Raw genomic sequence first — 52,629 nt, 5'->3', positions numbered from 1 at the left:
AGACAGATTTAACTTTATAATATTTCATCTGTCAACTTGACAGGGACTAGTGCACTAAAAGGGTGACTCAAAATGGTTGAAATTAAATTAGATCACATTTATAAGAAATATAAAGGGAATGAGGATTACTCGGTCACGGACTTTAACATGTCGATTCCAAACGAGGAGTTCGTGGTGTTCGTGGGCCCGTCCGGTTGCGGGAAGTCGACGACTTTGCGGATGGTGGCAGGACTAGAAACCATCACTAAAGGCAACCTCTACATGAATGGGCAAGTGGTGAATAAGGTTCAGCCTAAGGACCGCGATATTGCGATGGTTTTTCAAAACTACGCCCTGTACCCGAACATGACGGTTGCTGATAACATGGGCTTCGGGCTGAAGATTCGTAAGACGCCGCGTGACGAGATCAAGAAACGGGTGTCCGACGCCGCGGAGATCTTAGGCCTCAGCGACTACTTGGGACGTAAACCGGGGGCGTTATCCGGTGGGCAACGGCAACGGGTGGCGTTAGGCCGGGCCATTGTCCGTGATGCGAGCCTGTTTCTATTGGACGAACCGTTGTCCAACTTGGACGCCAAGTTGCGGGTCGACATGCGGACGCAGATTGCGCAGTTACATCAGCGCCTGAAAACGAACATGATTTACGTGACCCATGACCAAGTTGAAGCGATGACGATGGCGGATCGAATCGTCATCATGGACGACGGTAAGGTTCAACAAATTGGGACGCCGGACGAGCTTTATAATAAACCGGTCAATCAGTTCGTGGCCGGGTTCATTGGCTCGCCCGCAATGAATTTCTTTGACGTCCATCTGCATGGTAACCGCGTCGCCAACGATAAGGGGTTCGATGTCGAGGTTCCGGAAGGGCGACTAAAGATTTTGCGGGAGCAAGGTTATCAGGATAAGGACGTGACTTTAGGGATGCGGCCGGAAGATATTCATACGGAACAAGTGGCGTTGACCACGTTCCCCAATGCCGTTGTGAATGCCAAAGTTGTCGTTTCCGAATTCTTAGGAACGGATTCAAACCTCTATTCGAAGACGGGCGATACCGAATTTGTTGCGCAGGTCAACGCTCGTGATTTCCACAAGCCGGGTGAAAGCGTGCAAATGGCATTTGAAATGAGTAAGGCCCACTTCTTTGATAAAAAGAGCAGGGCAACGATTGAATAATACTAGTGGTCTAAAAGCGACTCAGTCTATGACTGGGTCGTTTTTTAATTTTAGAAAGAAAGCTATAGATTTGACGGTATGGTGATTGACCGCTAGTACCCATATTTGTCATTCATTATCTGAAAATCAGGGCAACTATTTTCTGAAAATTAATTAATGTAAATACAAAAATTATTTTATTATAAGCTGACGTTTTACTGACTCTTTACGAAGATTTTACTAACCCATGATTATTGGTGCCTAGTAGGAATGGAATAATGCTTGTGTGACTTAATTAAATTTTTAGGGAGTTGGCTATTATGAAAATGAACAAGCGCATTAGTATCGGGTTACGTTGGTTAGCATTAAGTTCGTTAGTTGTTCTGTTTGCAGGTTGCTCGCAACAAAGTAAGGGAAGCAGTAAATCCAACCAGTCACATAAGATCGTGCTCTATTCAAATTCGTTATCGGGAGGACGGGGTGCGTGGCTTAAAAAGGAAGCTGCTAAAGCTGGTTTTACCATTACCCCGGTTAGCCTTGGCGGTGGCGATGTGATTAACCGCTTGGTCTCAGAAAAGAATAAACCGGTTGCGGATGTGGTCTACGGCTCATCACAATTCGGTTTCACAAAATTACAACAACAGGGGATTTTGAAAAAATTCAGTGTGGATTGGCAAAAAGACTTGGCATCCAGCGACAATCAAGGTAACGGTTACTTTTACCCGTTAACGCGCCAGCTGATCATTCAGATTGCTGACAGTAAGACGGCCAAACAAGATTTGCCAACTGCTTGGTCTGATTTAACGACTAGCACGGCCAAATATAAGTATATGGTGCCTAATAAAACCGGGATCAACGGGCAAACAAATCAAATGGTGATTGCTAACATCCTTACAAAATATAAAGATGACAGCGCAAAAGATGGTGTTTCACCAAAAGCTTGGCCGGCAATCAAGAACTTCTTTAAAAATGGGAAACAGTTCGGTAACCCGCAACTCTTCTCAAATCCGATTGCTAAGAAAGAATCAACAATCAGTTACACGTTCTCCAGTGACCTTTTAGGCATTAAAAAAGTTTCTAATTTTGATCCACAGATTATTAACTCTACGGATGGCAGTCCCCAAGTGATTGAACAGGTGGGGGTCGTGAAAAAATCTGGTGACACCAAGAATGCGGAACGCTTTGCCCAGTGGCTGGGAAGTGCTAGCACGCAAAAGAAGATTGCTAAGCAGTTCCACACTTGGCCATTAAATAAAAAAGCGGCTTCAGCGATTGATCCAAAGGAAAAGGAAATGTTGAAAGATATCAAAGTAACCAATCTTGATATGAAATGGTACAACAAAAACATTAACAAGTGGATTCAAAAGATTTCACTAAATTACTTTAATTAGTCCTAGTCTTGGGGGAGTTTAATTTGTTGGAAGTAAAGAACCTTGCTGTGAAATACAATGATTTTACGGCGGTTGAAAAGGTCAGTTTTAATGTGCAGGAACATGAGTTTTTTACGTTATTGGGACCATCTGGCTGTGGTAAGTCGACGACGTTGCGTGCGATTGCAGGCTTGAACCCGGTTAGTGAAGGCCAAGTGATTTTAAATGGGGAAGATATCACTAAGGCACCAGCGAGTAACCGGCATATCGGGATGGTGTTTCAAAACTATGCGTTATTTCCAAATATGACTGTTTTTGACAATATTGGCTACGGGTTAAAGCTTGCCAAGCAATCCAAACCTGAAATTCAACAAAAAGTCCATCAAGTTGCTGACTTAGTCCACTTGACGAGTGCTGAGTTGAAGAAGGGTGTGGCGGAATTATCCGGAGGGCAGCAGCAACGCGTAGCAATCGCCCGTGCGCTGGCACCCCAACCACCATTGTTATTGCTGGATGAGCCCTTATCCAACTTAGATGCTAAGTTGCGGGAACAATTACGAAACGAATTGAAGCAACTGCAACGTGACGCTGGGATTACCATGATTTACGTGACCCATGATCAGAGTGAAGCGTTGATGATGTCTGATCACGTTGCCGTATTCAACATCGGGCATTTGGAACAGTTGGGCGAACCAGAAGCGATTTATAAACGGCCTCAAACTGAGTTTGTCAGCCAGTTCGTTGGGGAGGCCAACCAAATTGATGCGGTGATGTCAAGCGAACCGGCTAACGGGACGCATCACTATATTCGGCCGGAAAAAATTACCATTACGGCAGAACCAGTATCAGCTAGTGCTGAGCAGTTGATGGTAAGTGGTCGCATTGCGGCGGCAAACTTTTTAGGCTTTTATTTTAGCTACACGGTGACAACTGATTACGGTCCACTAACAGTGATTAATAAGCACTCGCGATCAGAGTTCAAGGTTGGAGACCAGGTGAACTTGGTTTTACCGACGAAATCCATCCTAAGTTACCGTGAGGGGGCCTTAGTATGAGCGTCAAGCGCGGTAGTCTTGAGAAGTTCTGGTACGGATTGATAATCGTATTTTTGGCCTGGCTGATTATTGCGTTTGTCTTATTCCCCAATCTGCAAATCTTTTTATCAGCTTTTTGGCATGCGGGAACGGTATCGATGGCCTCGTTTAGTCAAATCTTTACGGCCCACGCTGCGTTGGCCAGCTTAGGAAACAGCCTGTTATTGGGATTGCTGCTGAGTATCACGAGTAACGTGGTGGGTGTTTTCATGGTCTTAACCGTTAGCTATTTTAAAATTCGGGGAGCAAAGTGGCTCAATCTCATTTACATGTCGACCATCGTGTATTCCGGAATCGTGGTGGCAAGTGGTTACCTGTTTATTTATGGGGAAAGTGGCTTTGTGACGCAATTATTACGCCACGTCTTTCCGACGTTAGTGGCTAACTGGTTTCAAGGGTTGCCAGCGGTTCTGTTTATTATGACGTTCACCTGTACGGCAAATCACATGATGTTTTTGAAGGGCGCCCTAGCTAACTTGGATTATCAAATGTTAGAGGCCGCTAAGTTGATGGGCGCAAGTCAGTTTCAAGTTTTGCGTCAAGTCGTCTTACCGATGTTGACCCCAACTTTGACCACTTTGACGATTTTCTTGTTTCAAACCGGTATTGGCGCGTTTTCTGCGCCACTGATCTTTGGCGGCACGAAATTTCAGACCATTGCGCCGACCATTCTAACCTTTGCCATGGATACTTATTCACGGCATTTAGCAGTGGCGTTGTCGATTATCCTAGGTTTGATGCAACTAGTCATCTTCGGGGTCGGGATGATTATCGACCGGCGGCGCAACGTGGCGTTTCGGACCAAAGTAGCAACGCCAATGAAAAGGCAACAAATCATTAATCCAGTAATCAACGTTATCGTTCATTTTATCGCCTATTTGATTGGATTTATCTTAATCTTTCCGTTCGTATTAGTCGTTATCTTTTCGTTTACGGATGATCATTCGATTTCTATGGGGCGAATTTACAGTTTCACGCTGGAAAATTATATGAATGTTTTGACCACGCCAGACACGATCATGCCAATTGTGACGAGTTTGAGTTATGCGTTACTGAGTGCGGGAATTGCCCTGATTATGGGGATGTTTTTGGGACGAATCGCCGTTTTAAAACGGCGTCCGAGTCTGCTAGAACGTAGCGAAATTGCGGTAATGTACTTACCGTGGTTGTTACCGGCACCGCTAATTGCGCTGGCGTTAGTGACCACGTATGGTCAGCCCCAGTGGCTCGTTGGAAATCAGATTTTGACCGGGGGATTAGTACTATTGCTGGTTGCCTACGTGGTTTCAAGGTTGCCGTACTCCATTCGATTTATGGAAGCCGCCTTTCGTGGCCAGAACCGGGCCTTAGAAGAAGCGGCAGTCATGTTGGGGGCTTCTTCAACGCGCGCGTTCTTTGACGTTGGCTTACCGGCTATTCGCGATAGTTCGCTGGCAGTGTTTAGTATGAACACGCTGGCACACTTGGCGGAATACGATATGACGGTCTTTCTATATAGTCCTTCGTTTATACCACTGGGTGTCGTTATTCGGGATAACACTGATCCAAATAGTGGTACGTCTAGTTTTGGTGTTAACGGACTGGCTGCCAATCTAATTTATTCAGTTTTACTAGTGGGAATTGGAAGTTTGTTACTTTATGCAGTACGTAAGCATGCCAAAGATACCACGATCATGATGTAGGGGGACAACTTAATGTATGGAAAACCAGAATATCAAGCCATCAATCAATTGTTTAACCAACGTCTACAGGCACTGCCGTTTCTAATTGCGTGTCACCGTGGGTTTGCTCACGCTAACATTATCGAGAATACGGTTGATGCGATGCGGCTAGCTCGGTTATTGGGTGCCGACATTATGGAAACGGACACCACGCCAACTTTTGATAACGAGTTGGTGATGATCCATCCTAATCGTGAACGCCAGTTATTTAACCGTGAAATCAACGTCTCAGAAATGGACTTGAAGCAGTTGCAGGCGCTATATTTGTATAACGGTGTCGGGGCGGAGACGACTCAGCACGTCGATACGCTTGATAACTTTATGCGAAATATTCCACAGGACATGTTGATTCATTTTGACCGTAATGAAAAGCACTTGCCGTTGCTACTGGCCAAATTGGACCACTATCCAGACCAACTATCACAGATTATGATCAAAGTGGCACCCACGACGGAAAACTATGAATTATTAGCGAGTCATCCACGCAAATATATGATTATTCCAATCGTCAGAAACGCCGATGATTTAGCCCGTACTTTTACGCAGCTAGACGCACCCATCAACTTTGTTGGGTTAGAAACGGTTATTGAAAAGCGGCACCAAACGATTATGACCGCGGCCTTTTTCCAGCGGATTTTTGATGAACACTTGGCACCATTAGGGAATGGGTTAAACCTAGGCGCATCCGGTGGCAAAGAAATTGAATTGTTTGGGGCGTTTGATGATCAGCAATCATTATTTGGTGATCCAATGACGAATGGCTGGGGGCGAATCGCCCAATTAGGTGTCAAAATGATCAATACTGATTGGCCGTGTGAATTGAAGCAAATGCGTGCGAAATTCTTTGAATGAAAAAAGTTCTAAGTAGTTATTACAGTAGTGATTTCCGCGTTATTAAACCGGTAATAGCGCATTCTGGATAGAGATGTCGTATAATGAAAGTATTCTTAAAAAACGAGGAGAAAAACATGGCAGAGACAACGCATTTTTACGAAACTTTCAAACCAGAACATTACGACATTTATATTGACATTAACCGTGAAAAGAAACAGTTTTCCGGTAAATCCACCATTACTGGTGAGGCCCAAGCGAAAGAAGTTTTAATTCATCAAAACTTCTTATCAATTGCATCCGTACAGGCTGATGGCAAGGATGTGCCGTTTGCCGTTGATAACGATATTCAAGGAATTCGGATTGACCTGGCGAAGACCGGTAAAGTGACGCTGGCAATTGCTTATAGTGCCAAGCTAACTGATAGCATGATGGGGATCTACCCGTCTTACTACGAAGTTAACGGTGAACCTAAACAAATCATCGGGACCCAGTTCGAAACCACAGCTGCCCGTCAGGCCTTCCCATGTGTCGACGAACCGGAAGCTAAGGCGACCTTTGATTTAGCTATTAAGTATGACGAACATGCCGGCGAAATGATTTTAAGCAACATGCCTGAAAAACGTGAAGCAGACGGCGTGCACTACTTTGATACGACGGTTCGGATGTCAACGTACTTGATTGCCTTTGCCTTTGGGGAATTACAAGGTAAGGAAACGAAGACGAAGAGCGGCGTGACGGTCGGCGTATTTGGAACTAAGGCGCACCAAGCAAATGAGCTTGATTTTGCGTTAGACATTGCAAAGCGCTCAATTGAATTTTACGAAGACTTTTACCAGACGCCATATCCATTACCACATTCATGGCAGTTGGCATTACCAGACTTTTCAGCCGGCGCGATGGAAAACTGGGGGCTCGTCACTTACCGGGAAGCCTACTTACTGTTAGATCCTGATAATACGGCGCTTGAAATTAAACAGCGGGTTGCCACGGTAATTGCCCACGAACTTGCGCACCAATGGTTTGGTGACTTAGTAACGATGAAGTGGTGGGATAACCTATGGCTTAACGAAAGTTTCGCTAACATGATGGAATACGTGGCCATTGATGCGCTTGAACCAGACTGGCACATTTGGGAAACCTTCCAGACTTCCGAAGCTTCTATGGCGCTACAACGGGATGCGACGGACGGTGTTCAATCCGTGCACGTTCAAGTGGAAGACCCCGCCGAAATCGATTCGATTTTCGATAGTGCAATCGTCTACGCCAAGGGTGCCCGGATGTTAGTTATGGTCCGCGGTATGATTGGCGACGACGCTTTACGTAAGGGCTTGAAACAGTACTTTATTAATCATAAATACGGTAATGCGACTGGGGATGACCTGTGGCAAGCGCTTGGGGATGCGTCAGGCATTCAAGTTGGCGACATCATGAATACTTGGCTGGAACAACCTGGGTATCCAGTCTTGACGGCTGCGGTAAAAGATGGCCAATTGACGATTACGCAGCAACAGTTCTTTATTGGTGAAGGTCACGAAGCAGGTCGGCAATGGAAGTTACCACTTAACAGTAACTACAAGGCAGCTCCTGCCATTCTTAGTGATCATACGGCAGTGCTCGGTGACTACCAAGCATTGCGGCAGACGAATGGCCAACCATTCCGTTTAAACGTTGGGAATAATTCACACTTTATCGTGAAATACGACCAAACTTTGATGGACGACATCTTGGCACACGTTGACGACTTAACACCGATTGATCAACTACAGTTGTTGCAAGACTACCGTTTGTTAGCTGAAGGTCGGCAAATGTCTTACGCGAGCGTCGTTCCTTTGTTGGACCGGTTCGCGGACAGTCATTCAACGGTTGTTAACGCGGCGTTGTACCAATTAGCCGGTAACTTGCGCAAGTTTGTGACGCCGGATTCCGATGAAGAACAACATTTACAAGCACTTTACGATCAATTAAGCGCGGGTCAAGTTCAACGGTTAGGCTGGATGCCTAAAGCAGGCGAATCCAACGATGATCAGTTGACCCGGCCATACGTTTTAAGTGCGGCGCTGTTTGCTAAAAACAAAGCGGCGATTCTAGCTGCACACGAATTGTTTGAAGGTAACCAAGCACAATTACCTAGTTTACCAGCTGATATCCGGGTCTTCGTGTTACGGAACGAAGTGAAGAACTTTGGTAACGCGGCCCTCTTTAACCAGTTACTAAACACGTACCGAAAGACCTCCGACGCCAGCTATAAAGCGGATATCTGCGATGCATTGACCGCAACGCCGGATACGAAGTTATTAGGTCAATTGATTGATGCGTTCGAAGACGCTGCTACGATCAAGCCACAAGATTTGCGGGCTTGGTTCCGCGGCGTTCTGGCCAACCACGCTGGCGAACAGTTAGCTTGGGATTGGATTCGGAACGACTGGAACTGGTTGGAAGCAACGGTCGGTGGTGACATGGAATTCACCACGTACATTACGGTCATTTCACGGCTCTTCCATACCAAGGAACGGTTGGCTGAATTTAAGGCCTTCTTTGAACCAAAGATCAACACCCCTGGTTTAACCCGTGAAATTAAGATGGACACCAAGGTCATCTCAAGCCGGGTTGACTTGGTCGAAGCCGAAAAAGCGGCTGTCAACGACGCGATTAAGGCAGTAATTAAATAATTACTAATTAGTGAGAGTATAAGGTATAGAGACAAGATTAACTGTAATGGTTAGCCTTGTCTTTTTATTATAGGGCCTTTCGAGATTATCTTTTTTGGTTATAATAGTTTTAAGTGAACGCATGACTAGAAAAAGTGTTTTTGAAATTTGTTTAAAGGAGGGTTTTACTAATGAAAAAACAGATTATCGTTGTAGGAGCAGTTCTACTCGAAAATGGCAAGATATTAGCAACAAAACGAAATGACGATCGGATATTAGGAACATTATGGGAATTTCCAGGTGGAAAGGTTGAGAAAGGTGAAACCCCGCAAGAAGCTCTTACACGGGAATTAGTGGAAGAGTTTGATGATGAAATTATGGTCGGAACTAAAGTAGGTACTAGTGTTCATGAATATGATTTTGGTACAATTCATCTAACAGCATACTATGCAAAATTTATCACTCATAATTTTGATTTAGTAGCCCATAGCAAAGTTGAATGGATTACACAACAACAGTTAGGAACTTTATCGTGGGCGGCGGCTGATGAGAAGATCGCAGAGACACTGAAGTCCGTTGATCTAGCAAAGGTAAAATTCAATGAAATTAACTAGTACACAGACAAAGTTGGTTAGTGCACTGTCAAATGGATTCGTAGATCAGCGCTTTGATGGTGCTGAAGAGTTAGTGCCGCGATTTATCTATAATAATAAAGGCGATTCCATGTTGATGCATATTGAACGAGAGTTAGATTGTTGTTCGTCTTTTACATTTGTTATTGCTTTTGTTACAGAAAGTGCCTTAGCAGCATTAAAAGTTAAATTGGCTGACTTAGCAGCTAAAGGGATACAGGGAAGGATTTTGACATCAAATTATTTGGCATTTAATAAACCAAAAGCTTTTCAGGAATTATTGAAGCTGTCCAAAGTTGAAGTGAAAATTTCTAATAACAAAGCATTTCATGCAAAAGGATATGTTTTTGATCATGAGATGGGAAATTATCAATCCGTCATTATTGGCAGTTCTAATATGACATCAGGTGCCCTACTGAAAAATTATGAGTGGAATATTAAGTTTACTTCGCATGATAATGGTGCTTTAACCGAAAAATTAATTAGTGAAGTAGAAGAAGAATGGACAAAGGCTGAGCCATTAACTAGACATTGGATTGAACAGTATAGGAAACTTTATGATTCAGTACCAAGACAACGTATGGATGAAGAATTAGAAGACGTTTCACCAAAGTATGCAATAAATAAGCATGTGATCGAACCTAATAAAATGCAAAATGAGGCACTTAGTAGTTTGGCTGATATTCGCAAAGCGGGTGCGCATCGATCCTTGATTATTTCTGCGACAGGAACAGGAAAGACGTACTTGGGTGCGCTTGATGTTAGCCAGTATCAACCACAGCGTTTTCTTTATATCGTTCATAGAGAGCAAATCTTAAATAAGACGATGGAAAGTTTCAAGAATGTCTTACGTAGTGATTTTTATAATCAGTTTCAAGATAAATATGGTGATCAAACAGAAACTAAATTTGATGAACAATTTGGCGTTATATCTGGAGATAGTAAAAATTTTAAGGCTAAATACCTATTTGCAACAATTCAAACGTTGGCGAAAGATGAGCGGTTATCCCTTCTTGAACCAACTCAATTTGATTACATACTAATTGATGAGGTTCATCGAGCTGGAGCCAGTTCCTATCAGAAGGTAATAAAATATTTCCAACCTGATTTTTTGTTAGGGATGACGGCAACACCGGACCGAATGGATGGCTTTAATTTATATGAAATGTTCGATTACAATATTGCTTATGAGATTCGATTGCAAAAAGCACTTGATGAGAAAATGCTTTGTCCATTTCGTTATATTGGGATTACTGATTATCAATACGATGGACAAATCACTGACGACACGAGTAAGTTGAAATGGTTGGTTTCTGAGGAGAGAGTCGATTATGTAATTAAGCAAACAAAATATTATGGCTACTCAGGTGATGTATTACATGGATTAATTTTCTGTAGTTTATCAGCAGAGGCTGAAGAGTTGGCGGATGCATTGACTCGGCGGGGATATACTAGTAAAAAAATTACAGGAAATACGCCGCAGAGTGAGCGTCGTGAAATTGTTAAAGAGTTAGAGAATGGAGATATCAACTACATTGTTACTGTGGATGTCTTCAACGAAGGGGTAGATATTCCGTGTGTCAACCAGATTGTGATGTTAAGAAGTACACAATCTAGTATTGTATTTATACAACAATTAGGCCGTGGTCTGCGAAAGTTTGCAGGAAAAGACTATGTAACAGTGATTGACTTTATAGGTAACTACAAGAATAACTATCTTATTCCAATTGCATTAACGGGTGATAGATCACGTAATAAAAACTCTGCACGGGATGATTTAGAGTCACGGCAAATTTCGGGACTTTCTACTGTCAGTTTTTCAGAAATTGCCAAAGAGAAAATATATCAATCTATTAACAACACCTCGTTAGATAGCTTAAAAGTTTTACGAGATGATTATCAAAACTTAAAGAATCGGTTGGGACGGGTGCCGCTGCTAGTTGATTTTCAAAAGTTTGGAACGGTAGATTGCACTGTGTTTGCTAATCGGTATAAAAACTATTATCAATTCTTAGTTAAAATGAAAGAAGACGTTCATTTAACGGCTAACCAGGAAGCAATTCTAAGTTTTATTTCAATAGAATTGATGAATGGAAAACGAATTGTAGAATTGTTGTTATTGAGAGAGTTAATTGAAAGCAAGGGATTTGTAAAAAAAAGCGATTTTAGAAAACTGATGCGTGATCAATCAATATTTTATAATGAAAATGTTGAACATTCAGTTGAAAGAGTATTAACTTTGTCTTTTTTTGTAAAGGCAAGCCAAGAAAAGTATGGTGACAAACCACTTATCATGATTTATGAAGGTGGATATCAATTGAATGAAGCGATTCAAAAATATCTTGTTTCACAGAAATTATTTCAACAGTTGGTAGAGGATGCGCTGTTTGCCGGGATAATGAGAGCAAATAGATATAATGTGAATCAGCAGTTTACATTATATGAACGCTATACTCGAAAAGATGTCTGCAGATTACTAGGCTGGGAAAAAGATGTGAGTTCAACAGTTTATGGGTATCGTATTCGGCAAAATACTTGTCCAATTTTTGTAACCTATGCTAAATCAGGTAAGATTGATCAAAGCATCAATTATCAAGATCGTTTTATAAATGCTGATACTTTCCAATGGTTTACGCGCCACAATGTTAAAATCGGTTCTAAAGAGGTTCAAGCTATATTGGCACCTCAGACAACAATCCAATTATTTATCAAAAAGAATGATGACGAAGGTAGTGATTTTTACTATTTTGGTGAAGTGAAAGTAGATAAGAACTCACTAAAAGAAGAAAGTTTCAGGGTTAATGATACAACTGAGCCAATTGTTAAAATGGCACTGCATTTGAAAAGGTCTGCTCAGTATGATAAATATTTGCTGTTTGAGAAATAACCTAAGGCACACTAGCAAAGTTAGGTATCTGGCTTTGCTAGTGTGCCTTTTTGAACGGAATTAATGAGATCGAATAATGGTGGCTAGTTCACAGTCATCTTTCGAACGTCGCAGTAATCCAAGCCACCCCCGGGGCCCATTTGACTAATAATCGTGCCGTGACTGACACAGGCGATGCAGTCATATTGATTGGCGTAGCGTTTTAAAACGGCCATGAAGCGGTCTTGCATGTCTTCAATCGTATCGTAATGGTAAGGACAGTTTTCTGGGCGTTCATGGGGATACTTTAAAAAGGTTTGATAGGCGGCTTCTGCCGACTCATCATTGTCGATTCGCGCACCAGTGTTGTCAGGTTGCCATTCGCGTAAACCTAATTCAACTTTGAGCGGAATATCATGATAGCGGACGAACTCTAGAGCGGTTTGGAGCGCACGGGTATACGGCGACGCAAGTATTAGTTGGACTTCTTGGAAAAGCGGATCTTTTGCCCGTTCCCGTGCAATTTGAATGCCCCGGTCGGTCAGTGGCCGTAGCTCGCGACCGTAACCACGTAATCCCGCAGCGGCGACTTGGTCGTACGAAGGTTCAGAGTGTCGAATTAAATAGACTTTCATGATCAAAACTCCTTAGAATTAGGTTTATTTTTGTTAACCCAAGTATACTCCGGTGACGGGTGTTATCGGGAAAAGAAAAGCGTTTCGTTAACCATTACTATCAGTGGTTAACGGAACGCTTTTGGAATGTCTTGAAATCAAGGGTTAATCTTTACGTTTTTTTAGACCGACAAGGGTTGCTAAGAGGGAGAGAACGCCCATCCAAAGTAAGCTAAGCGTCGAGGCCTGTTCGTCAGTTTGTGGTAATGCGGTCGTATCTTTTTGGGCCGTTGCCTTTGCTTGGGCAGGCTGAACCTTAGCTGGTTTAACAGCAGTCTTTGATGGTGTGACTTGGTCACGGTCAACCGTGGTGATTTGTCCTGGTTTGCCAGGCTGTTCTGGTTGAGCTGGCTGTTCTGGATTCGTTGGTTGTTCCGGTTCAGTTGGCTTTTCGGGTGTCGTTGGATTTTCAGGATCCACGTGATCACCGTCGCCACCATCCGTTGTTGGTAAGGCCTTGTAAACGTAAGTCACGTCTTGGTTGCCTTCAGCAAATTGTCCGTTAGCGTTATTTGGAGAAGTGACGAGTTGATAACCATCAAAGGTTAAAGCTGTCGTTTGGTAAGCTGTACCGGTATTCCCACTGAGGGTGGTTGTCTTCAAAGTCTTCCCGTCAGCGGTGACATAGTGTACCGTGACGGTTCCCGTGGTGTCAGGGTCAACTGGTTGATCCTGAGTGTAAACGTAAGTGACCGTCTGAGCATTGGTACTGAATGTCCCGGTAGGATTACCTTGGACAGTTTTAAACGTGTAGCCGTCGATGACTAATTGTTCAGTCTTGTAAGTGTCGCCGAGAAAACCATTTAAAACGGTTTCTGGATGAATGGTTTTACCGTTCTCATCCTGATACTGAACGGTGACAGCCTTACCGCTGTTGCGAGTGTAAATGTAGGTAACGGTTTGTGGTTCGTCAGTAAAGGTCCCCGTTACGTTACCTTGAACAGCCTTAAACGTGTAGCCGTCGATTGCTAATTGTTCACTCTGGTAAGCGTCACCAAGGAAACCATTTAAGATTACGTTAGGGTGAAGGGCTTTGCCGTTCTCATCCTGATACTGAACGGTGACAGCTTTGCCGGTGTTGCGCGTGTAAATGTAGGTGACGGTTTGTGGTGTATCTGTAAAGGTTCCCGCTGCGTTGCCTTGGACAGCCTTAAACGTGTAGCCATCGATTGTTAATTGATCACTCTGGTAAGTGTCGCCAAGGAAACCATTTAGCGTCACGTCGGGGTGAATGGTTTTGCCATTTTTATCTTGGTATTGAACGGTGACAGCTTTACCGTTGTTGCGAGTGTAAATGTAGGTAATGGTTTGTGGCGCATCTGTAAAGGTTCCCGTTGCGTTACCTTGAATAGTTTTGAACGTGTAGCCGTCGATGGCTAATTGTTCAGTGGTATAGGCGTCACCTTCGTAGCCGGTTAACGTCACGTCGTCATGTAATGATTTGCCATTTTCATCCTGGTATTGAACAGTGACGGCTTGACCAGCCGTACGGGTGTAAACATAAGTGATGGTTTGTGGCTTATCGGTAAAGAGACCATTGGCGTTACCTTGAACGCTCTTAAACGTATAGCCTTTAATAGCCAATTGTTCGCTTGCGTACGGGTCACCTTCATAGCCGTTCAAAACGATATCGTCATGTAACGCTTTGCCATTTTCGTCTTGGTATTGAACGGTGACAGCTTGACCAGCGTTGCGGGTATAAACGTAAATGATGGTTTGAGGTTGGTCAGTGAATATTCCGATGGCACGGGTCTGAAGTTCTTTATACGTATAACCCGGAATGGTCAGCTGTTGATCTGGAATTTCCATCCCCATCTTACCTTGTCCGGATAAGTTCAAGTTGTCAGCGAGTTTATTGCCGTTCTCGTCTTGATACTTGATGGTCACATCGCCGGCGTCGCTCCGTTTGTAAACGTAAATGATGTCGTGCGCGGAGTCAGTAAAGGTTTGGTCACCAATAACTTGATCAAAGGTATGGTTCGAGATATCAATGGTTTGATCTGCTACAGCGGTGTTGAGCTGTTCTTTACCGCTTAAAACCTTGTCAGGCGCTAACGAGTTACCGTCGGCGTCTTGGTATTTGATGGTGACGTCAGCGGCATCTTTACGAGTGTAAACAAAGATGTAGGTCTGACTTTCAGTGGTCAGTGTCCCGGTGGCGTTAGCGGGTGAGATGTAGTCTTTGATCGCGGGTGCTGGAATATCGAAGTTGAGTCCCAGCAGGCCTTTACCAGGGACTGTTTGGTCAGGCGCTAGGGTGTTTCCGTTTTTGTCTTGGAATTTGAAAGTTATATCGCCGGCGTCCATCCGGGCATAAGTGAAGATTACCGTTTGGGCAGCGTCCGTAAAGGTCCCAGTTGGGTTACCGCTAGTGTTGACCAATTGGTAGTTGGTAAACGACTTGCTGGGGGCCGTGTAATCCTCGCCGATGAGGCCAGTTAAAACTTGGTCAGGCGCTAACGTGTTGCCGTCAGCGTCTTGGTATTTGACGGTGACGGGTTGGGCACTATCAGTTAGCTCATACGCTTGAACAACGGCAAAGTAAACGGTACCGACCGAGTAAGCACCTACCATGTAGTAAAAATCTTTGACTGGAACGACGGTAGCACCATTATATTGGCCATTAGCATCGCCGGCCCACCAGCTAACGGGTTGTTGTTGTAAACCAGTAAAGGTCAGGCCACCCTTGCCATCCTGGGTGGTGTTGGCAGCACCAGCACCGTTGAAATAAAATTTGTAAGAAAATTGGCTATTATTGCTGTTAAATGTTATTGGTTCGGCAATCCCGTTAGCACCACTTAAAGTAACGGTTGAACCGTCTTTATTGCGGAACTGACTAGGCAGCGTGTAGTTGGGATTGTTTTTATCGATGAAAATTGGATCGAGGTTGACGACGACTTGGTTACCATATGACAAGGTAGTTAGGTTGGTTAAGTCTTTTAGGCTAGAAAAGTCAGAAATGTGGTTGAAATCTGCGGTCAGCTTTTCCAAATTAACGAGATTTTTCAAAGGTGAAATATCCGTGACCCGATTGTCCTGAATATCGACGGATGTTAGGTTTGTCAATCCGGCGATCGGGGTAATGTCAGCTACGTCACCGTAATAGTGAACGGGAATGTTACTATTTAGCGCCTTATTGAGGGTAACACTGGTTAAGTTAGTAGCGTATTGTAAACCTGCGAGTGAATAATCCGTTTTGCCATCAATGTAGGTATCGGTTCCGTAATAAGTTTTGAGCAGTAGCATATCGTCTTTAGTAATATCAGCTGCTGAGTTCCAGGTGCGATCCTTGTTTTGCGCGCGGAGCTGACGTAAGACTTCTTGTTGCAGTAGCTTATTGGGCATCCAAGTATCAATACTCTCATCAGCTACTGCCGTCATCCGTGCGCGTGGCGCCATTGCGGGCTGAGCCGTCTGTTTAGTTGTAAGCTGATTTTCAGGCGTTATCTTTTGAACGGATTCAGTCTGCGCTTGTGAAGCTGTGGCTGAAGTAGTAGTTGCCGGTGCTTCCGATCTTGCGCCAGCCGATTGCGTCGGTTGTTCGCTGCTAGTGGATTCTTTTGCGGCTGACGACGTTGCACCGCTCGTTGGGGCAGTAGCGCTATTTGCCGGTGCTTCACTAGTCGGTGCGGTCGAGGATTTAGCAGCTTGTTCAGATGCGGGTTGAGTGTTTTCACTGGCATTTGATGTACCAGCATTATTTGCAGAATTGGGTGTTGTTGGCGCCTGTGAATTAGTTGGCTCAGTTTTTAAATTAACACTATTTTGTTGTAGCGGACTAGCCGTGACGGTCTGGCTACTTTCATCCTGACTAGGCTTTGGTGTTGCCGTGGCTTCGTCTGCATATGCGGTTTGATTGGTAATTGCGGTGACAGTTAAAAGCATGGTCGTAACCCCAGTGATCAGCCAGCGCGATTGCCGCTGGTTATTAAATTGCTTATTTAACTGTTTGTTTACTGATTTTTTCAAAGTGCCCCACTCCTTTAGAAAGAAAATCGTTTTAATTAATTATTATATAACCTGATTAATAGTTAGAGTGTATCACCGTTTATATTGATAGTCTAATTAATGATAATTAAATTAAAATATCATTTTATCGTGATTTGATATAGGTTATAGTCTCAATTATTAATATTAAATATGTCGGTTAATTACAGCTTGATAAGACAACGTTTTACGAAATGTCAGGGATGAAATCGTTATGTATAAAGGATTAATAAAACGAACTAACGATATTGAGATGTATTGAAGGCGGTTTGCAATTAAGATGGTGATGACAGAATTATTTAGATGGGAAATCGTAATTATCTATTACTAATTTTTATATTGATAAGGGTTAACGTGAGAAATATTTGTATATGTATAATCTGATAACCGCGTGTTTTTGCGTGTTTAGCTGTCTTTCATCTAACTAATATGGAATTGGTAAATTCAACTAATCATTTGCTAGTCTGACGTGTAGAATGGGAGTATTGTGAAGTTATTGCGATGGCTTCATAAAATTGATAGGAAAGCCTACAAACGTTGACTTAACAAGGGTGCAACGGCACGTTGCGGGTAGTATTTGATGAAGCAACGAATTGGTGCGGGGAAAAGAATTTTATTTTAAGTGGGGGAGCGGTACAGTGAAAATTGCAATTGGACCAAAAATCAAGGATCAACGTGAACAGCGGGAATGGTCGCAACAGGTGCTGGCAGAAAAGTTGCGGGTATCACGCCAGACAATTTCTAAGTGGGAACTGGGTAAGAGTTATCCCGACCTGGAAAGTCTGGTCATGCTTGCACAGTTGTTTGGTGTTTCAGCGGATTACTTGCTTGGGATGACGCAGCCAGTAGCGAAACGTCCGTGGTATCGCGTTTGGTTTCGTAAGGGGAGCAAAGAGACAATGGGGACAACTGAAAATCATTCCGTCAAGTGGTATAGTAGCGGGCAAGCTCGGGCAAAGGCTGCGACGGCCATTATGATGGATTTAGTGGCTAATTTAAATCAAACGACGGAACGGCCGTTTCGAGAACTGATTGGCAACTATTATCGTGAGCTGGTTCAGCAGCAATCTGGTTCGAACATGTACGTTTTTGAACGGATGGGCATCGAAATCTCGGCTTGTTTACGGAAGAACGGGATCGTGTTATCACCGGAAAATGCCAAACGGGTCGATCAATTAATTGCTATGAACTACGTTAGGTATCTGTAAGCAAATGCTTTGGCTTTTTTAATGGCCCATGATATATTTAAATCGTAATAATTACTATTTAAATATAAGGGGAGTTGAATATGGAAAAGCAAGATTTAGCCAGTGCCCGTCGTCGCTTAAGAAGTTCGAACTTAAAGTCGCGTAAACGAGCGTTAAAAGTGTTACACGATTATCGACGCAATTTACAAAAGAGTAAGTAAAACAGGTGAGAGTGGGCCAAAAGGCGGTTAATCTCGAAAACTGCCTTTTGGCCCACATTTCGACCATAGCGATAGGAAAAGCCAACCAGAAATCTTCTGATTGGTTTTTTGAGGTTTGTCTCGGACCCACCTGTTTTAGTCCTATAATAGCTATTAGAAAGTTAAGTCGCACTATTAAGGGGACTTGTAGTATGGAGACAACGTTAGTTATTATTCGCGGAAATTCGGGTAGCGGCAAAACTACCTTAGCAGAAACGTTACAAAAACGCTTAGGTCATAATACGTTGCTAGTTGAGCAGGACGTGGTGCGGCGTGAGATGTTAATGAGCCGTGATAACCCGGGAAATTTAGCGATTGACCTTATTAAGCAGATTGCAACCTATGGCAATCACCGAGTACCCGTCGTTATCGTGGAAGGGATCTTGGCGCGCGAACGCTATGAAGGAATGCTAAGAAAGTTGGCGGGGCCGTTTGCCAAGACACTGACTTACTACTTTGATGTTGATTTTAAAACGACCTTAACCCGGCATCAGACGCGAACGCGAGACTTTGGCCCCCAAGAGATGAAACAGTGGTGGCTACCACATGATGTGTTGGGCTGGTCCTCAGAACAGTTGATTAATCAACAATCAGATCTAGAAATGGAAGTTCAGCAAATCTTGAACGACTTAAATGCTAGGTGAAGTGACCATCAACCATGAGTTGATTGCGACTAAGCGGCATCGAACGTATGCTAGGGAGGAAAACTAGGGGGCGAGAAGATGCGGTTACAGGCAATGTTAAAATTACGACGGCAACAGCGGGGGTTAACGCAATCCCAACTTGCAAGCCAGCTATTTGTGACGACGCAAGCTGTCTCTAAATGGGAAACTGGTAGGGCAGTACCGTCGATCGATAACTTGTTGGCTTTATCGGATTTTTACAATATTTCATTAGATGAACTTGTCCAGGGAAGCCCATTTTTTAAAAAGCCTTATTTGGTTGGAAAGCGTTTCAACGTGAAACGAGCTGTGGGGCTAATTTTATTTTGGGTATTGATTAGCTTACTATTCACAGGATTTGGATACCAGCCATGGTGGCTTTTTGGTGTGGTTATGGGACTCGGTGTAATCGTCGTCTTACCCGTTGCGGTTAGCGATTATTGGGTGATCACGCAATCAGGCCTTATCCTCAATCAGTATTCCACTAAAACATTAGTTAAATTCAGGGAGCTACTCATGTGGCAACCTACTAAAACGGTCATTCGCTATGAACAGTTACGGGGTGTGGCGCTTCAGTACCGCACTCGCAAGCGTGCTTCAGTGTTTGATGTTAACCCGGATTATTTTCAAATTATGTTAATGACGGCGAAGCGAACGTGGACGCTTGATTTAAACGCTCAGGTACGGGATTACTTGCCGCAATTACTAGATTACTTAACGCGTCATGGAATTCAAGTTAGTGATTCACAGGGCATAATTCCAATAATCATTAGCGGGCAGTCATTATATGAACATTTTCATTAAGTAAAAAATAGCTCACAGAAAATTTCAAATTTTCCGTGAGCTATTTTGATATTTGATGGTTGTGTCACTTTAAACGTATTAGGTTTGGTTTTAGATTGAATTCAGTGACATTGGTCCGGTTAAGCCAAGTTAACGAACCAACGGGAAGCCGCAACTAATCTCAATTTTTTTATAATTGATTATTAAAGTAAGTGAATGTTGTTAGCTTCGCACTTATCGATCATCGCTTGTGGCCAGAGTGCAGCTTGGACTTCACCGACGTGCGCCTTACCAAGTAATAACATGCAGAGTCGGGATTGACCGATCCCACCACCAATGGTGTAAGGGACAGAGGCGTCCAAAATCATCTTATGGTATGGCAAGCTTAAGCGGTCTTCAGCGTCAGCGTCTTTTAATTGGGCCTTCATTGAGTCGGCGTCAACCCGAATCCCCATGCTAGAAATTTCAATGGATTGGTTTAATGGTTCGTACCAGAAGAGAATATCACCGTTTAATTTCCAGTCGTCATAGTCGGGTGCGCGGCCGTCGTGACGTTTGCCACTGTTTAACTTCCAACCAATTTGCATTAAGAAGACACAGCCTAATTTTTTACAGATGGCGTTTTCGCGTTCACGCGGCGTCATGTCAGGGTACATATCTTCTAGTTCTTGAGTGGTGATGAAGTGAATTTCGTCTGGTAAATGGTGAACGGCTTTAGGGAACTTGTACCAAACTTCGTGTTCCATATGTTTGATAACTTTGAAAATGGTTTTGACCGTGTCTTCCAAAGTTTGGACGTTGCGTTCATCTTTGGCAATCACTTTTTCCCAGTCCCACTGGTCAACGTAAGCTGAATGGTAGTTGTCTAAGTCTTCATCCTTACGAATAGCGTTCATGTTCGTGTAGAGGCCTTCGTGCATGTCGAAGCCGTAGCGTTTCAAAGCGACCCGTTTCCATTTAGCTAAAGAGTGGACGATTTCAATCGTTTCGTCACCCATATCTTGCATCGTAAAGGAGACCGGTTTTTCAATCCCGTTTAAGTTATCGTTTAAACCAGTTTTCTTTTCAACGAACATGGGAGCGGATAGCCGTGAAAGGTTTAATTGCTTACCAAATTCTTCTTGAAAAGTTTCACGAATATAACGAATCGCTTGTTGGGTTTCTTTAACGGATAATTTTGGATCGTAATCCTTTGGAATAATTAAATGCATAAGTCGGAACTCCTTTAAAATAATTTATTGATTAACGTAGATTTTTCAAGATAAAAGAAAAAAGCCTTCCATCCCTTGAATTATCAAGGGACGAAAGACTTCTTTCGCGGTACCACCCAAGTTGTCTACCAAAATGTAGACCAGCTCTAAATAGAGTACGAACATACTCCACCGATGATAACGTACCGGTTAACGGCTAATCCTACTTTAACGTGGTTATTTCAGTTAGCAACTAAGAAAGTGTTTTTCGGATTAATCAAGTACTGGTCGGGTTTCCACTCATCCCCGATTCACTGGCAGGTTGATTAATCGTACTCCTCTTTCCTACGTTTTTTATCTTGTGCCATTTATATTAGCACTATTTCTGTGATTGTAAACAATAAAATTAAAATTAAATTAATTATCACTCATGAAATCACCATTTAAATGCAGGATCAACCTGCACCGTTGAGCGGTTTATTAGTCGTTCAAATTATACCGTAATTTCATTTTTTCAGAACCGGCAATGACCATTTCGCCTAATAATTTGGTTTGGAGTTTCATGGCAATGTCAGCCAGTTGTTGGTTAGCAGCCTCCAAGTAGGCGGTGGTGTCAGCGTGGTTACTTAAATCAGCGTCGGTGTCGTTTTCGAGTTTACGGTAGGCACTCATTGCTTCAAGTTCGTAGCTGTTCCGCATGTCAACGTAGAAGTCGTAGTCGGTGTCACCAAGCAAAGCAGTGGTGCAACTTAGCCAGTACATGTCGTTTAAGTTAAACGTGCCGTTCGCGTCCTTGTAGCTTGCTGGCGTATCGTTAACGTTAGCGTAGAAAGGAACGACCGTGTTGAAGGTGTTGGCACCAAAGGCTAACCAGTGAATCCCAGCGATTTCGGCAGGCACATCGTTACGAATTTGTAAGATGTGGACATCGTGGTTCCGGTTGATCCCGATTGGCCGGAATAACTTCTTTTCGGCTTCAGAGCCACTCCCATAAACGTCATACTTCGTGTTTTCAAAGTGGGAACTCAAGACAAACTTCACGTCTTCAATCGAAATCTTGCGGTTGGCGTGACAAATGAATGGTAAGTCTTGTTCCATTGGGTCTTGTTGAACGTCCGGTGTAAAGTATTTCTGACCGAACCAAGCCCGGGGGTTGTTATAAACGGTATCTTTGATGGATGAACTGCCGAAGATGTGGCGTAAGTTAACCCGGTCAAAGTCAGGGTTTAAGTGATAGGTCGCAATCAGGTCTTCTAAGTCGTCAGAAGCCATTGTATCAGCAGCGTTGAAGTCAAAGTCATCGATGTTCATGCGATTAGGCGCAACCACGTAAGCGTCATCGGGGATGCGTTTAGCAGCCCAGTGATGCCCACCAATGGTTTCTAACCACCAGATTTCGTCCTTATCAGAAAAGGCGATCCCGTTTGGTTCGTAAGTCCCATATTCTTTTAAGAGGGCGCCTAAACGGGTGACCCCTTCTTTAGCGCTGTGAATGTAAGGTAGCACTAAGGTGACTAGGTCTTCTTCACCGATACCGCCAGCAACCAACGGATCGGCACCTTGAATGCGTGAGTTGGTTGTAATGGTTTCCGTTGCGGACATTGCGATATTTTCACTGTTGATACCGGCAGCTGGCCAAGTCCCGTTGGTTAGAATTGAGTTAGGAATGGAAGTATACCGTAGTGGGTTGTCAGGTAACGTTACTTGAACCTTACTGATAACTGACTGGTAGTGCTTAGGTTGGTCTTCAGGATTGACGACGACTAACCGTTCTGGGTCGAGGGCTTCGTGCCCGTCGTCGTTGCGTGAAATAATGGTTGACCCATCGATTGAGGCCTTTTTACCGACTAAAATCGTGGTGCAAGAGCCCTTGATACGTTTTTCCATAGTTTAATAACACTCCTTTGTGTACTGTTAAACTTATTATACGCTTTCCAAGCCGGAGGTTACACCGTTTGTGGGACTAGTCGTTACTGCCTTTTTTAAAATGTAATTGACGCCGCTAATACTGATACCGGTCACCGCCGCAATCTCCCGGTAAGTCTTGCCCCGGGCGTGTAACTTGTGGACGAGTGCGTACTTGGCATGTTTGCTTTGCTGGCGGGTCCGCATCGCTGGCGTGCTGGCAGGTGTCGGGGCAAAGATGGGTGCGGGTTGCACGGTTTTAACTGGTGTCTGTGCGTATAGGTGGGTCATTTTACGCATGACTAGTTCAGTTGTCTGAACATCCCAGATGGCGTTATGTTGGTTCGGATTCGTAATGTTAAATAACGCGGCGAGACCGTTTAATGGCAGATCGTGGTAGCCAGACTTGTGGTTGCCGTGATTGATGATGGTATTAGTGAACGCCTGCGCGTCGAAGATGGTAATGGGGGCAGTGACAACGGCCTGTTCTTTGGGGGTTAATTCAGCATAGTGTGTCGCAATGGCGCGCCGTAAGTATTTGATATCTTGGGTCTGATCCCAAAAGACTAACGGCAATTGTGGCGTTAGTACTTGGGAAATAAACGTTTGAATGATTGCGAGTGCGTCACCTTGCCGTTCATATTCGGGAAGGGCCAGCTCCGTTTCTGCTAGACCGGTAAGTTTCTTTTCGGGTAGGAAGTTCGGATTGTCAAAATAGCGATTGAAGAAAATAGCGGTCTGGCGATGGTCCTTAAAACTGATGGCGCTTAGTTGGAAAATGTTGGTTTTAAGTCCTAAAAACTTGAAGACTTGCCAGTTAATTGTATTAGAAGCGCTAGTTCGGCGGAAGAGGTTGCCAAATTCACAGTCGATAATGATGTAGTGGTCTGGCATGCTAGTTAGCATGGTTGCAGGCATCAAAATGCTAGGCCGATTGATCGGTGTGAGGGTGCCGACCGGTTCTTCAGTAGGTAAGTCGTAACCGAATGATTGCAAGAAATCGTGATATGATGGTGATATGTTGGCGTCACTGCAAGTGAGTACTTTCTTTTCAGCAATGACGAGTTCGTTGCGGTGCGTAAAACTGATGTGACACCGTTGCTGTTCATCCTGAAAGATTGCGGTCACATTACCGGCTAGGGCATATTCTTTAGCCAGCGTGAGTCGCTTATCAGTTTGAACTTGATAAACCGGACGATTCAGTAAGTAAAGACAATTGAGGTTGTTAGAAATTCGACGTTCCAACATAGTCAAAGTTGACGACATGTACATCACTCCTCTGGTCTGGGTAAGCTCATTGTACGCAGATTGCCCGTTAACTTGCCAATGATTGCACTGGTGTCCGCACCATAAATTTTGTAATGACAAACTGGTGCCGACGGTTGTAATGCCCGTATAGCGCTAACCGCGCGTCAGGACGCAATTGGTAGAATAAAGTTAGGGCGTGTTTGACGACAATGCAGTGAATGGGCTGAGTCTGATCAGTGACGGGGGTTACTTTTAGGTAGAGCATAAAAGGGTCGTATTTTAAAATTTTACATTGATTAGCGTAGTTAACCGTTAAGCTTTGTTCATTCATGAAAATCACCTCGATAACATTATACGAACATACGTTCTAATTTGCAACTGAAAAGTAGACTATCAAAAATTAAGTTTGGCAGTTGAGTTATCGAAGCGTTTGGTAGTGCTGGTTAAAAAAATAAATGAATCGATAAAGTTACGCGAAAAAAGCTATAAAAATTGAGTGACTCTTGGTATGATAAAATCTGGACGAATGAAAGGGGGCCTTGCCATGGAGCGTGGACGACGCGCAACGCTAGAAGAACGAATCGCCATCGTAAAGTATACGTTGGCCCATGAGAACAACTATCAGCAGGCAGCCGACCAATTTAACGTCTCCTACCCGCAAGTTTATACTTGGGTTCGCAAGTATCGTCAAGGCGGCATGGAAGGCTTAGTTGATCACCGGGGTCGACCTAAGCAGGTTAAGTAGGGCTACATACAAAAAACGTGTTCAGAGTAGCTGGTAATTGTCGTATTATTCGGCGAAAGACACGATGCGCCGATGGTGTTCAATTTTATAATAAGGGAATCGTGATTTTGGTCACGGTTCCTTTTTCATTTGGCGTAAATAGGAAATAGTGGGTTCGAGAAGCTGAGTTGTATCTGCCTAGGATACCCTGTAAAATGAAACCAATGATTACATAGAAAGAGGAGTGCGGAGATGGATTTAGCGGCGGCGCAACAAGTATTGAAAACGACCTTTGGGTACGATGAATTTCGGCCTGGTCAAAAAGCTGTCATCGAGCAAGTTTTGGCTGGTGAAAATACACTGGCCATCATGCCAACGGGTGGCGGTAAGTCTTTGTGCTACCAAATTCCGGCGTTACTTTTTTCGGGATTGACCGTGGTCGTTTCGCCCCTGATTTCATTAATGAAAGACCAGGTCGACGCCTTAAATGACAACGGGATTGCGGCGACCTTTATTAACAGTTCGCTGAGCAACCAAGCGATTAATGAGCGACTACAGGAACTACGTGCAGGGGATTATACCTTACTGTACGTTGCACCGGAACGTCTGGATTCAGATTACTTTATCCGGGCGCTGGGGCAACTACCAATTGACTTATTGGCGATTGATGAAGCGCACTGTATTTCTCAGTGGGGCCACGATTTTCGGCCTAGCTACTTAGCGCTTAGCACGGCGATCGAACAATTACCGACCCATCCGCAAGTCTTAGCGTTGACCGCAACGGCTACGGAACAAGTGGCGCAAGATATTTGTCAACGGTTATCGATTGATCCTAAGGGAGAAGTCAATACGGGCTTTGCCCGAGATAATTTAAATTTAACGGTCGTTAAGGATCAAGATACGGACCGCTATATTTTAGACTATTTGAAAGTCAATCACGGTGAAGCGGGGATTATCTATGCCAGCACGCGGAAAGAAGTCATGCGCTTAACTACTTTGTTACAAAAGCACCACGTTAAGGTCGCACCGTACCATGCGGGGTTGGATGACGATGTGCGTCGTAAAAATCAAGAAGACTTCTTATTTGATCGGGTCGACGTGATGGTCGCAACTAATGCGTTTGGGATGGGAATTGATAAGAGTAACGTGCGCTTCGTGATTCACGCGCAGGTGCCCGGAACGCTGGAAGCCTATTATCAGGAAGCCGGGCGTGCGGGTCGAGACGGCTTGCCGAGTGAAGCCATTCTGATTTTTCGGCCGGCCGATACCCAGCTGCAACATTTCTTCATTGATGAATCCGAAATGGACGATGAACATAAACACCGCGCTTACCATAAGTTGCAAGTCATGACGCAGTACGCCAATACCCAGGGCTGTCTCCAGCAGTTTATTTTGAAATACTTTGGGGAAGCTTCGGAGCCGTGCGGCCGGTGCAGTAACTGTACCGACGACCGGGAAGCGCAAGATATTACGACCGATGCGCAAAAAGTCTTGTCCTGCGTTGTGCGGTTGCACTCACGGTTTGGCAAGGGCGTGGTCGCCCAAGTTTTGACGGGTGCTAATAATCAGCGCATTCGGGAGTCCAACTTGAGTACGCTATCCACGTATGGGCTGATGTCTAATCAACGGCAAAAGAGTGTCAGTGAACTGATTGATTTCTTGACGGCGGCGGGTTATTTGCAAGCCGTTGGTGGTCAGTACCCAACGCTATCGGTGACCCAAATGGGCGTTACGATTTTAAAAGGTAAGGGGCAAGTTTACCGCAAAACGGCACGAACTGTTCAACAGTCCGTGCCGGAAAATAGTGCGTTATTTGAACAATTACGAACCTTGCGTCGCCAGTTGGCCGAAAAACAGCAAGTGCCACCGTTTGTCATTTTCTCTGATAAAACGTTACATTCAATGTGTGATGTGATGCCTGAAACGGACGCGGCGTTCTTAACGGTCCGGGGTGTGGGTCAAAGCAAGCTCGAAAAGTATGGCGAAACCTTTATGGCAACGATTCGGGCTGCGGCGCACGAAGCGCCTTCCGATACTCCAGCTTAGTTTTTGGCGGGGTTATTGGCTGTATCAGCGTCAGCTTGGTTCAACAGGCCGTAAATATTACCAGTGACGTGGCCGAATGAAGTAATGTTATTTTGAATGTTCGTCATGATGACGACGTACGTTAGCCCGCTGGGACTAAAGCTATTAGCGACGTTCCAGCCGCTAACGATCCCGTGGCTGCTATAACTGCCGGGATTACAATAAAAGCCCATACCGTAAGTCGACGAGCTGCCGGGCGTAAACATGGCCTTACGCGCTTCCTTTGAAATGAGGTGGCCCGTCATCAGGGCGTGGTCGAACCGGTACATGTCGTCGACCGGCATGTAAAGATTACCAACGCCGAACAGCTGCGATAAGTCGCCTAGTTGGGGATGAACGTAGTGGCCGTTTTTGACCTGGTAACCGACGGAATGGTTGGGAATCTGATCAAAGGTCTGGTAAGTGCCAGTCTCGGTCATTCCCGCCGGTTGGAAAATGTTTTTTTGTAAATAAGTCATCAACGATTGGCCACTCAGCTTCTCCACCAAGTAGGCGAGCACCGTGTAGTTACTATCAAGGTAATGCCACTGACCGGGTTGAGCGCGAATCCCTTGTTTTTCGATATCCTTAACGAGGGCGGCGGGCGTCATCGCCGTACTGGTTTCGTGATGGCCGACGATGCCGGAAGTGTGGTTTAACAAGTTTTTTAACGTGATTTTATGACCGTTAGGAAAGTCCGGGAAGTAAGTTGCAATTGGATCGGTCACCTTTAGTTTGTGATGATCTTGTAATTGTAAAATTGCGGTCGCAATGATGGCTTTTTGAGCTGATCCAATGTAGTAAGGCGTCGTGGTTTCATTGGGCGTTTTAGCTGTCCGGTCGCGTTCGCCGTACGCTTTTCGTAAAATCACCTGGTGATTGCGAACGACTAGGGCGGTGCCTGAAAAGTGTAACTTAGTCAGGTATTGATCGATATTGGTGTTTTTGACAACCGTTGGCAGTGGTTTGCCGGTATGTTTTGTCCTGTGCTGCCGGGATTTGGCCCGCGTAATGACGGTGGTTGGTGATGCCTTAGTGTCGGTGCGATCGGCATTGAAGCGGTTGGTGATCATGAAGAAGGCCAGTCCAATTCCCCCAAGAATGACCAAGCTGAGTGTCAGGTAATACCACTCAGAACGACGTGGAAAATGCATCATTAATTCCCCCAAATTATGGCATTATAATGACCTAACTATACCATGCTTGTATAAACATAATTGTTAAGATTTGGTATAAACGCCAACAACTAAGAGCAATTTTTTAGCCTGAGTTTCAGAAAGGATTTTTAACATGCAATTTGTCTGGCAACACCGGGGCGCCCCGGTTTCCATGAAGCATTTTTTAACGACTCACGGGATCAGTATGCGGCTCATCAAGGCCGTTAAACACGGTGAGGGGCAGTTTCTTGTCAATGATCACCCGGTGACCGGTGTCATAACGGTCGGTAACGGCGACGTGGCGGGCTTACAACTGGCTAACGAAGCACCGGACCCGGCGATTGCCGTTAATAACGACCCCTTAGCAGTTATTTTTGAAGATGATAATTGGTTAGTTGTCAATAAACCGGCAGGACTCACCAGTGTTCCGGGCCCCAGTGACCGGGAAGCGACGCTCGTCAACCGGATCAAGGGGTACTTAATTGCGCAACAGGCGCCTAATCAGCGGCCCCATTTGATTACTCGTTTGGATCGGGACACGAGTGGACTAGTGCTAGTTGCAAAGCACCGGGTCGCCCAGAGTATCCTGGCTGACCCGCAATTGAAAGCCACGCTGCATAAAACTTATTTGGCTTGGATTAAGGGAACCATTCAACCAGCTAAAGGGGTTATTGACCAGCCGATTGGCCGACCAGATGAGTCACCGCGACGTCAAGTCATGGCGACGGGGAAACACGCTGTGACTAAGTATGAGGTGGTTGCGACTAATGCGACTGCTAATGTGAGTCGGGTCCGGCTAGAACTGGTGACCGGGCGCACTCACCAGATTCGCGTCCACCTGACGAGTCTAGGCCACCCGTTACTCGGAGATGCGCTGTATGGCGGGAATCAACAGTTGATTCAACGCCAGGCGTTGCACGCAGCTACCCTGAGTTTTTACGACCCGTTTGAACAGACGCAAGTCTACTTTGAAGCGCCGTTGCCGGATGATTTGAAGCAGTTTCCGATTTAGCTGGTCAAGACTGTTAAAATATAAGTTTAAATTAGAAAAAAATGGTGTTTCAGAAAAACTCTCTGAAACACCATTTTTTATTAAGCCTATTTGCCACCGGCAGTGAGTGTGTCGGCCGCTAAAGTGTCAAAGGTTGCTTGCAATTGTTTCAACGGATCACGCAAGGTGAGAAAATAAATGTGCTCGACCCCGTTACTCCGCATGTCGATCACACCCGCTTCGCGCATTAAACGCAAGTGGTGTGAGACGGCGGGGCGCGAAATGTTGACCATGGCGGTAATATCCGTCACGTTTAGGCCATCGTCACTGTTCCCCAGAGCAATGATGATTTGGCGCCGAATCTTCTCAGAAAAAATGTTGATTAAAGTTGCGCTTTTTGCGAGTGCGACTTCAGATTCTTGATAGTTAGCCATATCTAACTGTGTCCTTTCGGCTTCAATTTAGAGAGACTGCACGACGGTTCCCCATTGGTGCGTACGCCAAACTGGCATGCAGTTTCTCAAAGTGAACAACTACGCCATCCCGGCGTTTGCGGCCCTAAACGTCGCAATAAAGCCATCCTATTCGTCTGCGTATTAGTCCGGAATAGGTGGGCTATTTTAAAGTCTTCAAGTTGTCGAACAGACTGTACAAGATTGGTAAAGTTGTACTTACGTTTATTAAAACAAGACCTTAATTGATTGTCAATCGTTTTTGTTAAAAGTGAACATCATTAGTCACTTTAATGGTTTGCGTTCGTTTTGTATACGTATTTGAACGTAAAAGTGCGGTAAAATAAAAGTAACGAATAAGGAGGGATGGTTGTGAAAGTCATTGGAATTCTAGGCACCCATAATCCGGATGGGGTCACGGGTCAAATGCTGAAAGCCGTGTTAAAAGGTGCGGCGACCAGTGCTGAAACGGAACTAGTTAATTTAAACGACTACGCGCTAGTTCCGGATCATGATAAGTTACCTAATCCTGAGTTAGACCAATTAGCGGCTAAGTTGCAAGCGGCTGACGTGTGGGTTTTGGCCGCGCCGACCTATCTAGGTGGTCTTTCCGGGGTCATGAAGAACTTTTTGGACTGTTTCCGTAGTCGAATTGCCCGCTATAACGCTGTTGGCGAAGCCGTCCCGGATCAGTTTAAAAATAAGCACTACGTTACAATTACCGACTGCTACGCTGGGGGTGTTGAAAACTACCTGACCGGGGTCACCGACGCGGCGTTTAAAACCATGGACAAGTTTTTGACGATGGGCGGTCTCATTAAGTTGCGCGAGATCGTCATTACGCACACCTGGGGCATGCAGGCGTTAACACCTAAGAAGCAGGCGGAAGGCGAGCGTGTGGGCCAAAAGGCGGCTCATAAAGTGGAAAGGGATGATAATACGATGAAACGTTACGTTGAACTGTTCTTCATGATTGCCGTTATGGCGTTACTGACTATGGGGATTGAAGCTGGTTTGGGCCGGCTGATTCCACTTACTAATTTCTGGACGTACTACGGCGCCTTTGTCGTTATCTTTTACATTTTGTTGGCTAGTATTTTGCACTTTTTCACCGTGGTCAAGCATCGTCGACGTTAAAAAGTGGTAACATGAAATTACGGGCGTCCTTAGTGTAACGGATAGCACGCGAGATTTCGGTCCTTGCGATCTCGGTTCAATTCCGAGGGGACGCATTTTTAATGAGCAGTGACCGTTGCCAAAAGTAAAGGTTTGGTCAAATGAATGGGTGGTTCGCTACGGGTAACCGTAACGGACCGCCTTATTTTGGTATAATGGGCCTATTAATGACGATAAAATCAATTTTTAGTTGGAGGAATTTAAATGCAGGTTGTTGGATCATTTATTGCCACAATCGGGTGGTTAGGGTTGGCGCTAATTGCCAGTGAATTACTTTCCACCTTGATTTATGATCTCGGGCAGTGGGTTGGCTACCGTCTCATTGGGGCACGGGTCGTCGCCCTAGTTGGGTTTCGGTATCAACTCTGTAAAGTTGACGGCCACTGGAAATTTCAACGCCCGCTGACGGCTTACCCACACTTAGTTGCAATGCCACCGGTCGATCCTAAACGATTTAACCACGCGCTGTACTGCTTTGGGGGCGGGCTGTTTAATTTATTGGTAATTGTTTTGAGTCTAGTCACAATGATGCAGTTTACTTGGGACTTCAATCTGTGGTTATTTATTTTTATTATTTGGGTCTGGGCAAATACGTTAAAAGTTGGTCAGCTGTTGCCAATGAACTTTCATGGCCGTCCGACCGCCGCACAGGAGTTTCGAGCCGCCCGTGAATCGACGGCTGCAATGACGGCCGCATACGTCACGGCTACCGCAACCGCTCTAAAAATGCAAACTGGCAGTGTTGCTGATTTGGATGCCGCAATGATCGTGATGCCTCGTAACGGTGGCAACCAGAATTACTTGGTCGTTCGCCAAGCCTTTTTAATTCTGGAGTGGGGACTACAGCATGGACTGAGCACACCGGATCTGTTAGCGGGGTTGAGCCGGTTGGAACCAAGCTTTAACTTAGTGCCGCCAGCCGATTTGGCCCGCTACATGACTGCGACGCTCTATTGGAACTTGTTCAGTGAACATCCGGCGCCCCAAATTATCGGGTGGTATCAGGATCTTGGCGTTCAGCAATTGCTTAAACGGTATGAGCCACTGGCTAACTTTAAGTTACAAGCCGTGTACGAGTGGCAAATCAATCATCAGTCTAAGCGCGCGCTTGAACTGATTGATGCTGGCTTAAAGTTTGCGCAACGGAGCAATGCCAGTGAAGAGTTAGTTTGGTTAAAAGCCTTAAGAGTTCGAGTAGAAGCTTAGTTTCTGGTAAAGAATGGTTGACTAGAACACTGCTGATAGTAGTGAAGTGCTAAGCTTAAAGTTAGCATAGAACGAAAAAGGGTGAAATTTTGAAACAGCGGATAAAACAACGCGGGGGCCTGTGGCTGACCATCATTATCGTGGTGGTCGGCCTAATTGGCGTGGGTCTAACGCGCTTTAACGCCGGCTTCTACCGGCAGACGGTCGCCCAGGTTACGCACGTCACGGCTAGTAGCCGGACGAAAACGACCGATGAGTTTGAAAATAAGGATGTGGATGCTGTCCAGACCGTCACGGTGCGCATCTTGAACCACAAGCATCAGGGACAAACTTACCGGATCAAAAACAGTTATACGCAATCCGGTGCGATGGACCAAGCTTACCGGCGCGGGGATCAGGTCTTCGTTCGGATTCCGGCCAATCGGCACAGCGCGGTCACGATTCAGGGCTTAAAACGGGATACGGCGTTAGCGTTTGTCGTCTGGATAGCGTTTGCCTTATTACTATTAATTATGCGATTTAGTGGTTTTATGGCCTTTTTGAGCGTGGCCTTAAACGCGGCGCTATTCTACGCCGCCATCCAAATTGATTTGGCGACGAACGGTGGGCACGTCTATACGCTATTCGGGATTCTCGCCGTTATTTTTGCGGCGTTGACCTTGTGGCTCGTCCTGGGATGGGGCCGGCAAATGTGGGTCACCTTTGGCGCAACCTTAGCTGGAACCGGCCTGGCTGTCGTGATTAGTCTGACCGTGTTTGCGGTGACGCATGAACGCGGCGTGACTTATGAATCGATGCAGTACGTCACCCAAGTTCCGCGTCCCCTATTTTTAGTTGAAACGATTTTAGGGTCGCTGGGTGCCGTGATGGACGAGTCGACGGATATCGTGGCCTCGCTCTTTCAGTTGAAGACGGAACGACCAGACATTGAACCTAACCAGATCTTTAAATCTGGGTTGCAAATTGGCCATTCAATCATGGGACCGCTCATCAACGTTTTGTTCCTAATTTTTATGGCGGATACGTTTGCGATGACGTTGCTCTATTTGCGAAACGGCAATAATTGGGGCTACACTTTCACGATGAACATGTCCCTTGGAATGGTCCAGAGTTTGATTTCTGGGATTGGGATTGTTTTGGCGATTCCGGTGGCAAGCTGGCTGGCTAGTCGGCTGATGCCAGGGGAGGAAGTGAAGCCATCATGAGTACGATTACGGTTTTAGGCTTGGTATTATTTATTTTGATGACGATCATCGGTGGCAAAACCGGCGCGACCGCCTTTCTCAGTTTGATTTTTAACTTTGGCCTGCTATTTCTAGCGGTCGTCCTGATCTCGTGGGGCTTTCCAGCGATGGGCGTCTCACTAGTCATCGGCACGATTATCTTGGCCTTCACGATCTTCTTTGGCGAAGACAATGAACTGGCAGCCAAAACGGCTTATATCGCCGCACTCATCGTAATGGTCGTGTTAATTCTCATTATTTTTCCGGTCGAGCACTGGATCATGGCGCAGGGCTTTAGCTTAGAAGACAGTGAAGATTTGGAAGGCATGTCGCTAACGATCGGTGTTTCGTTTGTCGGGGTCGCGGTGACAGAAGCCATTCTGAGCACACTCGGTGCGATTGCGGAAGCCAGCATTGCCATTGCGGCTGGATTGAGTGAAATTATCGAACAACATCCGCAGGTGACAACTAAGCGCCTCTATATTGATGGGATTAGTGTTGGTAAGCAAATTATTGGGACGACGTTTAACACGTTGTTCTTCGGCTTCTTCGGGGGCTTTTTGGCGCTTTTTATTTGGTTTTCAGGGTTACATTACTCCTTTGGTAGTGTGATCAATAATAAGATTTTTGTCGCGGAAGTCATCATGGTTTTGTTTTCTCTGATGGGGGTTATTTTGACCGTACCAGTGACGACCTGGGTGATGACGGTCGAGCATCGCCGCAATCAGGGCAAGCTAAAAGATTGACGATGCATCGAAAGGTTTGTTAGGGTAGAAAAAACGACGGAGGTTAATAATGAGTATGCAGATTCGCAAAGCACAACCACAAGATGGCGCACAGATTGCACCGTTGATTGCAATGATTTATCGGGACATGGAGATGCCGGTGTTAAAGGATGTTAGTGAGGCTGACTTGCTAGACATGTTAACCAAGCTCTATTCGTTGCCGGAAAATCTCGATGGGTTAGCGCAAACGTTCGTGGCGACCCTTAAAGATAAGGTCGTTGGGGTCGTGTTTGGTCACCCAGCTCATAATGAGGTTGCGGTCAACAACTTGTTAAAGCATGTCTCTGGCGAACAATCCGGTTTTACGGCGCCACTGGAATTAGGTGGTGAAGCACGTCCTGGAGAATGGTACCTAAGCATGTTGGCCGTGGACCCCAAAGTGCAGGGTCACGGTGTCGGCAGTCAGTTATTAACGGCGTTACCGAAGCTGGTTAGTGGTTTGGGTGCTGCCAAACTCAGTTTGAACGTTGACGACGGCAATCCTCGTGCAGCCAAGTTATACCACCGTCAAGGGTTCACCGTTGACGGTCAGCTAATGATTGGCGTGCATCCGTATGAACACATGGTCAAACCGATTACTGAAGGGGCTACCGAAGCCTAAATTTTTAAGTTGAAACTATTATCAGAGCAGTCTTACGATCAATACGTGGGACTGCCCTTATTTGTTATTCAGTAATTTTTACGGGCCACGCGTAAGCGGATACTTTATCAATTTAAGGAACACGGGTAGAATAGAGAAGAATAATGATCGTTGGAAGGATGAAGTCCCATGCAAATTTATTTTGTTCGGCACGGCCGGACGCAGTTCAACCTGGAACACCGTTTTCAGGGTGGTCGTTCCGATTCACCGTTACTACCGGACGGAATCGTTGATGCACAAGCTGCTGGCAAGTATCTAGCTGATACGCGTTTCGCCAAAGTTTATAGCAGTCCGCAAAAGCGGGCAATGGATACGGCGAAATACGTGGTGGCTGCAAATCAGTGGCAACCGGAGATTACCGTCGAACCTGGTTTTAAAGAGTTCGACTTTGGCGCCTGGGACGGACAGGCCGAAAATGAGGTACAACCACGGGCTTACGCGCAAGTTCTGTTAAAACAACCGGGGAAATACGACCCTAGCCAAGCTGGTGGTGGCGAAAGTTACGCGGCGTTTGTAGCCCGGACAACGGCGGCGGTTCGTAAAATCGTGGCCGCGGCTGGAACTGATAACCCGCTCCCCTTACTAGTCGTTGCACATGGGTTAGTCACGACGATGACGGTCAAGACTTTGCTCGGCGTGCCGGTCGCACAGCTACGTGATCCGTTTTATATGAATGGCCAGTTAATGAAGACGATTGGCAACGGCATTGTGGATAATGGCAGTGTAACGGTCATTGAAACGACAGATAACGAACATTTTAGTTTGAAAAAATGGAACGAAACTAGTTTTCTGAAGTAACCTCTGAACGGAGGAAATGAAATGGAACTTTATTTTATTCGCCATGGTCAGACGAAGTATAACGTCGAGCACCGCTTTCAGGGCGGTGGCTGTGATTCGCCATTGCTTGCAAGTGGCATTGATGGTGCCAAGCGGGCCGGAGCGTATTTAAAGGACGTTCGCTTTGCCAGAGTGTACAGTAGTCCCCAGCTACGGGCATTAAACACGGCCAAGTACGTGGTAGCGCCTAATCGCTGGCAGGATGAAATTACACTGGATTCACGGCTGAAAGAAATGGATTTTGGCAAGTGGGAAGGTCAAATTGAGGCGACGGTTGAGCCACATGAGCAGTATGACGTATGTGTTAATCAACCAGAAAAGTATCAACCTGAGTTATCTACTGGTGGTGAGAGCTACCCAGAATTTTTAAACCGGGTGACGGCAGCGATTCACGATGCCGTCGCAACGGTCGGCTTGGACAGTCCCTTACCGATTTTGATCGTTTCACACGGCTTAACCACTACTTTTGGCATTAAAGCATTGTTGAACGTTGCGGTCAAAGACCTGCGTCAGCCGTTCGTCGTAAACGGTCAGACAGTCGGAACGGGAATCGTTGACAACGATAGTTTAACGGTCTTAGAAACGTACGATAACCAAAACTTCACGATTAAGCGCTGGAACGAAACCAGTTACTTGTAGTCGGGTAGATGACTAAAAACCAGTCCGGTTGGCGCTGATAACATACGGTCGTGGGACCGGGGCTAGCCTGGAGAGCGGTCTAGCCCCTCGCCCGGAATAGCTGCAAAAAACGCAACTATCCCGGACTGTCCGTGGTTTAAGCTCGGCAGAAAAAAGCGCCGCGCTAACACCACCGTCACGACCGATGTCATCAGCGTCACCCTCCGAGTACCCGACTGAACTAACAACAATATAGTTAGTTTTAGCGGAGTCGGACAGGGCTGGTGTGCTGTGTCGGCAAGATTGGCGGGGGAATTTTGCGCCAATCTTGCGGGGCGAGTCAAAGACGTGAATTGTCGGCTTTGACTCGAGGTTCCAGACCGTCCTGTGGCTGGAACTGTCCCCCATAGCACCCAACCCTGTCCGGCGGAGCGGATAGTTTAAGCATAATTAGTACTGTGAATATAATTAAAAATAGTCCCAGTTCAAAGTCAGACTTGGCTTCGAACTGGGACTATTTTATATGATTGGAATTATTATTACTAGTTGATGGTTGGCTTCAATGCCAACGCCTTTGCAGCTTCTTCGTAGTCGTCGAAGTGGTGCTTAGTGCGACCGATGATCTGGTAATCTTCGTGACCCTTACCAGCAATTAAGACAACGTCGCCTGGTTGGGCCGCTTCGATGGCCTTTGCAATCGCCACGTGACGGTCTTCATAGACGGGAACACCAGCATCCGGAACGCCGGCGACCATGTCGTGAAGAATGGCCGTTGGGTCTTCTGTCCGGGGGTTATCCGAAGTGAAGATTGGTTTAGTGCTACGTTGAACGGCAATTTTAGCCATCTTCGGTCGTTTGCCCTTGTCACGGTCACCACCACAACCCACAACGCAGTAAATATCTTTTTTAGCGAAGTCTTGAATGGTTTCAAGTGCGTTTAACAGGCCATCTGGTGTGTGTGAGTAATCCACAATGACACTGACGCCGGTATGTGAAGGCACGGCTTGAAAACGGCCCTTGACCCCGGTGACTTTTTCAAGGGAAGCGATGATTTGTTCTTCGGGAATCCCACTCGCGTATGCGGCTGAAAAGGCGGCCAACATGTTGTAGACGTTGAATTGCCCGATGAGCTTCATGGTGACGTGGGTGACGTGACCGAAGACGGAAAGGTCAAATTCAGTACCGTGACTCTGAATTTGAACGTTTTGCGCGTTAATCATGGCGTCTGGTTTGAGCCCAAACGTTAAGACGTGCGCGGCGGTGTACTGTTCAAATTCGCGGCCCACTGGATCGTCAGTGTTGAGGACGGCAACTTTGTTGGTCCCATTAGCGCCGTACTTGTTACCTAATTGGGCAAATAACATGGCCTTAGCTTCGGCGTAGTTAGCCATGGTTTTATGGAAGTCCAAGTGATCTTGGGTGAGGTTGGTGAAGACGGCAATGTCGTAGTCGATGCCCCAAACCCGTCCAAGCACGAGGGCGATTGAGGATACTTCCATGGCAACGGTCTCCACGTTAGCGTCACGCATTGCGGCAAGTGTCCGTTGGGTAGTAATAGCATCCGGGGTCGTATTTGCCGTTGGTAACTTTTCATCCTTGATCTTGCGGTACATCGTTCCAATTAAACCGGTAGCCTGTTGTTGGTCCCGGTAGATTTGTTCAATCAGGTGGGTGACGGTGGTCTTTCCGTTAGTCCCGGTGACCCCAATCATCCGCATCTTTTGGCTCGGTGCGTCGTAGAAGACGTCCGCTAAGATAGCCATGGCCCGTTCCGTATTTTGCACATAGATAACGGGGACGTTCACATCGATGGGCTTTTGTGCGACGAGAATCTTCGCGCCTTTTTCCACGGCTTGACCAGCTAAATCGTGGCCGTCAACGTGGTATCCGTCAACACAGATGAACATGGTGCCGGGTTTAACTTCCCGGGTATCCTGTGTCAGCATGGTGACGTCAAAGTCATCTTGCAAGGCGGGTTTAACTTGCTTAAATTTTAAACTATTAATTAATACGCTTGCTTTCATTTTAGTTACGTCCTTTTCAATAGAATCCGTAAATAACTGTTTCTAGAATACATGCAAATAAGCGAATTGTCGAGGTAGGGCGTAAAGGGCCAGATTTAAAGCAGTGGTTTGTTAAGTCAGTTGGATAAAAATGAAGCGTAGCCGCACATTACTGATTCAGTAAGATGCGGCTACGCTTCATTAGTATGAATTTATTCAATGCCTAAAAATTCGTCATGTAACGCGTTCATGGCTGGTTTTAAATCGGCTTCTTTGACTAACACCCAAATTGTGGTGTAACTGTCAGTCGATTGTAAAATGTCAATGTTTTGCGTACTCAAGGCCGTTACGATCCGGGCCGTAACACCGGGCGTCCCAGTGATTCCGGCACCAACGACTGAAACCTTGGCACAGTGACCAATGGCCTGACAGGTAACGTGGGCGTTGGTGAGTAAGTCTTTGGCAACGGTTGCGTCGCCGTCCACTAAGTTGAAGACAACTTGGTGTTGCGTAATGTTGATAAAATCAACGCTTAACCCGTGTTGCGCCATCAACTGGAAGATTTCGCTCGAACTTAATGTATCGGTTGGCACGGTAAACTGGGTTAAATCAGTTTGGTGCGCGATCCCGGTAACGGTCCGGTAGTGTTCGATCTTCGTTGTTGTGCGGTCACTGACCAACGTTCCAAGGGCGTCCGGTTCTTGATAAGTAGACCGAATCCGCATTGGAACGTGGGCTTGTTCAGCAATTTCAACCGCGCGGGGATGAATAACTTTTGCACCTTCGTGGGCCATGTTGGCGAGTTCTTCATAACTGATACTCTTAATGAAGCGCGCGTGGGTGACCAAGCGGGGGTCAGCCGTCATCATGCCGTTAACGTCGGTAAAGATGTCGACCCGTTTAGCGTGTAAAGCCGCACCAAGAATGGCAGCGGAAGTATCGGAACCGCCGCGACCAATCGTTGTGATGCGACCATTTTCGGTTGCGCCTTGAAAACCAGTTACGACAACCACGTCGGCATCGACGAAGGCGTCTTTAATCGGTTTAGGGTCAACGCGCAAAATCTTTGCGTTTTGATAATCATCATTAGTGACAATTCCCGCGTCGTGTCCGGTCATGGCCGTCACGTTGAGGCCTTGTTCACGGGCGAGTTCGGTAAAGACTGCCGTTGAAATGGTTTCACCAACGGAAACGAGCATGTCTAATTCTCGATTAGTGAGCCGAGACTGGTCCGCGCCGACTAAACCAAGTAATGAGTCGGTCGCGTAGGGCGCTCCTTTACGGCCAATGGCGGAAACAACGACGATTACTTTATCACCTTGGTCGACCGCGTACTGGACGTGTTTCAAGGCTTGTTTACGTGCGGCCATGTCCTTAACGGAAGTGCCGCCGAATTTTTGTACAATAATTTCCATCGGGTGTTACTCCTCGACTTTTGATGCTAAGGCGTTGGCTTCAGGACTATCCATTAAGTGGTCACTTTCAACGTAAATCTTGTGCCACATCATGAACGTCAAAACGGTCCAGAGCTTCCGGGAGTTATCGCGAAGACCAGCTTTGTGATCGTCTAATAACTTCAAGAAGTAAGATTTATCAAAGTACTGGTCCGTTTGTGAGTCGTTAATAATTTGCTTAGCCCAATCGTACATTTCATCTTTAAGCCAGAAACGAATTGGCACTGGGAAGCCTAACTTCTTACGGTGCAAGACGTGGGCGGGAACAATGTCCTCAACGGCTTTTCGTAAAATGTACTTAGTTGTGCCGTGGCTGATCCGTAAATCAGCTGGAATTTCAGCGGCCAGGTTGTAGACTTCACGGTCCACAAATGGTGTCCGTAATTCCAAGCTGTGCGCCATCGTTGTCCGGTCAGCGTTGTGCAACAAGTCACCGTTAAGCCAAGTATGCATATCGATAAATTGCATCCGGCTAATTGGATCGTAATCCACTGATTCGTCGTAGAATGGGTGCGTAATTGACTGGAAAGGATGGTTGCGATTGTAGTCTTTCATGAACAATTGTTTTTCCTGTTCACCAAAGATAAAGGCGTTACCAACGTAGCGGTTTTCCAATGGCGTGGTCCCGCGCATTAAGAATGAGCGACCGCGCATTCCTTCTGGCATCATCGTGGCAATCCGTTTCAGCGCACCGTTGATTGGTTTCGTGTAACGGAATGGTTTCAATGATTCGGGTTCGTGGTAAATCGTATAACCACCGAATAATTCATCGGCGCCTTCACCGGTCAAAGCAACCTTAACGTGCTTAACAGCTTCTTTAGCTAAGAAGTACTGCGGCACAGCGGCCGGGTCAGCTAACGGATCATCCATACTCCAAACGAAGTGCGGGAAGGCCTTCATGAAGGCTTCTGGCGTAATCGTCATACTGAAGTTTTCCACGCCGAGCTTTTCAGCGGTTTCTTGGGCGACGTCTAATTCGCTGTAGCCTTCGCGTTCAAAGCCGACGGAGATGGTTTGAAGATTCGGGTTAAAGTTTTTAGCAATGGCCACGATGATCGAGGAATCGATCCCACCAGATAGGAAGGAACCAACTGGGACGTCGGAACGCATGTGAATCTTAACGGAATCAATCAAAGCGTCCTTGATCTTTTGGGCGTATTCGTCCTCGGAACGTTTAACGGGATGAAATTCACGGTGATAGTAGCGTTCAATCCGTGGTGCTGACCCTAACTTCTTAGTTAGTGAGCAGCCCGGTTCGAGCATTTTAATTTGTTTAGTCAGTGTTTCTGGTTCTGGCACGAACTGGAAGGTCATGTAATCTTGCAAGGCGTTCTTATCAAACGTTTTATCCTTTAAGATCTTGTAGATACTCTTGCTTTCAGAAGCGTAGTAGAAGTCGTCACCAGAGACGGCGTAGTAAAACGGCTTGATTCCGAATTGGTCCCGAGCCGCAAACAGGGTCTTTTCCTGTTTATCCCAAATAACAAAGGCAAACATCCCACGGAGATACTTCGTGGCGTTTTCCTTGTATTTGGCATACATGCCAAGAATAACCTCAGAGTCGGAGTTGGTCTTGAATTCATAACCTTCTTGTTTTAATTGCGCGCGCAATTCAACGTAGTTATAAATTTCCCCATTAAATGTCATCCAGTAACGTTCATTATCGTAAGACAATGGTTGATGTCCACCGGCCAAGTCAATGATACTTAAACGCCGAAACCCCATGGTAATGTTGTCGTCGGCAAAGTAACCATCGTCATCGGGTCCCCGATGGACAATCATTTTCGTCATTTCGTGGATGGTCTGATCGTAAGCGGCGTTATCCGTCTTCGTCCGATCAGTTAAGCAACCAGCAAAACCGCACATGTATGTTCATCTCTCAATCTTTAAAGTTTGAATGGTTAAAATACTTATCTTATAGAATACTTAGTGGTCCGCTGTCAATTTACCTAATTACAATCTTTAAGTAAAGTGGTTTAGAGAATTGTAATGGTTTCTTACCGAATTAAATTGTGTTAATTCAATTAAACATTGAGGCTAACGAAAACTAAATATGCTTCCATCATTATACTTGCTTTAGGGCATAAGATAAAGCTACGGGCGCCAATTTAGAGCGGTTTCATGGGAAAGAATGCAGATTGAATAGGTTAACTTAAACTAACATACCCAACCAATTCCGGGCTTAATGTTACAAAATATTACGAAATCCCCGATATATTACAGAAATTGGCCCAAATAGTAATCCGGTTGCTATTGGCCTGTTACATTCGGTCGGTATACTAACTCGTGTTGTTAAGTACTGCAACCCACGGGGTGCAGTGCTACAGATTACTAAATACAAAATCACAGGAGTGAAGAATTTATATTATGAAGATCAAGAGTTTATTATTATCAACTGCCGCCGCAGCTAGTTTGCTAGTTTTAGGGGCAACCGCTGCAAATGCCGACACCATCACGGTTAAAGCTGGCGACACGGTAAGTGCCCTTGCTGAAACTCATAACACGACGATTTCTGCCATCGAAAAAGCTAACGCGTTAAAGAACGTTAACTTGATTTACGTTGGTCAACAATTAGAAATCAATGGTGTAACGCCAACTTCAACTGCCAACGTACAAGCGCAATCCGCAGCACCACAATCAGCTGCTGCTTCACAAGCACCCGTTCAAAGCCAAGCACCACAATCAGCTGCCGCATCACAGGCACCTGTTCAAAGCCAAGCACCACAATCTGCAGCTGCGCCCGTACAATCAGCTGCAACGGTACAACAAGCACCGGCTGCACCCGCTGCGCCAGTAGCAAACAATAATGGCGACAGTGCCGCTAAAGCATGGATTGCCAACAAGGAATCCGGCGGTTCATATACTGCTCGTAATGGGCAATACATCGGAAAGTACCAATTAAGTTCATCATACTTGAACGGTGACTACTCTGCTGCTAACCAAGAACGTGTTGCTGAAAACTATGTGGCCAGTCGTTACGGCTCATGGTCCGCAGCACAAAGCTTCTGGCAATCAAACGGCTGGTATTAAGATTCTAGCCAACTAATTTAAATTAAACAGACGAACCACCAGTTCAATTTTGGACTGGTGGTTTTTTGAACCGTTTTTAGTATGTTTTTTTATTAAATGAAACAAGAGGGCGCCGACTAAAACTGGAATGGCAACTAACAATAGACCCCCTTGGATGAAAAATGAGAGTTCCAAAGTCATCAGGCCGTCCTTGGTTTCTTTTTCCATCAACAGACGTTCACGACTAGCGACTGGGTTGATACTGTTGCGGTAACCGCGGCCGCTGTCACGATCGTCTTGGATTCCTTGACGCAACGCTTTAGTGCCTACTGAAGTTAATACTAGTCGTGGTTTCTTGAAGTGCGGGAAAAGATAAATTAACACCGGGTAAAATAGGCTGTAAGAAGCGGTCAGTAAAATGTTGAAGAGCGTCCACTTGAATGTGAAGGGCCCCGTTGGCGGGGCGGTGACTAAATACATCGCGACAATGTAAAATATCAAAACGCGAAAGTAACTACTTAGAAACGATTTTAGGATTTTCATAGACCGCGCTTCCTTTTTGGATAGCATCTTAGGGCGAGCAACCAGTCGCTGCAACTATGGCTATTTAATTGAAAGGCTTATTAACTTGTTGCTCCATCGTACACCGCTACTAACGATTTCAACTTTTTTGAAATTTAGGATTGTGTTCGACTTACTTGAAGGCTGTATAGTTAAGGACAGTTAATCAGAGGAGGAACGTTAATGCGTTTGAAGATGAAAGTAGGTTGGCTCGGACTACTCTTATTAGTAGCGGTAGGTCTGAGCGGTTGTGGTCGTCAACCAGTGGCTAGTAACGTGGTCCATACGAATAGCCCGACGCTATTTTTCCACGGTGGGGGCAGTAGCTACCATGCCGAAGAACACATGGTGGATGCGGCAAAAAAGGCCGGTGCGACTAATACGGTCATCCGCGCGATGGTTGCGAAGAACGGTCAGGTGAAATTAGTGGGCCGAATCAAAAAAGGCGCTGTTAACCCGATCGTGGAAGTGAATTACGCCAATAATCGGGAATTGAACTTTAATCAACACGACCGGTGGGCTAAAAATGTTGTTGTGGCACTGCAAAAACAGTATCACTTCACATCCTTCAACATGGTCGGGCACTCACTGGGTAACATTTCGTTGATTTACTATTCACTACAAAATAGTCAGAATCGCCGGTTACCTAAGTTGCGAAAGCAGGTCAACATTGCGGGCCACTTTGCGGGACTGGACTTCAAAGGGGTGCCGAAAAGCGTCCAACAACCAGCGGGACTAAAACTGGCTGCAAACGGGCGTCCTAATAAAATGAACGCCACGTACCGGCAGATGACTAAGCTGCGCCAAGTATTACCGGCGCATCAGGTCGCTGTGCTGAACTTGTATGGTGACATTGGTGGACATACGGACGGGACGGTGCCGAACGTGTCGTCATTAGCGTTGAAATATTTGGTGGCGCCGCGGGCCAAGTCTTATCGGGAGAAACGGTTTACCGGTAAGTTGGCGCGCCATAGCAAGCTGCACGAAAATCCGCAGGTTGATCGGACCCTGATTAAGTTTTTGTGGGGTAAAGGACAAAAGTAACCCTTCCAGTAGGGCGAAGTGCGTTCGTTAAATTTGCCAGCTAACGAAGATTCGTTAATAATAGAATCGTGGTAAAAAAAGAGAGAGATGATAACGGTGAAAGCCAAGTTTGGCATGTTAAGTGTTATTTTGTTAGGAATTAATTCAATTATTGGGTCAGGAATTTTTCTCCTGCCCGGACAAGCGGAAGGCCTGATTGGTCCCGCAAGTATTTTAGTTTTTATTTTTGATATGTTGCTCATTATTTCGATCGCGTTATGTTACGCGGAAGACGCGACGTATTTTAAGGCTAACGGGGGACCGTACCTTTACGCTAAATCAGCGTTTGGCGACTTTGTTGGTTACGAGGTCGGATTCAGCGTTTGGGCCATCAGTATTATTGCGTGGGCCACGATGTCGACGGCCTTTGCGACGGCGTTAGGTGCAATCTTTCCGGTCATCCAACAGCCGGTGTGGAAAGCGGTCACGATTTTTGTCTTGTTAGGCACACTGACTTTGATCAATATTTCAGGGGTGTCGTTAACTAAGTTAGTCAATAACGTGGTGACGATTGCCAAACTCGTTCCACTAGTCTTATTTGTCATCGTGGGATTATTCTTTGTTAACGGCGCACACTTTACGCCGTTTGTGGTCACGACGACGAACTTCAATAGCGCATTTGGTTCCGCAGCAATTTTAATTTTTTACGCGTTCACTGGTTTTGAGGCGATTGCGATTGCCGCACAGGAATTTCATAATCCACAGCGAACGATTCCACTCGCCATTGTGGTCGTTCTCAGCGTGGTCGCGCTACTTTATATTCTGATTCAAGTCGTGTCGATTGGGGTCTTAGGGTCCCACTTAGCAGGCAATCCTGCGCCGATTCAAGCTGGGCTTGAAAAAATGATTGGCCCCGTCGGAAAGACCATCGTAGCGGTCGGTACGTTAGTTTCCATCTTGGGGATTGCGACTGCACAGTCATTCTACCTGCCCCGAATCGGGTCGTCGATGGCGGATAACGGGGTTATGCCTAAGGTTGTTGGGTATCGAAACCGCCGTGGTGTTCCAGCCGTCGCAATGTTAGTTTCATTTGTAATCGCCGTGCCACTGGCCATTTCAGGGACGTTTCAAACGTTGGCGGCCATTTCAGTGGTTTCACGATTTGCCCAGTACATTCCGACGATTTTAGCCGTACTAGTCTTCCGGCGCCGCAAGATGACGCCAGGTGGCAGCCGTTTCCGGGTGCCATTTGGACCGGTACTGCCAATTGTCGCGGTCGTGGTGAGCTTATGGCTCTTGTCAAAAGCTTCCGCGTTCCAGTTGATCATGGGACTGGGATGTCTAGTTATCGCCGTGCCGTTTTACTTTTTAAACCGGCACTTCAACCATTCAAAACGGGTCGATCAACAAGATTAATTAGCTTGATATACAAAAATAATCATAAAAGCCGGTATTTCAGCAAATGAAATACCGGCTTTTATGATTATATATTGTTTGTTAAGCCCAACCAATTAAACGCATCAGCGCCATGGCAACGACGCCAGTAATGACGACGGCGAGTAAACTCTTAGTGAGAACGCCGGCTAGGATGGCTGGGATTGACGCGTAAATGTTGGGTAAGTTGAATCCCGGCCAGTGTCCGGCATGGTACGTTAATAGGCTTTCAACGAAGATGGCCGTCATGATGGCGACCGGAACGAAGGAGAGAAAGCTGATCAACCAGTGCGGGATCGCCATGTTTTTAATGACGGCAAACGGAACGACGCGGGATAGCCACGTCACCAGTCCGCAGAGTAGGATCGTAACTAGAATGTAGGAACTCACTTCGGACTCACCACCATTCCAAAACTACAGCCGAGTAAGGTGGCCAGTAATAATGCAATATTTCCCGGGAAAAAGCGCATCAAAAAGTACATGGCAATTGCGACGAATAAAACGACCAATAGTTGGGTCGTCAGGGGCTTGCTACGGTCCGTAATGATTTGGAGGTAGAGTAACCCGATAAACATGCCAACGACCGCAAAATCGAGTCCGAACTGGTTGGGGTCGGTAATTAGGTTTCCTAACAAACAACCGACGACCGTCGCAGCCGCCCACACGAGGTAGGCAACAACGTTAGCGGCGTGCAACCAGGTTGGTTTGAGCCGTTGGTGGGTTAAATTGAGCTTGTTCATGCTGAGCGCGAAGGTCTCGTCAGTCAGCAAGAAACCCAGCCCGATGTTTTGCATCAATGAATCCTTTTTGAAATATTGCGCGATCGACATACTCATGAGAATCATGCGTGAATTAATTAGAAAGGTTGAGAGAACGATGGCTGAAACTGGGCTACCCGCAAGTAGCATACTAATGATAATAAATTGTGCGGAACCGGCGTATACGATCAGAGACATTATTAGGACGGCCAGTACGGAAAGGTGGCTTGTATTGGCCACGATGCCCATTGCCAGGCCAACCCCAATGTATCCGAACACGGTGGGAATGACGTCTTTTATCCCGCTTTTAAACGTGAGACTTGAATCCATAACGTACCTCCAAACGACCAATAAAAAAGTTAATAGATTATAGTTTACACTTATTGGTGAAAATAATGAAGATTGTTATCATTGAAATTTAATTTAGCCGTCATGAAATTGTTGCTTGCATTTCAAAACCAGCGGGCGTAACATAAGCACATTGATTTTTTGAAAGGACAAATGGTACGGGAAAATGACTCTGGAACAATTAGCAGCCCAAAGCGGGGTCGCTGCTGATAAAATCGTTACTTATACGCAAGCGGGATTACTGCCATGCAAGGATACTCACGCAGTTTTTAGTGAGGACGATCAATATTGGCTAGATATGGTCAATTGCTTCTTAGAAAATGGCTCCTCCGTCGAGGACTTAAAGGATTTAATGCCACTGTGCGAACAGTGTGCAGCCAACTAATTTTAACGTTATCAAAAAACGGTTTTTCTGGAAGGTTTACTTCCGGAAAAACCGTTTTTGATTGGTTAACTAGAAGCTGAGGATATTAAAATAGGCACAATCGTTGTCATATCGAAGGTTAGTGACAAAAACAGGATTCTGCATTGCCCCGCCGGACAGAATCAGTGGGCTGTGGGGGTCGGCTACAGCCAAGGTGCGGGCTTCCGCCTCGCTTGAAAGCCCTAAAGCCCAAGTCTTTCAAGGCGCCCCGTCACGTTGCTTGGTACACAACGCCAGGCAACGTGGCCGACACTGCCCACTGGTTCTGCCGGCTGCGCTAGGATTGGTTAAAAATAAGCTAAATCAATTTTCATTGAGCAATCACCTTAGCTGGAGGTCGCCGTGACAGGTGAAATCATGGACGGCCGGAAGCAACAAAGTTACTGAATTTGTTGGTATCAGGTTTTTAATGATTTGAAACCTTTAGTTGATTAATTCACTTTGTTGTTTGATTGTTAGTTGGTACTAAAAGAACCGCCCATTCAATAACGATGGGCGGTTCTTTTAATAAGGTGTGATTATTGGTTCTGTTTGACCGTGGCAAGCATACTTTGAATGGCGTTAGCCTGGTATTGCGCGGCAGCTGCCTTGCTGATCTTAGCAATTTGCGCTTGGCTCATTGTCGGGTTTTTGACCATTGCGGCCTTGACCTGATTTTGAACGTAAACCTTAGCGCGCGCTTTAAGCGTTGTTTGTTGTTGTTTCATCAGCTTACTGAAGGCTTTAGCTTGAGTCGTGCTAAGAACGACCCAGTTTTTATTGACGTAAAAGTAATTGGTTCGTTTAACGAGTTGGCTATCGTTGTCGGCAAGCCCGAACCAGAACTTCGAAGCATTACTTTGATAAGTCCAACGCGTCGTTTTGGTGACCAGTTTTGGTGTGCCAGTCGTGGTCTTAACGTGGTTGGCAACCTTGGTATCAGCCTTAGTGTGCTGAACCTTCTTTTGGCTCGCCGTGTTCTTGTAAATGTAAACACGGTGTTTGTCGGCCGTTCCAACGGATTGATAGAGTAATAAGTCCATTTGTTTGCTACTACCTGCGGAGGCTAACGTGGTCGTCTTGGTTGTCGTCGTCTGAACCATACCGTAGTGCTGGCCGTCATTTTTGGAAATGAAGACTAACGACGTCAGAAGCAACAGACCAAAGATGACGGTTAAAGTTAGCCGTAACGAATTGCGATGAACGTAAATAAATGACAGGAATAGCGCAATCGTACTAAAAACTAAGAGAACTAAAATCATTAATCGTGCACCTCCTCAGTTATTGGTTTAACGGAATGTTGCTTGTCCTTCATGAAGAAGGCGACAACGAGTCCGATGACACAGAAGGCCACCGCAACCCAGAAAGCAGCGTGGTAACCACCTAACGTTGCGTTAAAGTAGCTATCCTTGTAACCAAGCGGGTTGCTCTTGAGTAGACTGTGCGCTGGTTTGGCACTGGTGGTGACGTTGGATAAGACGGAGGTCAAGATAGCCGTCCCAATGGAGCTGGCGATTTGACGCGTCGTGTTGTTAACGGCGGTTCCGTGACCCATTAAGTCAACGGGAAGGGCGTTCATCCCGGCGGTCGTTGCAGGCATCATCACCATTGCAATCCCAAACATCCGTAAGGCGTACAGGAAGACAATGTAGATCGTCGCAGTATCACGCGTAATAAAGACGAATGGTAGCGTTCCGACCGTTAACAGGAACATCCCTAAGATGGCTAAGCGCCGGGCCCCAAAACGGTCAAAGGCGCGACCAGTAATCGGACTCATAATCCCCATCATTAAGGCACCGGCTAATAGTGAGAGGCCGGATTCAAAGGCAGAAAAGCCGTGAATAATTTGTAAGTAAAGTGGAATGACCATTTCGGCACCAACCATTGCCATGTTAGCAACGGAACTCAAAATAGCCGCAATCGTAAATTCAGAGTGTTTAAAGACCCGTAACTCAAGAAATGGGTTTTTCATTGTTAATTGACGCCAGATGAACAGAGCAATGAAAATGACCCCGATGATAAGGGTGGAAAGCACGATAGTGGAAGTCCAGCCATTATCCCCAACGGATGAGAACCCGTATAATAGGCTCCCAAATCCAATGGTGGAGAGCACGAGTGACCAGAAATCTAATTTGGGTTTAGCAGTCTCCAAAACGTCAGCCATAAAGAAGAATCCTAAGATAAGGACTAAGCCAACGATGGGAACGATTAGGCCAAATAAGTCACGCCAAGATAAGTTATCGATGACCCATCCGGACAAAGTTGGGCCAATCGCTGGTGCAAGCCCGATAACGATTCCGGCCGTCCCCATGGCAGCGCCACGTTTATCGGCGGGGAAAATCGTTAACATAATGGTTTGTAGCAGTGGCATGGTGACCCCGACCCCAACGGCTTGGATTAACCGGCCAGCTAATAAGAAAGCAAAGCTAGGGGCGGTCCAAGCAATCACAGTCCCGATTTCGAAGATCGTCATGGCTGATAAGTAAAGCCATTTCGTGGAAAAACGGGAACTAAGCCAGGCACTAACGGGAATCATGATCCCGTTGACCAGCATGAAGCCGGTCGTTAACCATTGGACGGTCGATGTTGTAATGTCGAATGCCTTCATTAAAGTTGGAAAGGCCGTCGTTAAAATCGTTTGATTAAGAACGGTACAAAAAGTACCAATCAGTAAAATTGCAATCAGCAAACCGCGCTTGTAGGGTTTGCCGTGCGTATCAACAGTTGTTGACAAATAGATCCCTTCTCTCTAAAAATGTACGTTGTCTAATATAATCGGATTTTGCACCTTTGTCAACAAGCTTGACATTAATGCTAAAAAATATATACTGAATATTGAAATTATTAGAAAAGGGGTAAAGATGTGAACAATCAAGACGCAGCTTTTTTTAAGAAGTTTAAAGCCCAAATTTATAAACATCAGTTTACGGTTGGCATTAGTGATCTTGCCAAGATGACGGGCGTTTCGCAGACCCAACTTCGTTACTGGGAACAAAAAGCTTACATTCATAGTATTGAAGTAAGCGAAAAAAATGTCGTTCACCGGTATTCGTACGGGACGCTGATGCGAGTTCATTTCATTAAAATGATGCTGGATGAAGGCTTTACGCTGGCTGCCGCTGCACAGCGGGCTGATGAACACGGGGCGCAGATGGAAATGATGCGGATTTTTGTGATGAGTGCGTTTCAGGGGATGGAAGAGCGCGACGGTCATCATATGATCAAATTGGGGTATTTTGATGAAGACCACCAGCAGGAATTGTATTGTTTCATTAAGGATGAAAAGCCCCATTATCGGGTATATCCAGTGAAATAAGTTGGGCGTGCCCGACTTCTAACTTGTGAAAACGGTTAATTAATGGTAGATTTAAGTCGGTAAGTGTCGGTCAGTCACTTGGGCATTCAAGTTTCCCGCTCGTCAATCGATCTTATGGCTGGATTGACCGTTGTCATGTTGGTCGTGTTTTGAAGTTTAACTTTGTAAGAGGATTTACAACAGAGCGCGAAGCAGCGCTGAAGAAACCCGGTTTAACCGGGTAGAAATCGTGCATAAAAACAACGTGTAATTGAAACTAGTAGTAGTATTCAATCGCCCGGTGATGATACTTACCAGTGGGGCCCAAGTGATGCGGGAAAGCTTGGGTCCTTTGTTATAGGGCGTATAGCGGCTGTGTTGGTGGATGAGACCACAAAAAAAGCTTCGGCGTTGGCCGAGGCTCAATTGATCAATATAATGTGGTTAATTATGAATTAGCGAGCTGTAAGAAGTGAGTGGCATACCATTCATTCCAGGCAGTGGCCGGATTACCGTTTTCGAAGTACTTTTGATCAAGCTGATCAATCATGCTGCGGTAATCGGTAAACGAAAAGCTGACGCTATCGGCTAGTCGCTGCTTCTTGGTCATGTAACGGCCATAGGTCAGATGTTCGTTGATGTCGGTCATGTATTTGACCACGTCATAGTTGGACATCAGTTCGAGGTTGTTAACATCGAAAAGTCCCATGTAGAATTTAGCGAAATCTTCTACGGCCTTACGCTGTAAACTCTCATTAAGTTGGGTAATTGATAATTGAGCATCATTGTTCACGATGCGGTTCCTCCTTAGTATTGAAGCACGGTCCCAAATAAATTGCGGTAAGTGTAACCAAATTGATTGGTTTGCGCTACAATTTAATTATGACACGATTAGTCGTGATTTACAAAATTTTGCCGGACCTTATTTGAGCTACTAGTGGTAGGTTCGTATTGGTTGTAGTAACATAGTGGAATTAGCGTTGAAGATAAGAGTCGAGACGTAAATATTTAGTTGAGGTGAAGTATATTCATGACCCCCATGAAGGAAGATTACTTAAAAATTATTTTCGAACTTGGTGGTACGAAGAAAAAGGTGTCCAACAAGCAGATTGCACTGAGCTTAGACATCGCAGCCGGTTCCGTGACGGAAATGGTTGGCAAATTAGTGCAGGAAGGCTTGGCTAAGCATACGCCTTACGCTGGTATCTCGCTGACTAAAAAGGGCATCCGGTACGCGGAGACCCTTGTCCGCAAGCACCGAATCTGGGAAGACTTCTTAGTTGATAAGTTGAACTATGGTCTACCCGATGTCCATTCGGAAGCGGAAGTCTTGGAACACGTCACGAGTGAACGTTTGGTGGATTCCTTAGAAGCCTTTTTGGGTAACCCCAAGCATTGTCCGCACGGTGGGGCCATTCCAGATAAAGATGGCCATTACCAAGAAGACAGTCATACGAGCTTGGCTGACACGGAAGACGGCGCAGAAGTGTCGATTGAACGCTTTATTGATAACCATGACTTATTGATGTATTTGCACGACATTGCGTTGCAAATTGGTCAGCAAGTCACGGTTGTAAAGCACGATCCCTTTGAAGGCCCCGTCACGATTGAAGTTAAAGCGACTGGTCAGCAGATTCCAGTTAGTTATAAAGCAGCCCATAACGTGTTCGTAAAATAAAATGAAATATTCGCATCGTCCTGAACAAAATTTTCATGACGGCGCTAGTTATTCTGTTTTATTTATCACGACATAAAGTATTTTAGGAAATACTGGGGATTGGGTACCTTTTTTAAGGACATTATGCTACAATTACTCATGTAGCTTGGTTAGGTAATTTTGGTCAGATCGTTTCAATAAACTATCCCCATTTGCACCGAATCATGATTTACATTATTTTATACGTGCAAAAAGCACTAGGAGGATTTTTTATTATGGAACATGGAACAGTTAAATGGTTTAACGCCGATAAAGGTTTTGGTTTTATCACTCGCGAAAACGGTAGCGATGTATTCGTACATTTCTCAGCTATCCAAGAAGACGGCTTCAAGTCACTTGACGAAGGCCAAGCTGTAAACTTCGACGTTGAAGAAAGCGATCGTGGCCCACAAGCTGTTAACGTTACTAAAGCGTAATTTAAAAGCTTAAATGGCTAAATCGAACCGGCAATGGAAAGTAATTTCCGTTGCCGGTTTTTTTGGCTCTTTGTCAACGGCTGTTGATGAGGAACTTTATGAGGAAACCAGTTCATTTT

At 45.5% G+C, this 52,629-nt stretch carries 46 protein-coding genes, 1 tRNA gene and 1 other annotated feature; of the genes, 30 read left to right on the top strand and 17 right to left on the bottom strand.

The window, feature by feature from the left end; all coding sequences use genetic code 11:
- Positions 1-72: 72 nt before the first annotated feature.
- From IV64_RS00230 to IV64_RS00195, 8 genes are all read left to right on the top strand, one after another.
- The gene (locus tag IV64_RS00230) at positions 73-1,176 is read left to right on the top strand and encodes an ABC transporter ATP-binding protein (RefSeq protein ID WP_057705155.1); all 1,104 of its coding nucleotides are present in this window, start codon (positions 73-75) and stop codon (positions 1,174-1,176) included.
- A gap of 299 nt (positions 1,177-1,475) precedes the next feature.
- Positions 1,476-2,546: an extracellular solute-binding protein gene (locus tag IV64_RS00225; RefSeq protein WP_057705154.1), complete on the top strand. Its 1,071-nt coding sequence runs from the start codon at positions 1,476-1,478 to the stop codon at positions 2,544-2,546.
- A gap of 23 nt (positions 2,547-2,569) precedes the next feature.
- Positions 2,570-3,580 carry an ABC transporter ATP-binding protein gene (locus IV64_RS00220; RefSeq protein WP_057705153.1) on the top strand — a complete coding sequence of 337 codons (1,011 nt, stop codon included), beginning with the start codon at positions 2,570-2,572 and terminating at the stop codon, positions 3,578-3,580.
- Positions 3,577-5,301 carry an ABC transporter permease gene (locus IV64_RS00215; protein WP_057705152.1) on the top strand — a complete coding sequence of 575 codons (1,725 nt, stop codon included), beginning with the start codon at positions 3,577-3,579 and terminating at the stop codon, positions 5,299-5,301. Before IV64_RS00220 ends, IV64_RS00215 begins: the two co-directional genes overlap by 4 nt.
- A 12-nt stretch (positions 5,302-5,313) precedes the next feature.
- Complete coding sequence (locus IV64_RS00210; protein WP_057705151.1) at positions 5,314-6,192, top strand: glycerophosphodiester phosphodiesterase family protein; 879 nt, start codon at positions 5,314-5,316, stop codon at positions 6,190-6,192.
- A gap of 116 nt (positions 6,193-6,308) precedes the next feature.
- Complete coding sequence (locus IV64_RS00205; RefSeq protein ID WP_057705150.1) at positions 6,309-8,843, top strand: M1 family metallopeptidase; 2,535 nt, start codon at positions 6,309-6,311, stop codon at positions 8,841-8,843.
- Between the two features lie 170 nt (positions 8,844-9,013).
- Positions 9,014-9,436, top strand: a complete 423-nt coding sequence (locus tag IV64_RS00200; protein ID WP_057705149.1) for a (deoxy)nucleoside triphosphate pyrophosphohydrolase — start codon at positions 9,014-9,016, stop codon at positions 9,434-9,436.
- A complete protein-coding gene (locus IV64_RS00195) occupies positions 9,423-12,341 on the top strand; it encodes a DUF3427 domain-containing protein (RefSeq protein ID WP_057705148.1) in 2,919 nt (972 codons plus the stop codon). The genes IV64_RS00200 and IV64_RS00195 overlap by 14 nt, the downstream gene beginning before the upstream one ends.
- Before the next feature lie 83 nt (positions 12,342-12,424).
- Here the strand turns inward: IV64_RS00195 and IV64_RS00190 are convergent, their stop codons facing one another.
- Both IV64_RS00190 and IV64_RS00185 read right to left on the bottom strand, forming a co-directional pair.
- Positions 12,425-12,955: a histidine phosphatase family protein gene (locus IV64_RS00190; protein WP_057705147.1), complete on the bottom strand. Its 531-nt coding sequence runs from the start codon at positions 12,953-12,955 to the stop codon at positions 12,425-12,427.
- Positions 12,956-13,099: 144 nt separating this feature from the next.
- The gene (locus IV64_RS00185; protein WP_057705146.1) at positions 13,100-16,963 is read right to left on the bottom strand and encodes a MucBP domain-containing protein; all 3,864 of its coding nucleotides are present in this window, start codon (positions 16,961-16,963) and stop codon (positions 13,100-13,102) included.
- 656 nt (positions 16,964-17,619) lie between these two features.
- Between IV64_RS00185 and IV64_RS00180 the strand changes: the two genes are divergently transcribed.
- The 4 genes from IV64_RS00180 (at position 17,620) to IV64_RS00170 (ending at position 19,894) form a co-directional block, all read left to right on the top strand.
- A complete protein-coding gene (locus IV64_RS00180; protein ID WP_057705145.1) occupies positions 17,620-18,189 on the top strand; it encodes a helix-turn-helix domain-containing protein in 570 nt (189 codons plus the stop codon).
- Between the two features lie 80 nt (positions 18,190-18,269).
- Positions 18,270-18,389, top strand: a complete 120-nt coding sequence (locus IV64_RS14235; protein WP_157060957.1) for a putative metal homeostasis protein — start codon at positions 18,270-18,272, stop codon at positions 18,387-18,389.
- A gap of 191 nt (positions 18,390-18,580) precedes the next feature.
- On the top strand, positions 18,581-19,072 hold the full coding sequence (locus IV64_RS00175) for a kinase (protein WP_057705144.1): 492 nt from the start codon (positions 18,581-18,583) through the stop codon (positions 19,070-19,072).
- 78 nt (positions 19,073-19,150) lie between these two features.
- Positions 19,151-19,894: a helix-turn-helix domain-containing protein gene (locus IV64_RS00170; RefSeq protein ID WP_057705143.1), complete on the top strand. Its 744-nt coding sequence runs from the start codon at positions 19,151-19,153 to the stop codon at positions 19,892-19,894.
- 182 nt (positions 19,895-20,076) lie between these two features.
- Here IV64_RS00170 and asnA read toward each other — a convergent pair whose 3' ends face one another.
- The 4 genes from asnA to IV64_RS00150 form a co-directional block, all read right to left on the bottom strand.
- Positions 20,077-21,084 carry an aspartate--ammonia ligase gene (gene asnA / locus IV64_RS00165; protein WP_057705142.1) on the bottom strand — a complete coding sequence of 336 codons (1,008 nt, stop codon included), beginning with the start codon at positions 21,082-21,084 and terminating at the stop codon, positions 20,077-20,079.
- A gap of 83 nt (positions 21,085-21,167) precedes the next feature.
- Positions 21,168-21,420: a binding site (T-box leader), on the bottom strand.
- Between the two features lie 123 nt (positions 21,421-21,543).
- Positions 21,544-22,950, bottom strand: a complete 1,407-nt coding sequence (locus IV64_RS00160; RefSeq protein WP_057705141.1) for a C69 family dipeptidase — start codon at positions 22,948-22,950, stop codon at positions 21,544-21,546.
- A gap of 36 nt (positions 22,951-22,986) precedes the next feature.
- A complete protein-coding gene (locus IV64_RS00155; protein WP_157060956.1) occupies positions 22,987-24,234 on the bottom strand; it encodes an RNA polymerase sigma factor sigma-70 region 4 domain-containing protein in 1,248 nt (415 codons plus the stop codon).
- Positions 24,235-24,283: 49 nt separating this feature from the next.
- The gene (locus IV64_RS00150) at positions 24,284-24,547 is read right to left on the bottom strand and encodes a hypothetical protein (protein WP_057705139.1); all 264 of its coding nucleotides are present in this window, start codon (positions 24,545-24,547) and stop codon (positions 24,284-24,286) included.
- A 213-nt stretch (positions 24,548-24,760) separates the two neighbouring features.
- Here IV64_RS00150 and IV64_RS00145 point away from each other — a divergent pair, with 213 nt between their 5' ends.
- Together IV64_RS00145 and recQ are read left to right on the top strand one after the other, a co-directional pair.
- Positions 24,761-24,961, top strand: coding sequence for a helix-turn-helix domain-containing protein (locus IV64_RS00145; RefSeq protein ID WP_057705138.1), 201 nt, complete (start codon positions 24,761-24,763; stop codon positions 24,959-24,961).
- A 231-nt stretch (positions 24,962-25,192) separates the two neighbouring features.
- Positions 25,193-26,986: a DNA helicase RecQ gene (gene recQ, locus IV64_RS00140; RefSeq protein ID WP_057705137.1), complete on the top strand. Its 1,794-nt coding sequence runs from the start codon at positions 25,193-25,195 to the stop codon at positions 26,984-26,986.
- On the opposite strand, the gene IV64_RS00135 is transcribed toward recQ, so the two are convergent.
- Entirely contained in the window at positions 26,983-28,161 is a 1,179-nt protein-coding gene (locus tag IV64_RS00135) for a serine hydrolase domain-containing protein (protein WP_083491514.1), read from the bottom strand. The genes recQ and IV64_RS00135 overlap by 4 nt on opposite strands.
- 133 nt (positions 28,162-28,294) lie before the next feature.
- Here IV64_RS00135 and IV64_RS00130 point away from each other — a divergent pair, with 133 nt between their 5' ends.
- The gene (locus IV64_RS00130; protein WP_057705136.1) at positions 28,295-29,173 is read left to right on the top strand and encodes an RluA family pseudouridine synthase; all 879 of its coding nucleotides are present in this window, start codon (positions 28,295-28,297) and stop codon (positions 29,171-29,173) included.
- Between the two features lie 86 nt (positions 29,174-29,259).
- Here the strand turns inward: IV64_RS00130 and IV64_RS00125 are convergent, their stop codons facing one another.
- Positions 29,260-29,586, bottom strand: a complete 327-nt coding sequence (locus IV64_RS00125; protein WP_057705135.1) for an ArsR/SmtB family transcription factor — start codon at positions 29,584-29,586, stop codon at positions 29,260-29,262.
- A gap of 390 nt (positions 29,587-29,976) precedes the next feature.
- Here IV64_RS00125 and IV64_RS00120 point away from each other — a divergent pair, with 390 nt between their 5' ends.
- The 8 genes from IV64_RS00120 (at position 29,977) to IV64_RS00085 (ending at position 36,110) form a co-directional block, all read left to right on the top strand.
- Entirely contained in the window at positions 29,977-30,741 is a 765-nt protein-coding gene (locus IV64_RS00120; protein WP_057705134.1) for a flavodoxin family protein, read from the top strand.
- Between the two features lie 23 nt (positions 30,742-30,764).
- Positions 30,765-30,836, top strand: a tRNA-Arg gene (locus IV64_RS00115).
- A 148-nt stretch (positions 30,837-30,984) separates the two neighbouring features.
- Positions 30,985-31,986, top strand: coding sequence for a hypothetical protein (locus IV64_RS00110; RefSeq protein WP_057705133.1), 1,002 nt, complete (start codon positions 30,985-30,987; stop codon positions 31,984-31,986).
- An 86-nt stretch (positions 31,987-32,072) separates the two neighbouring features.
- Entirely contained in the window at positions 32,073-33,191 is a 1,119-nt protein-coding gene (locus IV64_RS00105; RefSeq protein ID WP_083491513.1) for a YibE/F family protein, read from the top strand.
- Positions 33,188-33,955 (top strand): YibE/F family protein, encoded by a 768-nt coding sequence (locus tag IV64_RS00100; RefSeq protein ID WP_057705131.1) that lies wholly within the window; start codon positions 33,188-33,190, stop codon positions 33,953-33,955. Before IV64_RS00105 ends, IV64_RS00100 begins: the two co-directional genes overlap by 4 nt.
- A gap of 55 nt (positions 33,956-34,010) precedes the next feature.
- Positions 34,011-34,595 (top strand): GNAT family N-acetyltransferase, encoded by a 585-nt coding sequence (locus IV64_RS00095; protein WP_057705157.1) that lies wholly within the window; start codon positions 34,011-34,013, stop codon positions 34,593-34,595.
- A 168-nt stretch (positions 34,596-34,763) separates the two neighbouring features.
- Complete coding sequence (locus IV64_RS00090; RefSeq protein ID WP_057705130.1) at positions 34,764-35,432, top strand: histidine phosphatase family protein; 669 nt, start codon at positions 34,764-34,766, stop codon at positions 35,430-35,432.
- A gap of 21 nt (positions 35,433-35,453) precedes the next feature.
- Entirely contained in the window at positions 35,454-36,110 is a 657-nt protein-coding gene (locus tag IV64_RS00085; protein ID WP_057705129.1) for a histidine phosphatase family protein, read from the top strand.
- A gap of 521 nt (positions 36,111-36,631) precedes the next feature.
- Here the strand turns inward: IV64_RS00085 and IV64_RS00080 are convergent.
- The 3 genes from IV64_RS00080 to asnB form a co-directional block, all read right to left on the bottom strand.
- Positions 36,632-38,113, bottom strand: coding sequence for a UDP-N-acetylmuramoyl-L-alanyl-D-glutamate--2,6-diaminopimelate ligase (locus IV64_RS00080; RefSeq protein WP_057705128.1), 1,482 nt, complete (start codon positions 38,111-38,113; stop codon positions 36,632-36,634).
- A gap of 191 nt (positions 38,114-38,304) precedes the next feature.
- Positions 38,305-39,507 carry an aspartate kinase gene (gene dapG / locus IV64_RS00075; RefSeq protein WP_057705127.1) on the bottom strand — a complete coding sequence of 401 codons (1,203 nt, stop codon included), beginning with the start codon at positions 39,505-39,507 and terminating at the stop codon, positions 38,305-38,307.
- Between the two features lie 6 nt (positions 39,508-39,513).
- Complete coding sequence (asnB, locus tag IV64_RS00070) at positions 39,514-41,412, bottom strand: asparagine synthase (glutamine-hydrolyzing) (protein WP_057705126.1); 1,899 nt, start codon at positions 41,410-41,412, stop codon at positions 39,514-39,516.
- Positions 41,413-41,913: 501 nt separating this feature from the next.
- Between asnB and apf the strand changes: the two genes are divergently transcribed.
- Complete coding sequence (apf, locus tag IV64_RS00065; protein WP_057705125.1) at positions 41,914-42,576, top strand: aggregation-promoting factor; 663 nt, start codon at positions 41,914-41,916, stop codon at positions 42,574-42,576.
- Positions 42,577-42,588: 12 nt separating this feature from the next.
- Here apf and IV64_RS00060 read toward each other — a convergent pair whose 3' ends face one another.
- Entirely contained in the window at positions 42,589-43,098 is a 510-nt protein-coding gene (locus IV64_RS00060) for a hypothetical protein (protein ID WP_057705124.1), read from the bottom strand.
- A gap of 201 nt (positions 43,099-43,299) precedes the next feature.
- Between IV64_RS00060 and IV64_RS00055 the strand changes: the two genes are divergently transcribed.
- Positions 43,300-44,160 (top strand): alpha/beta hydrolase, encoded by an 861-nt coding sequence (locus IV64_RS00055; RefSeq protein ID WP_083491512.1) that lies wholly within the window; start codon positions 43,300-43,302, stop codon positions 44,158-44,160.
- 87 nt (positions 44,161-44,247) lie between these two features.
- Positions 44,248-45,555, top strand: a complete 1,308-nt coding sequence (locus tag IV64_RS00050; protein WP_057705123.1) for an APC family permease — start codon at positions 44,248-44,250, stop codon at positions 45,553-45,555.
- An 81-nt stretch (positions 45,556-45,636) separates the two neighbouring features.
- Here IV64_RS00050 and IV64_RS00045 read toward each other — a convergent pair whose 3' ends face one another.
- Positions 45,637-45,963: an AzlD domain-containing protein gene (locus IV64_RS00045; RefSeq protein ID WP_057705122.1), complete on the bottom strand. Its 327-nt coding sequence runs from the start codon at positions 45,961-45,963 to the stop codon at positions 45,637-45,639.
- Positions 45,960-46,661, bottom strand: a complete 702-nt coding sequence (locus IV64_RS00040; protein ID WP_057705121.1) for an AzlC family ABC transporter permease — start codon at positions 46,659-46,661, stop codon at positions 45,960-45,962. Before IV64_RS00040 ends, IV64_RS00045 begins: the two co-directional genes overlap by 4 nt.
- Positions 46,662-46,845: 184 nt before the next feature.
- On the opposite strand from IV64_RS00040, the gene IV64_RS00035 reads away from it, so the two are divergent.
- Positions 46,846-47,064 carry a helix-turn-helix domain-containing protein gene (locus IV64_RS00035; protein WP_057705120.1) on the top strand — a complete coding sequence of 73 codons (219 nt, stop codon included), beginning with the start codon at positions 46,846-46,848 and terminating at the stop codon, positions 47,062-47,064.
- 557 nt (positions 47,065-47,621) lie between these two features.
- Here IV64_RS00035 and IV64_RS00030 read toward each other — a convergent pair.
- Together IV64_RS00030 and IV64_RS00025 are read right to left on the bottom strand one after the other, a co-directional pair.
- Positions 47,622-48,344, bottom strand: coding sequence for a DUF4811 domain-containing protein (locus IV64_RS00030; RefSeq protein ID WP_057705119.1), 723 nt, complete (start codon positions 48,342-48,344; stop codon positions 47,622-47,624).
- Positions 48,344-49,816 carry an MDR family MFS transporter gene (locus IV64_RS00025; RefSeq protein WP_057705118.1) on the bottom strand — a complete coding sequence of 491 codons (1,473 nt, stop codon included), beginning with the start codon at positions 49,814-49,816 and terminating at the stop codon, positions 48,344-48,346. The genes IV64_RS00030 and IV64_RS00025 overlap by 1 nt, the downstream gene beginning before the upstream one ends.
- 129 nt (positions 49,817-49,945) lie before the next feature.
- Between IV64_RS00025 and IV64_RS00020 the strand changes: the two genes are divergently transcribed.
- The gene (locus tag IV64_RS00020; RefSeq protein ID WP_057705117.1) at positions 49,946-50,398 is read left to right on the top strand and encodes a MerR family transcriptional regulator; all 453 of its coding nucleotides are present in this window, start codon (positions 49,946-49,948) and stop codon (positions 50,396-50,398) included.
- Between the two features lie 427 nt (positions 50,399-50,825).
- On the opposite strand, the gene IV64_RS00015 is transcribed toward IV64_RS00020, so the two are convergent.
- On the bottom strand, positions 50,826-51,170 hold the full coding sequence (locus IV64_RS00015) for a hypothetical protein (protein ID WP_057705116.1): 345 nt from the start codon (positions 51,168-51,170) through the stop codon (positions 50,826-50,828).
- A 237-nt stretch (positions 51,171-51,407) separates the two neighbouring features.
- Here IV64_RS00015 and IV64_RS00010 point away from each other — a divergent pair, with 237 nt between their 5' ends.
- Together IV64_RS00010 and IV64_RS00005 are read left to right on the top strand one after the other, a co-directional pair.
- Positions 51,408-52,055 (top strand): metal-dependent transcriptional regulator, encoded by a 648-nt coding sequence (locus tag IV64_RS00010; protein ID WP_057705115.1) that lies wholly within the window; start codon positions 51,408-51,410, stop codon positions 52,053-52,055.
- Between the two features lie 254 nt (positions 52,056-52,309).
- Complete coding sequence (locus tag IV64_RS00005) at positions 52,310-52,510, top strand: cold-shock protein (RefSeq protein WP_003641227.1); 201 nt, start codon at positions 52,310-52,312, stop codon at positions 52,508-52,510.
- Positions 52,511-52,629 lie beyond the last annotated feature (119 nt).

Source organism: Lactiplantibacillus xiangfangensis, assembly GCF_001438845.1.
In the GTDB taxonomy this organism is placed as follows: domain Bacteria; phylum Bacillota; class Bacilli; order Lactobacillales; family Lactobacillaceae; genus Lactiplantibacillus; species Lactiplantibacillus xiangfangensis.
This window is presented reverse-complemented; position numbering and strand designations above follow the sequence as displayed.

Bases quoted from the DNA above. Each gene is read 5' to 3' on its own strand.
- IV64_RS00230 (WP_057705155.1), top strand. From the start codon at position 73: ATGGTTGAAATTAAATTAGATCACATTTATAAGAAATATAAAGGGAAT.
- IV64_RS00225 (WP_057705154.1), top strand. From the start codon at position 1,476: ATGAAAATGAACAAGCGCATTAGTATCGGGTTACGTTGGTTAGCATTA.
- IV64_RS00215 (WP_057705152.1), top strand. From the start codon at position 3,577: ATGAGCGTCAAGCGCGGTAGTCTTGAGAAGTTCTGGTACGGATTGATA.
- IV64_RS00210 (WP_057705151.1), top strand. From the start codon at position 5,314: ATGTATGGAAAACCAGAATATCAAGCCATCAATCAATTGTTTAACCAA.
- IV64_RS00205 (WP_057705150.1), top strand. From the start codon at position 6,309: ATGGCAGAGACAACGCATTTTTACGAAACTTTCAAACCAGAACATTAC.
- IV64_RS00200 (WP_057705149.1), top strand. From the start codon at position 9,014: ATGAAAAAACAGATTATCGTTGTAGGAGCAGTTCTACTCGAAAATGGC.
- IV64_RS00195 (WP_057705148.1), top strand. From the start codon at position 9,423: ATGAAATTAACTAGTACACAGACAAAGTTGGTTAGTGCACTGTCAAAT.
- IV64_RS00190 (WP_057705147.1), bottom strand. From the start codon at position 12,955: ATGAAAGTCTATTTAATTCGACACTCTGAACCTTCGTACGACCAAGTC.
- IV64_RS14235 (WP_157060957.1), top strand. From the start codon at position 18,270: ATGGAAAAGCAAGATTTAGCCAGTGCCCGTCGTCGCTTAAGAAGTTCG.
- IV64_RS00175 (WP_057705144.1), top strand. From the start codon at position 18,581: ATGGAGACAACGTTAGTTATTATTCGCGGAAATTCGGGTAGCGGCAAA.
- IV64_RS00170 (WP_057705143.1), top strand. From the start codon at position 19,151: ATGCGGTTACAGGCAATGTTAAAATTACGACGGCAACAGCGGGGGTTA.
- asnA (WP_057705142.1), bottom strand. From the start codon at position 21,084: ATGCATTTAATTATTCCAAAGGATTACGATCCAAAATTATCCGTTAAA.
- IV64_RS00160 (WP_057705141.1), bottom strand. From the start codon at position 22,950: ATGGAAAAACGTATCAAGGGCTCTTGCACCACGATTTTAGTCGGTAAA.
- IV64_RS00155 (WP_157060956.1), bottom strand. From the start codon at position 24,234: ATGTCGTCAACTTTGACTATGTTGGAACGTCGAATTTCTAACAACCTC.
- IV64_RS00150 (WP_057705139.1), bottom strand. From the start codon at position 24,547: ATGAATGAACAAAGCTTAACGGTTAACTACGCTAATCAATGTAAAATT.
- IV64_RS00145 (WP_057705138.1), top strand. From the start codon at position 24,761: ATGGAGCGTGGACGACGCGCAACGCTAGAAGAACGAATCGCCATCGTA.
- recQ (WP_057705137.1), top strand. From the start codon at position 25,193: ATGGATTTAGCGGCGGCGCAACAAGTATTGAAAACGACCTTTGGGTAC.
- IV64_RS00135 (WP_083491514.1), bottom strand. From the start codon at position 28,161: ATGATGCATTTTCCACGTCGTTCTGAGTGGTATTACCTGACACTCAGC.
- IV64_RS00130 (WP_057705136.1), top strand. From the start codon at position 28,295: ATGCAATTTGTCTGGCAACACCGGGGCGCCCCGGTTTCCATGAAGCAT.
- IV64_RS00125 (WP_057705135.1), bottom strand. From the start codon at position 29,586: ATGGCTAACTATCAAGAATCTGAAGTCGCACTCGCAAAAAGCGCAACT.
- IV64_RS00110 (WP_057705133.1), top strand. From the start codon at position 30,985: ATGCAGGTTGTTGGATCATTTATTGCCACAATCGGGTGGTTAGGGTTG.
- IV64_RS00100 (WP_057705131.1), top strand. From the start codon at position 33,188: ATGAGTACGATTACGGTTTTAGGCTTGGTATTATTTATTTTGATGACG.
- IV64_RS00095 (WP_057705157.1), top strand. From the start codon at position 34,011: ATGCAGATTCGCAAAGCACAACCACAAGATGGCGCACAGATTGCACCG.
- IV64_RS00090 (WP_057705130.1), top strand. From the start codon at position 34,764: ATGCAAATTTATTTTGTTCGGCACGGCCGGACGCAGTTCAACCTGGAA.
- IV64_RS00085 (WP_057705129.1), top strand. From the start codon at position 35,454: ATGGAACTTTATTTTATTCGCCATGGTCAGACGAAGTATAACGTCGAG.
- IV64_RS00080 (WP_057705128.1), bottom strand. From the start codon at position 38,113: ATGAAAGCAAGCGTATTAATTAATAGTTTAAAATTTAAGCAAGTTAAA.
- dapG (WP_057705127.1), bottom strand. From the start codon at position 39,507: ATGGAAATTATTGTACAAAAATTCGGCGGCACTTCCGTTAAGGACATG.
- asnB (WP_057705126.1), bottom strand. From the start codon at position 41,412: ATGTGCGGTTTTGCTGGTTGCTTAACTGATCGGACGAAGACGGATAAC.
- apf (WP_057705125.1), top strand. From the start codon at position 41,914: ATGAAGATCAAGAGTTTATTATTATCAACTGCCGCCGCAGCTAGTTTG.
- IV64_RS00060 (WP_057705124.1), bottom strand. From the start codon at position 43,098: ATGAAAATCCTAAAATCGTTTCTAAGTAGTTACTTTCGCGTTTTGATA.
- IV64_RS00055 (WP_083491512.1), top strand. From the start codon at position 43,300: ATGCGTTTGAAGATGAAAGTAGGTTGGCTCGGACTACTCTTATTAGTA.
- IV64_RS00050 (WP_057705123.1), top strand. From the start codon at position 44,248: ATGATAACGGTGAAAGCCAAGTTTGGCATGTTAAGTGTTATTTTGTTA.
- IV64_RS00040 (WP_057705121.1), bottom strand. From the start codon at position 46,661: ATGGATTCAAGTCTCACGTTTAAAAGCGGGATAAAAGACGTCATTCCC.
- IV64_RS00035 (WP_057705120.1), top strand. From the start codon at position 46,846: ATGACTCTGGAACAATTAGCAGCCCAAAGCGGGGTCGCTGCTGATAAA.
- IV64_RS00030 (WP_057705119.1), bottom strand. From the start codon at position 48,344: ATGATTTTAGTTCTCTTAGTTTTTAGTACGATTGCGCTATTCCTGTCA.
- IV64_RS00010 (WP_057705115.1), top strand. From the start codon at position 51,408: ATGACCCCCATGAAGGAAGATTACTTAAAAATTATTTTCGAACTTGGT.
- IV64_RS00005 (WP_003641227.1), top strand. From the start codon at position 52,310: ATGGAACATGGAACAGTTAAATGGTTTAACGCCGATAAAGGTTTTGGT.